At 68.9% G+C, this 54,788-nt stretch carries 57 protein-coding genes and 1 pseudogene (1 of these 58 running past the window's edge); 30 read left to right on the forward strand and 28 right to left on the reverse strand.

Going from position 1 to position 54,788, the window contains the following annotated elements; translation table 11 throughout:
- Window positions 1-313: 313 nt before the first annotated feature.
- A complete protein-coding gene (locus AEQ27_RS06055) occupies window positions 314-1,486 on the reverse strand; it encodes a hypothetical protein (protein WP_054145837.1) in 1,173 nt (390 codons plus the stop codon).
- A 565-nt stretch (window positions 1,487-2,051) separates the two neighbouring features.
- Here AEQ27_RS06055 and AEQ27_RS06060 point away from each other — a divergent pair.
- From AEQ27_RS06060 to AEQ27_RS06080, 5 genes are all read left to right on the forward strand, one after another.
- Window positions 2,052-4,448, forward strand: coding sequence for a hypothetical protein (locus AEQ27_RS06060; RefSeq protein WP_152970202.1), 2,397 nt, complete (start codon window positions 2,052-2,054; stop codon window positions 4,446-4,448).
- A 629-nt stretch (window positions 4,449-5,077) separates the two neighbouring features.
- Window positions 5,078-5,641, forward strand: coding sequence for a recombinase family protein (locus tag AEQ27_RS06065; RefSeq protein ID WP_054145839.1), 564 nt, complete (start codon window positions 5,078-5,080; stop codon window positions 5,639-5,641).
- 444 nt (window positions 5,642-6,085) lie between these two features.
- Entirely contained in the window at window positions 6,086-6,394 is a 309-nt protein-coding gene (locus AEQ27_RS06070) for a hypothetical protein (protein WP_054145840.1), read from the forward strand.
- Window positions 6,391-7,332: a hypothetical protein gene (locus AEQ27_RS17140; protein WP_152970203.1), complete on the forward strand. Its 942-nt coding sequence runs from the start codon at window positions 6,391-6,393 to the stop codon at window positions 7,330-7,332. The genes AEQ27_RS06070 and AEQ27_RS17140 overlap by 4 nt, the downstream gene beginning before the upstream one ends.
- A 191-nt stretch (window positions 7,333-7,523) precedes the next feature.
- The gene (locus AEQ27_RS06080; RefSeq protein ID WP_054145842.1) at window positions 7,524-8,366 is read left to right on the forward strand and encodes a serine aminopeptidase domain-containing protein; all 843 of its coding nucleotides are present in this window, start codon (window positions 7,524-7,526) and stop codon (window positions 8,364-8,366) included.
- Between the two features lie 328 nt (window positions 8,367-8,694).
- Here AEQ27_RS06080 and lepB read toward each other — a convergent pair whose 3' ends face one another.
- The 3 genes from lepB to AEQ27_RS06095 form a co-directional block, all read right to left on the reverse strand.
- On the reverse strand, window positions 8,695-9,414 hold the full coding sequence (lepB, locus tag AEQ27_RS06085; RefSeq protein ID WP_054145843.1) for a signal peptidase I: 720 nt from the start codon (window positions 9,412-9,414) through the stop codon (window positions 8,695-8,697).
- Between the two features lie 467 nt (window positions 9,415-9,881).
- The gene (locus AEQ27_RS06090) at window positions 9,882-10,145 is read right to left on the reverse strand and encodes a hypothetical protein (RefSeq protein ID WP_152970204.1); all 264 of its coding nucleotides are present in this window, start codon (window positions 10,143-10,145) and stop codon (window positions 9,882-9,884) included.
- Between the two features lie 74 nt (window positions 10,146-10,219).
- The gene (locus tag AEQ27_RS06095) at window positions 10,220-10,579 is read right to left on the reverse strand and encodes a hypothetical protein (protein ID WP_152970205.1); all 360 of its coding nucleotides are present in this window, start codon (window positions 10,577-10,579) and stop codon (window positions 10,220-10,222) included.
- Window positions 10,580-10,676: 97 nt separating this feature from the next.
- Here AEQ27_RS06095 and AEQ27_RS06100 point away from each other — a divergent pair, with 97 nt between their 5' ends.
- The gene (locus AEQ27_RS06100; RefSeq protein WP_082383288.1) at window positions 10,677-10,997 is read left to right on the forward strand and encodes a hypothetical protein; all 321 of its coding nucleotides are present in this window, start codon (window positions 10,677-10,679) and stop codon (window positions 10,995-10,997) included.
- A 706-nt stretch (window positions 10,998-11,703) separates the two neighbouring features.
- Here AEQ27_RS06100 and AEQ27_RS17145 read toward each other — a convergent pair.
- Window positions 11,704-12,330: a DUF6226 family protein gene (locus AEQ27_RS17145; protein WP_152970206.1), complete on the reverse strand. Its 627-nt coding sequence runs from the start codon at window positions 12,328-12,330 to the stop codon at window positions 11,704-11,706.
- A gap of 562 nt (window positions 12,331-12,892) precedes the next feature.
- On the opposite strand from AEQ27_RS17145, the gene AEQ27_RS16490 reads away from it, so the two are divergent.
- Complete coding sequence (locus AEQ27_RS16490; RefSeq protein WP_082383289.1) at window positions 12,893-13,399, forward strand: GNAT family N-acetyltransferase; 507 nt, start codon at window positions 12,893-12,895, stop codon at window positions 13,397-13,399.
- 27 nt (window positions 13,400-13,426) lie between these two features.
- Here AEQ27_RS16490 and AEQ27_RS06115 read toward each other — a convergent pair whose 3' ends face one another.
- The 4 genes from AEQ27_RS06115 to AEQ27_RS06130 all read right to left on the reverse strand — a co-directional run bounded on the left by AEQ27_RS06115 (window position 13,427) and on the right by AEQ27_RS06130 (window position 15,697).
- Window positions 13,427-13,621, reverse strand: a complete 195-nt coding sequence (locus tag AEQ27_RS06115; RefSeq protein WP_054145849.1) for a hypothetical protein — start codon at window positions 13,619-13,621, stop codon at window positions 13,427-13,429.
- A gap of 132 nt (window positions 13,622-13,753) precedes the next feature.
- Window positions 13,754-14,158, reverse strand: coding sequence for a hypothetical protein (locus tag AEQ27_RS06120; RefSeq protein ID WP_054145850.1), 405 nt, complete (start codon window positions 14,156-14,158; stop codon window positions 13,754-13,756).
- A 119-nt stretch (window positions 14,159-14,277) separates the two neighbouring features.
- Window positions 14,278-15,237 carry a proline dehydrogenase family protein gene (locus AEQ27_RS06125; RefSeq protein ID WP_054145851.1) on the reverse strand — a complete coding sequence of 320 codons (960 nt, stop codon included), beginning with the start codon at window positions 15,235-15,237 and terminating at the stop codon, window positions 14,278-14,280.
- 112 nt (window positions 15,238-15,349) lie between these two features.
- Window positions 15,350-15,697, reverse strand: coding sequence for a hypothetical protein (locus AEQ27_RS06130; protein WP_054145852.1), 348 nt, complete (start codon window positions 15,695-15,697; stop codon window positions 15,350-15,352).
- Window positions 15,698-16,139: 442 nt separating this feature from the next.
- Between AEQ27_RS06130 and AEQ27_RS06135 the strand changes: the two genes are divergently transcribed.
- Window positions 16,140-16,640, forward strand: a complete 501-nt coding sequence (locus AEQ27_RS06135) for a GNAT family N-acetyltransferase (protein WP_054145853.1) — start codon at window positions 16,140-16,142, stop codon at window positions 16,638-16,640.
- Between the two features lie 96 nt (window positions 16,641-16,736).
- Here AEQ27_RS06135 and AEQ27_RS06140 read toward each other — a convergent pair whose 3' ends face one another.
- From AEQ27_RS06140 to AEQ27_RS18720, 3 genes are all read right to left on the reverse strand, one after another.
- The gene (locus AEQ27_RS06140; protein WP_054145854.1) at window positions 16,737-17,717 is read right to left on the reverse strand and encodes an alpha/beta hydrolase; all 981 of its coding nucleotides are present in this window, start codon (window positions 17,715-17,717) and stop codon (window positions 16,737-16,739) included.
- Window positions 17,710-19,233 (reverse strand): MFS transporter, encoded by a 1,524-nt coding sequence (locus tag AEQ27_RS06145; protein WP_369813592.1) that lies wholly within the window; start codon window positions 19,231-19,233, stop codon window positions 17,710-17,712. The genes AEQ27_RS06140 and AEQ27_RS06145 overlap by 8 nt, the downstream gene beginning before the upstream one ends.
- 105 nt (window positions 19,234-19,338) lie before the next feature.
- Window positions 19,339-19,626: a GNAT family N-acetyltransferase gene (locus AEQ27_RS18720; protein WP_369813595.1), complete on the reverse strand. Its 288-nt coding sequence runs from the start codon at window positions 19,624-19,626 to the stop codon at window positions 19,339-19,341.
- On the opposite strand from AEQ27_RS18720, the gene AEQ27_RS06150 reads away from it, so the two are divergent.
- From AEQ27_RS06150 to AEQ27_RS06175, 8 genes are all read left to right on the forward strand, one after another.
- Window positions 19,625-19,993 carry a hypothetical protein gene (locus AEQ27_RS06150; RefSeq protein ID WP_054145855.1) on the forward strand — a complete coding sequence of 123 codons (369 nt, stop codon included), beginning with the start codon at window positions 19,625-19,627 and terminating at the stop codon, window positions 19,991-19,993. The two genes, AEQ27_RS18720 and AEQ27_RS06150, sit on opposite strands and share 2 nt — an antisense overlap.
- Window positions 19,994-20,586: 593 nt before the next feature.
- Window positions 20,587-20,727 (forward strand): hypothetical protein, encoded by a 141-nt coding sequence (locus AEQ27_RS17720; RefSeq protein ID WP_161805496.1) that lies wholly within the window; start codon window positions 20,587-20,589, stop codon window positions 20,725-20,727.
- A complete protein-coding gene (gene kdpF, locus AEQ27_RS17150) occupies window positions 20,724-20,813 on the forward strand; it encodes a K(+)-transporting ATPase subunit F (protein ID WP_071257733.1) in 90 nt (29 codons plus the stop codon). Before AEQ27_RS17720 ends, kdpF begins: the two co-directional genes overlap by 4 nt.
- Window positions 20,813-22,486 (forward strand): potassium-transporting ATPase subunit KdpA, encoded by a 1,674-nt coding sequence (gene kdpA, locus AEQ27_RS06155; RefSeq protein ID WP_054145856.1) that lies wholly within the window; start codon window positions 20,813-20,815, stop codon window positions 22,484-22,486. Before kdpF ends, kdpA begins: the two co-directional genes overlap by 1 nt.
- Before the next feature lie 2 nt (window positions 22,487-22,488).
- On the forward strand, window positions 22,489-24,648 hold the full coding sequence (kdpB, locus tag AEQ27_RS06160) for a potassium-transporting ATPase subunit KdpB (protein WP_054145857.1): 2,160 nt from the start codon (window positions 22,489-22,491) through the stop codon (window positions 24,646-24,648).
- A 31-nt stretch (window positions 24,649-24,679) separates the two neighbouring features.
- Window positions 24,680-25,285: a potassium-transporting ATPase subunit KdpC gene (kdpC, locus tag AEQ27_RS06165; RefSeq protein ID WP_054145858.1), complete on the forward strand. Its 606-nt coding sequence runs from the start codon at window positions 24,680-24,682 to the stop codon at window positions 25,283-25,285.
- A 4-nt stretch (window positions 25,286-25,289) separates the two neighbouring features.
- Window positions 25,290-27,791 carry a DUF4118 domain-containing protein gene (locus AEQ27_RS06170; RefSeq protein ID WP_054145859.1) on the forward strand — a complete coding sequence of 834 codons (2,502 nt, stop codon included), beginning with the start codon at window positions 25,290-25,292 and terminating at the stop codon, window positions 27,789-27,791.
- Window positions 27,788-28,477, forward strand: a complete 690-nt coding sequence (locus AEQ27_RS06175; RefSeq protein ID WP_054145860.1) for a response regulator transcription factor — start codon at window positions 27,788-27,790, stop codon at window positions 28,475-28,477. The genes AEQ27_RS06170 and AEQ27_RS06175 overlap by 4 nt, the downstream gene beginning before the upstream one ends.
- On the opposite strand, the gene AEQ27_RS17725 is transcribed toward AEQ27_RS06175, so the two are convergent.
- From AEQ27_RS17725 to AEQ27_RS06190, 4 genes are all read right to left on the reverse strand, one after another.
- A complete protein-coding gene (locus AEQ27_RS17725; protein WP_161805497.1) occupies window positions 28,444-28,602 on the reverse strand; it encodes a hypothetical protein in 159 nt (52 codons plus the stop codon). The two genes, AEQ27_RS06175 and AEQ27_RS17725, sit on opposite strands and share 34 nt — an antisense overlap.
- Window positions 28,599-29,135: a DUF6611 family protein gene (locus AEQ27_RS06180; protein ID WP_054145861.1), complete on the reverse strand. Its 537-nt coding sequence runs from the start codon at window positions 29,133-29,135 to the stop codon at window positions 28,599-28,601. Before AEQ27_RS06180 ends, AEQ27_RS17725 begins: the two co-directional genes overlap by 4 nt.
- Window positions 29,132-29,641: a hypothetical protein gene (locus AEQ27_RS06185; RefSeq protein WP_054145862.1), complete on the reverse strand. Its 510-nt coding sequence runs from the start codon at window positions 29,639-29,641 to the stop codon at window positions 29,132-29,134. The genes AEQ27_RS06180 and AEQ27_RS06185 overlap by 4 nt, the downstream gene beginning before the upstream one ends.
- A gap of 250 nt (window positions 29,642-29,891) precedes the next feature.
- Window positions 29,892-30,164 carry a hypothetical protein gene (locus AEQ27_RS06190; RefSeq protein WP_152970207.1) on the reverse strand — a complete coding sequence of 91 codons (273 nt, stop codon included), beginning with the start codon at window positions 30,162-30,164 and terminating at the stop codon, window positions 29,892-29,894.
- A 180-nt stretch (window positions 30,165-30,344) separates the two neighbouring features.
- On the opposite strand from AEQ27_RS06190, the gene AEQ27_RS06195 reads away from it, so the two are divergent.
- Window positions 30,345-31,115 (forward strand): septum formation family protein, encoded by a 771-nt coding sequence (locus tag AEQ27_RS06195; RefSeq protein WP_054145864.1) that lies wholly within the window; start codon window positions 30,345-30,347, stop codon window positions 31,113-31,115.
- Here the strand turns inward: AEQ27_RS06195 and AEQ27_RS06200 are convergent.
- On the reverse strand, window positions 31,112-31,912 hold the full coding sequence (locus AEQ27_RS06200) for a GDSL-type esterase/lipase family protein (RefSeq protein ID WP_054145865.1): 801 nt from the start codon (window positions 31,910-31,912) through the stop codon (window positions 31,112-31,114). The two genes, AEQ27_RS06195 and AEQ27_RS06200, sit on opposite strands and share 4 nt — an antisense overlap.
- A gap of 344 nt (window positions 31,913-32,256) precedes the next feature.
- Here AEQ27_RS06200 and AEQ27_RS17730 point away from each other — a divergent pair, with 344 nt between their 5' ends.
- Complete coding sequence (locus AEQ27_RS17730; protein ID WP_161805498.1) at window positions 32,257-32,427, forward strand: hypothetical protein; 171 nt, start codon at window positions 32,257-32,259, stop codon at window positions 32,425-32,427.
- 138 nt (window positions 32,428-32,565) lie between these two features.
- Window positions 32,566-32,991: a DUF4307 domain-containing protein gene (locus AEQ27_RS06205; protein WP_054145866.1), complete on the forward strand. Its 426-nt coding sequence runs from the start codon at window positions 32,566-32,568 to the stop codon at window positions 32,989-32,991.
- 101 nt (window positions 32,992-33,092) lie between these two features.
- On the opposite strand, the gene AEQ27_RS06210 is transcribed toward AEQ27_RS06205, so the two are convergent.
- Window positions 33,093-33,803, reverse strand: a complete 711-nt coding sequence (locus AEQ27_RS06210) for an NADPH-dependent F420 reductase (RefSeq protein WP_152970208.1) — start codon at window positions 33,801-33,803, stop codon at window positions 33,093-33,095.
- A 153-nt stretch (window positions 33,804-33,956) separates the two neighbouring features.
- Here AEQ27_RS06210 and AEQ27_RS17735 point away from each other — a divergent pair, with 153 nt between their 5' ends.
- The 3 genes from AEQ27_RS17735 to AEQ27_RS06225 are packed head-to-tail and all read left to right on the forward strand — an operon-like array spanning window position 33,957 to window position 37,422.
- A complete protein-coding gene (locus AEQ27_RS17735) occupies window positions 33,957-35,408 on the forward strand; it encodes a GAF domain-containing serine/threonine-protein kinase (protein ID WP_161805499.1) in 1,452 nt (483 codons plus the stop codon).
- 44 nt (window positions 35,409-35,452) lie between these two features.
- Window positions 35,453-36,580, forward strand: a complete 1,128-nt coding sequence (locus tag AEQ27_RS06220) for a DNA adenine methylase (RefSeq protein WP_235450996.1) — start codon at window positions 35,453-35,455, stop codon at window positions 36,578-36,580.
- A 2-nt stretch (window positions 36,581-36,582) separates the two neighbouring features.
- Entirely contained in the window at window positions 36,583-37,422 is an 840-nt protein-coding gene (locus AEQ27_RS06225) for a hypothetical protein (RefSeq protein ID WP_235450997.1), read from the forward strand.
- A gap of 35 nt (window positions 37,423-37,457) precedes the next feature.
- On the opposite strand, the gene AEQ27_RS06230 is transcribed toward AEQ27_RS06225, so the two are convergent.
- Window positions 37,458-37,973: a MarR family winged helix-turn-helix transcriptional regulator gene (locus AEQ27_RS06230; RefSeq protein WP_161805500.1), complete on the reverse strand. Its 516-nt coding sequence runs from the start codon at window positions 37,971-37,973 to the stop codon at window positions 37,458-37,460.
- A 275-nt stretch (window positions 37,974-38,248) separates the two neighbouring features.
- Here AEQ27_RS06230 and AEQ27_RS06235 point away from each other — a divergent pair, with 275 nt between their 5' ends.
- Both AEQ27_RS06235 and AEQ27_RS06240 read left to right on the forward strand, forming a co-directional pair.
- The gene (locus AEQ27_RS06235) at window positions 38,249-38,848 is read left to right on the forward strand and encodes a hypothetical protein (protein ID WP_054145869.1); all 600 of its coding nucleotides are present in this window, start codon (window positions 38,249-38,251) and stop codon (window positions 38,846-38,848) included.
- Window positions 38,849-38,933: 85 nt separating this feature from the next.
- Window positions 38,934-40,421: a signal peptidase I gene (locus tag AEQ27_RS06240; protein WP_054145870.1), complete on the forward strand. Its 1,488-nt coding sequence runs from the start codon at window positions 38,934-38,936 to the stop codon at window positions 40,419-40,421.
- Window positions 40,422-40,439: 18 nt separating this feature from the next.
- Here the strand turns inward: AEQ27_RS06240 and AEQ27_RS06245 are convergent, their stop codons facing one another.
- Both AEQ27_RS06245 and AEQ27_RS06250 read right to left on the reverse strand, forming a co-directional pair.
- A complete protein-coding gene (locus AEQ27_RS06245; RefSeq protein ID WP_054145871.1) occupies window positions 40,440-40,922 on the reverse strand; it encodes a glutathione peroxidase in 483 nt (160 codons plus the stop codon).
- A 228-nt stretch (window positions 40,923-41,150) separates the two neighbouring features.
- Complete coding sequence (locus tag AEQ27_RS06250; protein ID WP_054145872.1) at window positions 41,151-41,804, reverse strand: hypothetical protein; 654 nt, start codon at window positions 41,802-41,804, stop codon at window positions 41,151-41,153.
- A gap of 802 nt (window positions 41,805-42,606) precedes the next feature.
- On the opposite strand from AEQ27_RS06250, the gene AEQ27_RS06255 reads away from it, so the two are divergent.
- A complete protein-coding gene (locus AEQ27_RS06255) occupies window positions 42,607-43,566 on the forward strand; it encodes a helix-turn-helix domain-containing protein (protein ID WP_054145873.1) in 960 nt (319 codons plus the stop codon).
- A 145-nt stretch (window positions 43,567-43,711) separates the two neighbouring features.
- Here AEQ27_RS06255 and AEQ27_RS16500 read toward each other — a convergent pair.
- A pseudogene (locus tag AEQ27_RS16500) lies at window positions 43,712-44,665 on the reverse strand (diacylglycerol kinase family protein); the annotation flags it as partial.
- Window positions 44,666-44,749: 84 nt separating this feature from the next.
- On the opposite strand from AEQ27_RS16500, the gene AEQ27_RS06265 reads away from it, so the two are divergent.
- Both AEQ27_RS06265 and AEQ27_RS06270 read left to right on the forward strand, forming a co-directional pair.
- Complete coding sequence (locus tag AEQ27_RS06265; RefSeq protein ID WP_255349753.1) at window positions 44,750-45,115, forward strand: DUF4383 domain-containing protein; 366 nt, start codon at window positions 44,750-44,752, stop codon at window positions 45,113-45,115.
- Between the two features lie 188 nt (window positions 45,116-45,303).
- A complete protein-coding gene (locus AEQ27_RS06270; protein ID WP_054145905.1) occupies window positions 45,304-45,948 on the forward strand; it encodes a heme oxygenase (biliverdin-producing) in 645 nt (214 codons plus the stop codon).
- A gap of 112 nt (window positions 45,949-46,060) precedes the next feature.
- Here the strand turns inward: AEQ27_RS06270 and AEQ27_RS06275 are convergent, their stop codons facing one another.
- Window positions 46,061-47,395: an ATP-dependent RecD-like DNA helicase gene (locus AEQ27_RS06275; RefSeq protein ID WP_235450998.1), complete on the reverse strand. Its 1,335-nt coding sequence runs from the start codon at window positions 47,393-47,395 to the stop codon at window positions 46,061-46,063.
- 103 nt (window positions 47,396-47,498) lie between these two features.
- Between AEQ27_RS06275 and AEQ27_RS06280 the strand changes: the two genes are divergently transcribed.
- On the forward strand, window positions 47,499-48,512 hold the full coding sequence (locus tag AEQ27_RS06280; RefSeq protein ID WP_152970209.1) for a hypothetical protein: 1,014 nt from the start codon (window positions 47,499-47,501) through the stop codon (window positions 48,510-48,512).
- A gap of 55 nt (window positions 48,513-48,567) precedes the next feature.
- On the opposite strand, the gene AEQ27_RS06285 is transcribed toward AEQ27_RS06280, so the two are convergent.
- The 4 genes from AEQ27_RS06285 to AEQ27_RS06300 form a co-directional block, all read right to left on the reverse strand.
- Window positions 48,568-49,278 (reverse strand): hypothetical protein, encoded by a 711-nt coding sequence (locus AEQ27_RS06285; RefSeq protein WP_054145878.1) that lies wholly within the window; start codon window positions 49,276-49,278, stop codon window positions 48,568-48,570.
- Window positions 49,275-50,168, reverse strand: a complete 894-nt coding sequence (locus tag AEQ27_RS06290; protein WP_054145879.1) for an ATP-binding cassette domain-containing protein — start codon at window positions 50,166-50,168, stop codon at window positions 49,275-49,277. The genes AEQ27_RS06285 and AEQ27_RS06290 overlap by 4 nt, the downstream gene beginning before the upstream one ends.
- Entirely contained in the window at window positions 50,165-50,524 is a 360-nt protein-coding gene (locus tag AEQ27_RS06295) for a GntR family transcriptional regulator (RefSeq protein ID WP_054145880.1), read from the reverse strand. Before AEQ27_RS06295 ends, AEQ27_RS06290 begins: the two co-directional genes overlap by 4 nt.
- 73 nt (window positions 50,525-50,597) lie before the next feature.
- Window positions 50,598-51,605, reverse strand: coding sequence for a GlxA family transcriptional regulator (locus AEQ27_RS06300; protein ID WP_054145881.1), 1,008 nt, complete (start codon window positions 51,603-51,605; stop codon window positions 50,598-50,600).
- Between the two features lie 120 nt (window positions 51,606-51,725).
- On the opposite strand from AEQ27_RS06300, the gene AEQ27_RS06305 reads away from it, so the two are divergent.
- Both AEQ27_RS06305 and AEQ27_RS06310 read left to right on the forward strand, forming a co-directional pair.
- The gene (locus AEQ27_RS06305; RefSeq protein ID WP_082383294.1) at window positions 51,726-52,388 is read left to right on the forward strand and encodes an HD domain-containing protein; all 663 of its coding nucleotides are present in this window, start codon (window positions 51,726-51,728) and stop codon (window positions 52,386-52,388) included.
- A 102-nt stretch (window positions 52,389-52,490) separates the two neighbouring features.
- Window positions 52,491-53,525, forward strand: coding sequence for an LLM class flavin-dependent oxidoreductase (locus tag AEQ27_RS06310; RefSeq protein WP_054145882.1), 1,035 nt, complete (start codon window positions 52,491-52,493; stop codon window positions 53,523-53,525).
- Window positions 53,526-53,549: 24 nt separating this feature from the next.
- On the opposite strand, the gene AEQ27_RS06315 is transcribed toward AEQ27_RS06310, so the two are convergent.
- Window positions 53,550-54,788, reverse strand: the 3' portion of a protein-coding gene (locus AEQ27_RS06315) for a cytochrome c oxidase assembly protein (RefSeq protein ID WP_054145883.1). The gene runs 747 nt beyond the window's last position; 1,239 of the gene's 1,986 nt are visible here — the last part of the coding sequence; its start codon lies off the right edge, out of view; the stop codon is at window positions 53,550-53,552.

A 54,788-nucleotide genomic window follows, 5' to 3' on the forward strand; every position in this document is an offset into this window, starting at 1 on the left:
CACGGTCATCGCTGCGTCGTTCGACCCCGCACTCATCACTGCCTAACGACGGATATCGGCAAAGGCACGGCGACTTTGCAGCGGGGCCTGACCACCTCGTGCCGTTGTCGTCTGCCCGTTAGACGGTCGTTCACCGGGATGTCCCGGGAAGGCGAATTTGGTGTCGCGGAAGGCGGTGATCAGCGGGCCGGAATGAGTTGTCATGCACGTGGAGGTCTTCCGGGTGCGCCCGTAACTGGTGCACGGGCAAGGCCCGTACGTCTGGATGTACGGGCCTTGCTTGGCATTGGTGGTGTGTCAGCGATGGTGGTTGTTAGGCGAGCATGCGGGTGATGGCTGCGACCATTTTTTCTTCGACGCCGTCCGGTGCGGTGGAGGAGGTCTTGCGGAGGAAGTGGCCGAAGTGGTTGTAGACGCTCATAGAGCCGCCGGCGATGCCGGGGGAGTCGCTGTCGATTCCGGCTTCGTAGCCGTCTCGTGCGAGGAGTTCGTTGCTTGGGATGTAGGCGGGAACTTCGTTGGCATAGCCGCTGAACCAGAGGTTGTTTGATCCGCCGTTGCGGGCTCTGAAGTACACGGCGTAGCCCGAGACGATTTCGCCCCCGGTGAAGACCATCTTCAGTCCTGAGGTGCCGGTGAATTTCCACACCTGGAGGGGAAGGTCAACGGTGGTGGCGAAGGAGCGGTTGGTCGCTGCGGCAGACATGCGTTGGGCGTGTCGGCGGGCGTATCCGATGGTGCCCGGGGCTGCGGCGCGGCGGTCGTAGGCCGCTTTGACTGCTGCAAGGTTTGCTGAGGTGACGGTGATGTCCAGGGGGAGGGTGACGCGTTCGTACTGGCTGGCGATTCCTCCTGTGATGGTGCGGCCTGGTTGTCCGATCGCGTCTCGGACTGTGGTTCCGAGATCACTTCCGAAGCTGTCAGAGACGGCGACCGAGCCGGTGGTGTGTGGGTTTTGGTCCCCAGCTGGGCCGAGGATGAATTGTGCGAAGACGCCTGGCCCGAAAGCTTCGATCTCTTTGATGGCTTCTGCGGGGTAGTCGGGATCGAACAGTGTTTGTGAACCGGCGGCGACGGGGTGGGCGCCGTAGCTGAACAGCACGGCTCGAGGCTTTCCGTCGGTTCCTCGTGCAACGAGAACGGGGACGTCCCGTTCGACGTAGGAGAGGCCGGCTCGGTTTCGGGAGAAGTCTTCGTCGACGACCTGGTAGTCCAAGGTGACGGTGCTGCGGGTGCTCGCCAGGGTCGTGGCGACGAGGTCGGCAAGAGTTTGCGCGAGTTGATCGGCGTACTGCTGGACCTGAGCGGTGTTGGTCAGGTTGTAGGAAATGTACGGATCAAGCTTTTCTGGCAGGACTGGTCCGTTGTGGGTGTGGGTCGCGGTGAGGACGAAGTCCGCGCTCGCGACTCCGAGTTGGATGACTTTGCTACGGATTACCTGGTGCAGTGCTGCGCCGAAGGCTAGGACGTCGGCGGTGACGATCACATTCGGGGTGCCGCTGTCCCAAAGGACCGTGCACCGGGCCCGGAGAGGTTCGTTGGTTCCTTGGGAAAGGCGGGGTGTGTCGGTGCCGTATCCGGCCATGGGGTAACCGGCTGCTGGGGTGATGTCCACTGACCCCGTCGACACCTGGTACTGAGATGTCGTCGCCGCTGAAGCGGAGGCGGCGTGGACAGTTGTCAGGGCTGCGGCGGTGGCGGAGGCGGCTAGAAAGCCCCGTCTACTTAGAGTCATATCTGGAAGATAGAGGTGCGACGGGTCGCGCCGCTACCGGGCTTCTGTGCGACGGCGTGCCCCTAGCTCGCCCTGCACATCCCGGCCTGACGACCATGCCGCTGGCGACACGCCGGGCGCCCACAAACCGTTCTGGTACCCCAGACCAGATAGATCGGTTCCCAGGTGATCTAGGCGTGAAAGCGTCCCAGCAACTTTTTCGTCCCCCATTCCGCGCTGCCGCTTCAGGGGACGCTCTGGCCGTGCTCTTGGGGGTTTATCAGGTTCTCTACGATCGCGGTATGCGGCCGGGTGGGCTGCGGAACAGGGGATCTTCATGCAGTTCGTTTCTGACTCGAGAAGGGCAACGGCGCGGCTTGTCGCCGTGGTGGCTGCAGTGCTGCTCGCTCTGGTCGCATCGGTGCTCGTCGCCCCTGGGGCGCAGGCGATGACTGACACCGGCGATGGAGGCGTGTTCGTTCCGACTACTGGGCGAATCCTCGACACGGCCAACAACATTGGCTACAACACCCCGATGACGGCAGGGGAGTGGCGCACGATCAAGGTCGCAGGTCTTGCCGGGGTGCCGGCTGACGGATCCGCCGGCGCTGTCTCCGTGATCGCGACGGTTGCCGAGATGCCGGGTCAGGGTCAACTCACCGGCCGGCCCAACGCGCAGACCCCCAGCACCCTGATGACCATCTACGCCGGTGGGGGGCTCGGGAACACTTCGAACTCCGCGATCCTTGCCCTGAACAGTGACGGCACGATCCAGGTCCAGACCGAGACCAAGGCCCGCCTGATTCTTGATGTGCAGGGGTACTACACCTCGAACAAGGACGGCACCACCGCCGGCGGACTCGTCACCGTCCCCGGCGCCCGCATCGCGGACACCCGCTCCGGCCTTGGCGTTGCCAAGGCCCAGCTGAAATCCGGTGACACGACGACCGTCCAGGTCACCGGTACCGCGGGGGTTCCGAAGGGTGCGTCGGCAGTCGTGGTGAACCTGATCGCGATCAACACCTCGACTGTGAACGGGTTCCTTACTCCTTATGCCGCCGGGACCACGCGGCCGAAGAACTCGCTGAACTACGGCTCGGGGAACGTGCCGACTTCGATCACGGCGCAGGTGCCGTTGTCGGCTGACGGGAAGATGACTGTCTACAACCAGAGCAGCACCGTCGACCTGGTCGTCGACGTCCAGGGGTACTTCACCGCCGCCGGTAACACCGGCGCGATGTTCACCCCCGGGACCGGACGCCTGTACGACACTCGCACAGGCAGCAACACCATCATCGGCAACGGCGAAACCCGCTCCATCCAGGCCGCCGGCGGCCACACCCCCGCCGCCGGTTCTGGGATCACGGCGGTCGTGATCACCCTGACCGCGCTTCACGCTGCCAACAGCTCCGGTGGTGCCACCGTCTGGGCCGAGGGCGCAGCCCGTCCCGGGACGACGTCGATCAACTTCACCCCGAACTCGATCCGGTCCAACACGATCACCGTGCCCGTCTCGGCGTCCGGGAAGATCAACCTGAACAACGTCGGCGACCCCACCCACTACGTCCTCGACGTCCAAGGCTGGTACGCCGATCCTCTCGCGCCAACGATTTCGTGTCCTGCTTACTCGCGCGGTTCTTGGTCTACCTCACTGCCAAGTCAGCCCGCTTCGTGCACCGTTTCCGTAAAGTCCGGGATCGGCGGCGCCCAGCTCAGCGTTTTGGTCGACGGGCAAGAGCAGAACCGCATCTCCGTCGGAGATAACGGAGCAGCTACCCTCTCGGCGACTGTCCCGCCGCAAGCTGGTTGGCACAAGATCACTGCCTACCTGCTGAGTGCGGATGAAGCTATCTGGAGCACGAGTGCTTACGAATTTGGCTTCTTCGACCGAGTTCCGAGTGCCTTGCTGTCTTCAATTCAGATGGCTTCACCGACGTCCTTTAGCGGTTTGTCACAGGTCTTGCCTTCCACGACGAGCTCGAGCGCGGTCGTCACTGCGGGCTCTGACTCCGTCTCAATTCCTGCAGATTCATCAGGTGCAGTGCAGCTGGTTACGGAGTCGGGGGCAGAGGAATCGATCAAGAAAAACGTTGCGGTAAATCTTCCATTCGGCAGCCAAGCGAAGGCGGCGATTGTGGAAGGCCCGGGTGTCGTCTCGTATCCCAACGGCAACGGTACGAGCACGGTTCCAATCGCATCCGCAGACGGGTCCGTGCAAGTGCTCACGGTGATCTCGAGCGCTACGGCACCTCATACGTTCGCGTACCCCGTCACGCTGCCCGAGAACTCTTCAATCGCCCTGAACGAAAGTGGCGGTGTTTCAATCATTCTTACCGATGGCACAGAACTCAGCGGCTTCGACGCTCCCTGGGCCATTGACGCTAAGGGTGCTTCTGTTCCGACCCGTTTCGAGCTATCCGGAACAACCCTCACACAGGTAGTTGAGCCAACGAGCAGCACTGCGTATCCAGTCGTGGCCGACCCGAGATACACGAACACGACCTACTACTGGACTCGAAGCCAAGTCGAGCAGATGTGGAAAGCTATGGGTCAGGTGGACACCTTCTGCAAGTATTTCCCTCTGAAATACATTCCGGGACTTTCGTGCCAAGTGACAGATGCGATGAAAAACGCCATCACCCAGGCTCATTACCAGGGCAAACGCATCTCAGCTGCCTTCTATAACTGCGGTCAGAACTACTGCAGCTATTGGCGATACTACGTAATTAGATAAAATAGGAGATTTGATATGCTGATACGAATTTCTTCAGCAACGGCTAAAGTCGGGGTAGTTGTGGCAGGAGCCGTCCTTACTTTCTTCGTAGGACTTGGGGTGGCCTCGTTCATGGCGGAAGGTGGGGTGTTTCTGCTGGTAGCCGGTTTGACTCTTGCTCTTGTTGTCTTCTGCGGGCGTGTATTCCGGGCAGAGACGGAACCTGTTTCGCCGGCTCGGCCCACATGGAAATTATCGGGCGGAGCGACGTCGAGCGCAGTGCTCGGAGTGCTCTTCCTTGCGTACGCCGCGTCCTTCACGATTTCGGAAAGAGGGTCCGGTCCCGCCTGGATATCGATTGCGGGAGTCGCGATCTACGGCCTTCTGGCGATCGCCTATTTCCACTCCAGTGTCCGGCAGAGCCGACGTCTGCAGAAGAAGTAGCCGTCTAGAAAAGAGGAGTCTTTAGAAAGGCTCCTCTTTTCTTTTGCGGGAGAGTTTTGAGGTGCCCGTTAGGCGGTCGTTCATCGGGACACTCTTCGCGACCGTGTTCGGCCGGCTGAGGTCAAGCGGCGTCTGGCCTGCAGATTCGCGTATGCCTGTCCCGCAAAAATGCCCGGTGACGGGGGTCTAAACGCTACAGTCGTCAGATGCTCATCGGATACGCCCGCGTCTCGACCTCGGGACAAGATCTCGCATCACAACGTGACGGTCTCGCAGCACTGGGTGTTGACGATCAACACGTACATGTTGACCACGGCCTCTCGGGCACGACTCGAGCCCGGCCGGGCCTCCGCGAGGCCCTGGCGGCGTGCCGTGCCGGTGACGTCCTGGTCGTCACGAAGCTCGACCGCCTCGCCCGCTCCCTTCGGGACGCTACGGACATCGCGGACGAGCTGACGAAGAAGGGCGTCGCTCTGAACCTCGGGGGAGCGGTCTACGACCCCACCGACCCCGTTGGCCGGCTCCTGTTCAACGTCCTCGGCATGGTCGCCGAGTTCGAAGCCGACCTCATCCGTGCCCGGACCCGGGAGGGCATGGCGATCGCCAAGGCCGCCGGCAAACTCCGCGGACGCAAACCCAAGCTCACCGCCTCGCAGGAGAAACATCTCGTGCAGCTGCACCGCACCGGCGCCCACACGACGAGCGAGATCGCCGAGCTCTTCGGCGTCGCCCGCTCTACTGTTTATAGAGCAGTGCAGCGAAGCCTCTAGCCACGGTCAAAGTGCTGGGCCCGTTGTGATTGTCAGGGGTTGGAGTAATGCTTCCTCAGTGCCCGCCCGCTGTCGTCCCTTGAGTTTGCCCAACGTCCTCGTTGGCAAAACCTTGGGTTTCCTGTGGCATGCTCATGTATGTGAAGGCAGTGAAGTGGTCATGACGCTCGTGGGGCTAAGTAGGCGAAGCGTCTCTCGCCGCGCGCAGGTGGCCGTCAAGCTGTTGGCCATCGCATGACACGTGTCCTTCTCATCCTGTCGTCTCTGTCTCCGCTCATCGGGATCATCGCAATTCGAATGGTCGAGGCGTCGCCTATCTGGGCAATTTCTCTGGGCTCTGTAGCTCTTCTATCGGCTGTCTCTCTCCCCATAGCTATCTTTGGCCGGCGAGCGGTGGCCGATACTCCTTTCACCGTTGTCTCTGTTAGAGACGACAGTGCCCAGGTGCCGGCCTACCTTCTGACCTACGTGTTTCCATTCGCCTTCGCCACGGCTGACGACACTGCGTCCTTCTGGGCGTACGGCGTTTTCGCCGTGCTCCTACTCGTGCTCCTGGCCCGCACGGAGTTGAGTCTGGTCAACCCGATCTTGCTGGCCTTCGGCTTCCATACGTACGAGGTCAGAACCACGGGAGACCGTACGATCAGCCTCATTTCCAAGACTCAGCCCCTCCCGCATTCGACCTTTTTGGCATATCAGGTAGCTGGCAGCGCATTCAGCTTCCGCCGCCTCGTGGATGGAGACATGCAATGACTGACGGTTCCTCCTTCTCGTCCATTGACTCGCAAGAAGCGGTCACCCTTTCAGTCGGCTGGGTCTCCGGGCGAAGTACGAAATTGCGGAAGGTCGCCATTGGGCAGTCTGTGGCCGATGCGTTTCGTCAAGTCATCCAAGCGACTCTCGACGACCTCGCGCGCCGAGAGGGGCAGGCTTGGGCGCCGGATGCTGATCTATCTCCCGAGACGTTTCTGACCCTCAAAGCTGATGAAGTAGGCGCAGCCCCAAAGCTTGGGATTGAACACGGCTCAGCCACGCTTCTGGATGTTCTGCAGGCGGCTGACGCGCTAGAAGCGATTAAGCCTGATGATCTTCCAGCCGGAGACTTGTCTTTCTATGCTGTAACTATCGGGGACGTTCCCGGTAAGCGCGCCGTGTTCGTTCGCCGCAGCAATCCGCGGCGGGGCCTGAAGCGAGGCCGTATCTACTCGCTACTGCAGGACACGCTTCAGCGCATTGACGAACCAATCTTCGCCTTCGATGACTGGATGGATCTCGTCAGTGTTGGTGATGAGGTGTTCGTTCTCTCGCAGACTGTTTTCGCGGCACTGTTCCGTGATCAAGACGCCCTGACGCAGCAGGTACCACAGTGGACATCCGACCTGCACGAGGTTCTCCCCATCGCCTCAGCTGGCCAGGATCGCCTCAAGGAGCGGGCGCTGAGGGATAGCCGCATGCGAGCACGTCTTGAAGCCATAGTTCGAAGGGGACATTTGGCGACCGTGACGGCGGACACCCTCGTCGAGGCTATGTCTGCCGCTGGACTAGACGCGGAACGGCTCATCAGTTCTGAGGGTGAGTTGGTTCTGGAGGCTGAGGACATTGCTCCTGTCCTTTACTTCCTCAACGAGGACCTCTTTACAGGAGCTCTGACACAAACGAGCTTCCGGGCGGATAAAAAGGCGGCACGCTGAGTACTGATTGAGAGATCATCACCCCGGTTCTCATTCTCAATGAATGATCGTCGGCCAAGCCGTCTGCGCGAGTGTTGGCATGAGTATCTGTGCCAGCCCCGGCGAGTCCCAGTGAGGGATCCACCAGCGGACTGAGGGGCGACCAGAACTCATCGCGCGGAGTCCTCCGTGCGGGCCTATAGGCTCCGAGCGTGCAACCAGAGACGGTGCTTCTCCACGACGCGACGAGACCGAGCTGGACGGGGTTGGGGCCGCGGCCTATCGGGGCGCGTGTCTGGCCGAGCCGCCGAGAGGGGCCGGCTGCGACGGTCTTGTTGTCCCATGGCACCGGCGGCGCCGGGGAGGACCTCGATTGGCTGGCCGCGCCGTTGAACGAGGCAGGCTTCCTCGTTGCTTCCGTTGACCATCACGGCAACAGCTACAACGACGAGTACCTCGTCGAGGGATTCGCCCTGGTGTCTGAGAGGCCGAGAGACATCAGCTACCTCCTGGACTACGTGCAGGGCAAGTATGACGTCGACGAGCGCCGGATCGGCAGCGCCGGCTTTTCCCTCGGGGGCTACACCGTCGCCGCCTTGCTCGGTGCTCGGATCGACGCTCGGGTCATGAGCGCCCTCTTCGCCGGACGCGTCCCTGCCCCGCACGTGCCCGAGTTCCCGGACCTCATGGAGGCATTGCGCGCGAAGTACTCGATCGAGCAACTTGAGCTCCTGGCCCAGGCCGCTGCGAGTCCCGTCCGTGATCCTCGCGTGCGCGTCGGAGCCCTCTTCGCACCCGGCATAGCGGAGGTCCTGACGCCTGAGTCCCTGAGGATGATCGAGGCGCCCGTGCTCGTGCGCTGGGGTGACGTCGACGACATCACGCCCCCCGCGGAGAACGCACGCGTGTACGCCGACCTCATGCCTCGAGCGGAGGCTTCCAGCGTGGGCCCGACCGCGGGCCACTACGTCTTTCTCGGTGACCGAGATGATCCTTCGCACGTCCGGGACGCCACCGCCGCGGATACTGTCGACTTCTTCGCCCGCCACCTCTGATCTTGACCGAAGAGAAGGCAGGGCGATGAGCGGCACATCGGCCCCCTTCGCCGTCCCGAAACGGCTAGAGGACGGACGCGGCAGTGTCCGATAGGGGATCGGAAACCGAGACGCCTGGCCAGGGGGCAGGGGTGGGGGCAGACTGAAGCGGTGATCTACTACGTCGCACCTCTAGTGCTCGGAGCTTCTTTCGTGGGGCTTTGTCTTGTTCTGCATGCAGAGCAGCGGGCTCGCCGGCGTAAGTAGCTCTGTGGCGTGGTGCCCGATAGACGATCCCTGGCCGCACCCTCTTTGTGTGCCTCCGTAGAACGTGCGCCGTCGCAATCTTTCAGTTGGTTGTGGAGCGGGGATCGGTGCCGGCGAAGACGGTGGGGTAATTGTCGAGCCAGGTCCAGCGGCTCGAGGGCCAGCTGATGACGGCTGCTCGCCCAGCGACGTCGCTCAGGGGAACGAAGCCTTCTCCGGGTTTGTCACGGTTGTAGCGGGAATCCCTCGAGTTGTACCTGTTGTCGCCCATGACCCAGAGGGAGCCATCGGGGACCGTGACGGTGAAATCATCACGGGAAGCGCGAGTCTCGTCAGGGAGAACGGTGATGTATGGCTCATCGAGGGGGACGCCGTTGACGCTCATGTGCCCAAAGTCGTCGCAGCAGGTCACGGTGTCTCCGGGCAGGCCAATGACGCGCTTGATGAGATATCCGGTGCCGTCATGGGGTGCCAACCCGATGGTGGAGAGCACTTTGTCAACTGGTCCTGTGGAAGGGGTTGCGACTTCGAGAGGACTGAGCCAGCCGCCGGGGTCTGCGAAGACGACGACGTCTCCGCGATGCAGGGGCACGAGTCCTGGAACAAGTTCGTTGACAATCACGCGGTCGTTGATTTCAAGGGTGTGCTCCATCGACCCCGAGGGGATGTAGAAGGAGCGCACGAGGTAGGTCTTGACCAGGAAAGAGAGGACCAGGGCTGCGAGGAAGATGACGAGCACGTCACGCAGGAACCGCCAGATCGATCGCGGGCGGCTGCCGGCAGTGTTGAGGGCCGTTGGCATGGAGATAACGTACTGGGCGGAGCCCCCTCACTCGGTGCCCGATAGGCGATCGGTATACGGGGCGCATCGACGGTGACGAAAGGAACTTTTTAGGTGTCTGTGGCGGGCGGCGCCGGGCGGGGATGTCGGATCGTCGCCACTGTGCCGATGATGCAGACCACGGCTAGGGCTACCAGTGCAATCAGGACCAAGGCGCCGACGACAGACGTACCCCCGTTTTGCAAGACCCCGACGATGCTTTGGACGGCGCAGAAGAGCCAGAAAAACGCTCCAATACCCCAGCCGACGGAGGACCCTCGGAACGTTGGCCGTTGCAGTCGGAGACGACCTTTTCCCTGTTCCGTGTTCTCGTCCATGCTTACTCCCCGGCATCATCGGCACTTTCACCGTACGTCGAGTTCAGGGACGGTTCAAGGTAGGTCCCGATAAACGATCGGTCAGCGGATCGCGTCGCTTGGCCATCGACGTCACTTATGAATGCGATCAGCTCGGGCGTTTCGAATGAAGCGCATGGCGAGTGATCCCACTGTGAAGATGACGGCATAGGCGACGAAGGCAACCCACATGGGCGCTTGGACGCGGTCGATGAGGAACCAGAAAAGCCCACCGCCGACGAAGATCAAGACGAGGTTGAGGAGAACGGTTCTTGCCGGCAGCCACGGCGTCGGGCGCTCAGTCACTGCAGTTGCGTCGACGGGGCGAGCATGCGGCAGTCCTTTTTCGTTGCTCATAGGACGAGCATGCCCCACGACGTGATCCGGCATCGAATATCGTCCCGATAGCCGATACGTCTGTGCGACGCCGCTCACGCAACGCGGAAGCTGCGGAGGAGGATCGGGATGACTCCGAAGATGAGCACCGGTTGCAGGGCGGTGGAGGTGACGGCGAACCAGGCCGCCTTCGATCGACGCCCTGCCTCTGCGAAGAGGAAGGGCGTTACGACAAGGGTCATCAGTGTGCTCACGAGCAAGAGGATGAGTGCGATCGCATCCAGGGTTCCGTGTTCGCTGCACCAGACCTCGCAGTCTGGCGGTTCTCTCAGAAGAGAGTCGAGAAGGATGAAATGGCAACTCCACGCAACGAGGGTTGGCAGGCTTGCGAGGAGCGAGAGCACCAGATTTCCGGATGGGCGCTTGGGCTTCGTGTCGTGTAGCGAGAACATCACATCGGGACAGTAGTCGCTGCGACCCGAGGCAAGAGCTTGGGCGGCCGCCCGATAGCCGATCGCTCTCCGGCCTCTACGCCTGCGGCATGCTTGCGGGATGAGAGATGAGGACCGCGTCTACCGGCAGGCTGTTGCGCAGGTGCTAGCGGTCCTCACTGACGTCGACCCATACGGCCTTGAGCCAGGCACCCCGGAAGGGGCCACCGCCGACGGGTTCGAGGGGGCCCCTGCCGACGAGTACGAACTCGAAGCCGTGGACATTGCCCGCATCCTTCTTCGGGAGGGCGCGGTGACGGTGTACGACGTCGAAGGCGTCTGGATGCACTGGTTCTCGGATTCCCTCGTCCTCCATATCGGTGTTGCCCGCATGGCTCAGCTCGTGGACCGGCTGAACGAATTAAGAAGCGGTGCCCGGTAGGGGATCGGCTTTAGGGCGGAAGGCGAAACCTGCATACTCGCTCCATGAGCAATCCCGCCGGCGCTTCCGGCCGTGCCGTACGTCGGCGGCTGCGGGAGACGTTGTGCCCGGACTGCGAACACCCATGGGAAGAGCACGGAAGTCCGGCCCTGGAAGGGCCGGCGGCCTGTGGGGAGTGCCAGTACGAAGAGGACCATGCGCAGCAGGTCCCTGGTCGAGAGAAGTGCTGGAACAGTGTGCCTCATGCGTTGTTCGTGCGGCCGACGGCTCGAGAACTCGAACGAGCAGCGCCACTCCACAGAAAAGTTCTTCTGCGATTCGGGCAATTGATGCTGGCGGTGTTGCATCTAGTAGTGCGCTCGCCCTGACCAAGGGTGCCCGATAGCCGATGGTTGCCCGCGACCCATCCCGCTGCGATGCTTCTCGAAACCGACGGAGGCCATCATGTTTGAAGAACGCGGGTGGTTCGCCGAGGCTGATGCGAGAGCGCTCAGGCCCGCCGACTCGGTCAACGAAAGGGATCATCGTGGCGATGCCCCCCAAGTCGAGCGCCGGCCTGAACCGGTCCGCCTCCGTCTACTCGATCGTTTCCTGCGCGGCTTTCCTTGGCATGACCGAAGTCAGCAACCGCGCCCTTAGCTAGTACCCCGCGTCCGCCCGATAGACGATTGGTGTCCGGGCTCGGTTGCGAACATGAGCCCTGGTGTCAGGTGAACCAGGGGTCGCCGGTGATCATGAGACGGCCGATGCTCGTTCCTGCCCGAGCCTTGTCGATGAGCGAGTCGAAGTCCTGCGAGCCTGACGCGGACCAACCGTTCACGCCGACGGTCAGCTTCCAGTCCTTGCCTTCGGCGTAGAGGAACTCTCCGTTCATGATCCCAGTGAACAGGTCGTCGATCGCGGTCAGCAGGTTGTCGCTCCCGCTGTCGCACGCGTCGCAGCCGCAGAAGGGCTCCATCCCGATCAGGACTGAAGGGTCACCGACGCCGAGCGCGACTGCGTCCTCGATGCCTTCCGTTGACTGCATGACGACCACGATCGACAGGGCATCGGCTTTCACGGGAGTGATGAGCACGGCCCGCGCGTCGGTGGACCCGTGGGCCCATGGCGGCGCTTCGACGCTTTGTGCCGTCCCGAGCTTCAGGCCCTCTAGAGCCTCGATCCACGACCTGGCCCTGGCGCCCACGACGGCGTAGCGCTCTGGTTCGCTGACTCGGGAGTACTCCGCGTCAGCGATGTCGCGGTGCTCATGAGGGTCATCCCACCGCGTGCCGCCTGAGGGGTGCGTGGTGAACCGCCGAGTGACTTCGGCTATTACGTCGTGAATTTCCACGTCCTGAACCTAGCGGCGGTTGCGTCCGATAGGGGATCGCCTGCCGGCCACCGGCAAGCCGTCGGACTACGCGTTCGGAGCGAGTTCCAGTTGGATCTCGAGGTCATCGTGCCCCACGTCAAAAGATTGCTCGACTGGGTTGGATGGGAGCGCGGCACAGCTGGCCGTGACCGTATACGAGCCCGGGGTCAAGGCTCGACTGGTCGTGCCTGTCTGTCCTGTGATGTGCCCTTCCTCTGTCAACGGTGAACCGTCCTCGGGACTACCGATGAATGTGACGTTGCAGGCCGGCACACGTTCGCCGTCGAGCAGGACAACGACGTCGACGTTGTGCGTCTCCGGTCGCTGCACCTGAGCGTCGCTGAGGTCCGTGCAGCCCGTTGCAGAAAGAGCAGCCACGCACGCCACAAGCCAGGCAGCTCGTCTGCGGCTCATCATGAAAGCCAACCTAGCCACGCTTCTTGCCCTCGAGGCAGTGGCGTTGATGCGAGGCCTGTCCGGTAGGGGATCGGTGAGCGAACAGCCAAATCATTGATGGGCACCCTGGCGCCAGACTTGATGGGTGACACACATCGTTCAGGCCGAGATCTGCGACGCGGACGCGATCGGCCTCTTCCAGACCCGTTGCTGGGAGCAAACGTACAGAGGTATCGCCCCAGACGAGTTCCTTGACGCAACGACCACTCAGACTCGAGCCGATCGCTGGGCAGAACGGATCGCTAACGGTTCTCGTCGGGTATCAATGGCCCTGTCTGACGACGGCCTCCTCCTCGGCGTCGCCAGCACCACACGTCACGACCAGGCCGTTGGCGGCCTGCCGGCGCTGGAACTGTCCACGATCTATGTCGATGAGCGAGCGCACGGCACCGGTGTTGCTGCCCTATTGCTGCAGGTATCGCTTGGGGATGAGGACGCGTACCTACTCGTGTTCTCGTTCAATGAGCGAGCGCAGCGTTTCTACTCCAAGCACGGCTTTCACCACACCGGGGACAGCCAGACCGACCCCGGAACGGGACTAGAGGAACAACGATGGGTCCGCCGAGGACTCCAGCAAGCTCCGTTCCGATAGGGGATGCTCCTTCGGGCGGCTGCGGTTCTAGATCAACCAGCTCGCGATGTAGAGGCCAGCGCCGATGAGCATCACGATTGAGGCAAGACCGACGATGCGGAGTCTTTTCTGCCGGGGTAGCTCTTTTCCCTGGCTGTATTTGATGCCGATGTACGCAAGCAGGCCTAGTGCCACGAAGAGGAATGGCGCATAGGCGAGGCGAAGCGCCTCCGAAGTCGTCATGGCGCAATCTCTCTCATGCCTGTTAGCAGGCCTGGACGTGCCCGGTAGGGGATCGTCTGCCGGGTCCTTGCTGCACGCGGCCGTCCGTTTCTGAGCGGCTAATAGTGGGTTGAAGTAGCGAGCGTTGGTGGCTCAGGGGACGTACCAGTGGTCGGACCAGGTCTCGCTCTCGACAATGGGGTCGACGAGTTCGGCGCTGAAGGTTGTGCCGTGCCAGACGAACGTTCCTACCTTGAGCATTGCCAGGTCGTCGGGCTCAAGCGGCCAGGCGCTGCTGACGAATGTCCAGACCTCGGGGTCATCGGGATAGATGAGGCGAGTGTCTTCGGTGTAATCAATGGACAAGTCCCCGACGAGTCTCGGTGACCCCCAGCTGTGCTTCCACCAAGGGCCCTCCAGGTCCCACTCCCAGTAGGGGCTGACGGACAGCCATCCGACGATTTTCTCCGGGTACGTCGGGTGGGCCAAGCGGTAGAGCTCAGGGCCCGTGCCGGCTGGCAGTGGCAGTTCCGGTCGAGGTCCAGGCCAGAGAAGCATGGGCCGACTCTAGATGAGCGACGTCTTCTCGAATTGGGCCTGGCTGCCGCGCGTTGTGATGGTACCCGGTAGGGGATCGTGCACCGGGCTGCGGCGAGACGGATTCGTCAGGGCCTGCGTCAAAGCCTTCCGGTGATGTCGAGGTCCGCTAGAGCGTCGAGGACGCGCTCGGGGTGTTCGGCCATCCGGTTCAGGACGTAGAGCCACCATTCGGGGCCGTAGACGACGTACTCGCGGGTGGTGTATCCGTCGTGACGCAAGGAGTCGAGCAGTTCGGTGCCGAGGCCCTGCAGCATCTCGAACTCGACGTGCTCGGCCATGAGGTCGGTGCCCAGCGTGTCGCGCAACGACGAGACCAGAAGCGGGTCGTGGGTGGCGAGATTCACTCGGTGTCCCGAGCCCACCAGGCGTCTCGCGGCCTCGAGGTAGGCCGTGGTCATGGGCTCGCTGTCTCGGGCGTAGGCGACGTCGGCGGATTCGAGGAACGCGCCCTTGACGAGGCGGATGGGCCCGGGGCGCTGGATGAGCCGGTCGAGATCCACGGGGGTGCGGTGGAGACGGGCCTGGAGGGTGACGCCGGTCTCGGGGAACTCGTCGGCGATCTGCTCCGTGATGGCGAGGACGAGATCCGTGCGGTCGGACCCCTCGGCGGAGATCATGATCGACGTGCCCGCCTCGCGGGCTGCGCGGGCGATGGCGCGGCCGTTCCGCAAACCGACCTCGGGCGACACGACGGCACCCACATGTGACAGGTCGAAGGAGATCGTCGCCCGTCCGGGAACCTGCCCGAGACGATGGGCCAGATCGACGAACTCGTCGGTCTGCTGATCGGCGACGGCCTCGTCCCGGATCGACTCGCCGACGAGTTCGACGCTGCCGAGGTGGCCACGGGACGTGTTCGCCTCGAGCAGCGCCACTGCCGCGTCGACGTCCGAGCCGGCGGTGTAGCGGCGGGCGATCTTCGCCGCCATGGTCGCCAGTGCGGGGTTCGCGAGCGTGCGTGCTTTGAGGTCTTCGTCGAGGGCGAAGGCCCGGAGGGTGTCGGCCGCGCGTCGCAGGGTGTTGTCGCTCGTGGTCATCAGAAGAACCTAGCGAATCTCTCTCAACGCAGACGCCCGGGGAGCCTCGGTCGAATCCGGTCCTGATCGGAGATGAACCGTCTTCCATCCGAGACGCCCGTGAGGGGATGGTCTACCGCTTCACCACGATGAGGAAGTGGTTGCTTTCCTCCTCGACGAGCTCACCTGTCCAAGGAGACTCGAGGTGTCCGTCGTCTTCGTCGTCGAAGCCTCGCAGCGCTGCCCCGCTGGGGAGTCGGAGGATCGGCGTCGTCGAACCGTCGTCGGCGAGGACGAGGATGTCGACGACCCGCCCGCGGACGTGGGTTTCAGGGCGGGAGTCGTGGTGGGTCTCGATCAACCGCACCTGTCCGCCGGCGTCTTGGAATCGGCTGCAGCCCAGGTCGATCATGTCGTTGCGCTCGATGGCTTCACCGCAGCACTCGTGCTCCCAGTCGCCGATCTCGACCGTGACGTTCATGGGTGCTCCTTGAAGGGCTTTCGCTTGGTGGTCAGCGATGTCGTGCCCGGTTGTGACCATGGGGCCGTCATCCCCATCCGCTGTTCTCACCCTCGGGGCCGGCTGCTTCCATGAGACGCTCGTGTTCTCCGGGATCGTCGAGCCGCCAGCCGTAGGGGGACGCTCCCCGTCCCGGGGCGAAGATCGAGGATCGCGTAGTCGAGGTAGGTCAGTGCGGGGCCGTTTGACCGGTGTTGCCGCAAGACCTTCCGCAGGGCGACCTCGATCTCCTGATCCGTCAGCACGCCCACATGATGGCAGGGCGAAGTCTCATCCCATGTGTCCCGTCGCGGTGTTCCGGCGGCAGCCGTGCTGGAAGCATCCCCATGGCCGAGGGCGCATCGGGCGGGGCGATGGACTGTGGGCGACAGAACCTCCACCGACCCGGTGGAGGTTTTCTCGTATGACCACTCCTGCTTCCCTCACGATCGCCACCGCCGACGAGCGGCATCGCCCCGAGCTCGAACAGCTCTGGACGATGTTCCGCCACGAGATGTCCGCGTTCACCGGCACGCTTCCTGACGAACGCGGCCGCTTTCGACAGGAACGACTCGACGCCGGCCTCTCGGAACCGGGCTGGTCGGCCCACGTCTTCCGCCTGGGACCACACCCGGTCGGGTTGGCGGTCCTGCGCGGATTGGACGCCGAGGAGCGCGTGATCAGCAGCTTCTTCGTCGCGCACGGCGCGCGGCGTTCTCATGCCGGGCGAGTCGCCGTGACAGAACTGACCGCAGCGCAGCCTGGGAGGTGGGCCGTTGCCTTCCAAGAACGCAACGACGTCGCAGCGAGGTTCTGGCGCACGGTCGCCAGCGGAATCGACCCACAGTGCAGTGAGGAACAGCACGACGTCCCCGGCCGCCCGGACTTGCCGGCCGACTCCTGGGTCCGATTCAGTGTCCTGTAGCCGATCATCCATCGGTCTCGTGGTCGGCGGCCATGAGCCGAGTCCTCCGGGGGCAGGCCCGGAGCGGGCGATTCACACGCCCGCCCCGGGATGCCGTCAGGGCGTGGGGTCGAGGAGGCGCCCGGTCCAGTCGCGCAGGGCGGTGACGGCCCGGCGCGACAGGGTCGCTCCCGGCATCATGCTCGACGACCCGTGGAACGCCCCCGGCCACACGTGCAGCTCCGCCTGCACGCCGGCCGCCCAGAGCGCACTGGCGTAGGCGACGGTCTCGTCACGGAACACTTCGGCGCTGCCGCAGTCGACGAACGCCGGCGACAGGCCCGAGAGGTCGGTCGCTCGGCCCGGTGCCGCGTAGATCGACACGTCGTGACCGCCGCGACGGTCGCCGAGGTAGGCGTCCCAGCCGAACCGGGTCATCTCGCGGTCGGCGACGCCCACCCCGTCGAACTGCCGGGCGGAGACGGTGGCGTCGCGGTCGTCGAGCATGGGGCTGACGAGCACCTGCCCGGCGACGGCCGGCCCCTGTCGGTCGCGGGCGAGGAGCGCCGTGCCCGCCGCGAGCCCGGCCCCGGCGCTCTGGCCGACGAGGACGATCCGATCCGGGTCGACGCCGAGCTCGTCGGCGTGCTCGGCGACCCAGACCAGGCCGGCGTAGCAGTCCTCGACCGGGTACGGGTCGGGGTGCTCCGGGGCGAGACGGTAGTCGGGGCTGACGAGGACGACGTCGTGCACGAGCAGCCAGTCGTCGTACGAGTCGAGGTTGCCGAGGTGGTGGCCGAACATCATGCCGCCGCCGTGGATCGCGAAGGCGCAGGCCGCCGTCCCGGTGCGGCCGATGCGCTGGACGACGGCGAGGGCGATCGGGTCGCCGAGGTGCCCGGGGACGGTGATGCTGCGCCTCTCGAGACCGCGGGCCTCCAGTCCTTCGTCGAGCTGCGCCTCCGTCATGTCCAGCTGTCGCATCTGCGGCAGCATCGCGGTCTCGAGGCGGAAGCGGCCGCGGGCGTCCATCGCCTCGAGGAAGGGCACGAACTCGGGGTCGAACGGCGGGCGGGGCAGGGCGATGGTGTCAGGCACGAGAGGGCTCCTGGGTGGTGGGGGTGAGAGTGGTCGAGGGGGCAGGTCCGGCGGTGCCGGGGGAGGTGGCGTCGGTTCGTGCCCGGAGCATCCCGACCACGACGAGCACGGCGGCGACGGCGGCGAGGCCGAGCCCGGCGACGGTGAGGGCGTCCTCGAAGGCCGCGAGTCGCGGGGCCGTCCACGGCAAGGTCGTGATGCTGCCGGTGACGAACGCCGCGACGATCGTGCCCGCGGCGGCGACCGCTGCTCCTCCTGCGAGCTCGCTCGAGGTGTCGACGAGGGCCGCGCCGACCGAGGTGCGGTCGGCGGGGAGGCCGGTGAGCACGGAGGCTCCGGCCACGACGCCGACGACGCGCATGCCGGCGGCGACGAGCACGAGAGCGACGAGCACCCAGACGTACCCGTGACGGCTCAGGGCGCCGAAGACGGCGAGGCCGGACACGACCGCGGCGGCGCTGACCCACGCGGCCCGGCCGAGGCCCACCCGCTGCACGAACGGCCCCACGAGGCGGCCCCCGGCCAGGAGCACGACGACCTGCGGCAGCGTGCCGACGGCGGCGAGGGCCGGCGGCCAGCCCCAGGCGAACTGCAGCTGCAGCGTCACGAGGTACGACAGCCCGGCGACGGCGAGGCCCGACGCGGCCTTGAACGCGAGGCCGCTCGACACCAGGGGGCGGGCGAGCAGGTGCAGGTCGACCACCGGGTGCCGCGCCGTCCGCAGGCGCACGACGAACCCGGCACCGCACGCGACGGTCAGCACGACGGCGGCCCACCCCCACGAGGAGGCGCTGGCCGGCCCGACGAGGACGGTCGGCGTCACGAGCAGCCCGGTCACGGTCGCGGTGCCCAGCAGTGCGCCGCCCACGTCGACGGGGTCCGGCCGCAGCCCCGCGGCGTCGTCGCGAGCGACACCGCACCGGATGCCGACGAACGCCAGCACGGCGATCGGCGCGTCGGCCAGCAGCAGCACCTGCCACGGAGCGACGGCGAGCACGAACCCGCCGACGGTCGGGCCGACGGCGAGGCCGACGAGCCCCGCGGTCGAGATCACCGTCAGTGCCCGGACGCGCAGACCCTCGTCGTCGAACAGCCGGAACGCCAGCGCCAACGACCCGGGGGTGGTCATCGCCGCGGCGACGCCCGTCAGCACACGGACGGCGACGAGCTGCTCGGTGGTCGTGACCGCCACGGTGGCGAGGCTCGCCACGGCGAGCAGCGCGAGGCCCGCGAGCATGACGCGGCGGCGCCCCACCCGGTCGGCGACGGCGCCGAAGAGCAGCATGAGCCCGCCGAAGGAGACCGCGTAGGCGCCCGACACCCACTGCAGGCCCGTCGTCGAGGAGCCCAGCTCGCGGCCGATCGTCGGCAGGGCGACGTTTAGCACCGAGGTGTCGAGCATCTCGAACAGGAACACCGCGGACAGCCCGGCCAGGGCGATCCACGCGTCGGACAGCCGGGGAGGCGCGTCGCCGGCGCGCAGCCGACCGCGGGTGAGAGAGGTACAGGGGGACACGGGGCGCACTCCTTCTGGGAAGAAGTGGCGACTCGTTCGATGCCGCGTGTAGGTGCGTCGCAGAGCGCGACGCCTTTTACCTCAGTGATGTGGACGATACACCGACTACGGCTGAAGGAGAACTCCAGCAGTTCTGCCGCTCGTGCAGGTGCCCGACAGGAGAGTCGAGCCCACACCGGCCCCCCTGTGGTTCGGGTCGACGAACACGTCACAGAGCCAGCCGAAGGTGACTGTGTCGCACGACCTCACGTGGGGGAAAGGTCCGATCGGGAACAGGTGGCCCGCCGGGCTCGGGGCTGTCGACCGCCGAGGACGACAGGGGTGTCGCCTACGACTGATTTGGCTCGGGCCGGCGTGCCAGGGATGCTTGCAGGACAACCGAGGGAGTTTCATGATGGCGCGTTTCCGTTCTCTGCCCCTGCCGGCTCTTCTCGTGGTCTTGTTCGTGGTCACTGGAGCCTTGTGGTTCGGAATCGGTGTGATCGTGATGCCCGGTGACCAGCCTGTTCTCGTGCGACTGATCGGGACGATCTTCTACGCGGGAGCGATGACCGCGGTCTTCGGTTTCATGATCGCTCGAGCGCGGCGTCTCGCTGGCGGAGCCACCGATCTGGCCGAGATGCGGGCAGCTTTCAAGGCCGGCAGCATCCCTCCTGGGGTAGATCCGGGCAGGTGGGTTCCGACCTTCGAGAAGTGGGAGCGTCAATACCGCTTGAATCGGTGGTTCGGACCCGTCACGTTCGTCGCTTCGCGGCGCTGACTGCTTGGTCGGCCCTCTCCGAGGGGCCCGTCTGGTGGCTTTTCACGGTGTTCTTCGTCTCCGCCATGATCTGGTCGACGGTCGATTCCTGGAGAGGGTTGGCGAAGGCGACCGTGATGCTCGATGAGCTTCGCAGCCGGCCGCCCCTCCCTCCGCGGACGGATGTGCCCGTCTCGCCTGAGACGAAGTAGCGGAGGGGATCTTTTCTCGAACTTCCGGGCCTTGAGCGCAATGCGCAGATAGCTTCACGTCCGCAGGGTCCTGAGTACCTCAGGGGGGGAGATCTGCTGGTCTCACCCGCCGATCGTTGACCTCGACCCATCCCACTGGGATGCTTCTCGCAACCGACGGAGGTCGTCATGTTCGAAGACGCCATCGCGCACCCCGCCTTCGTCGGCCACACCTTCGAGGCATCCCTCCTGCCGGTCCAGCAAGCAGTCATGGCGTTCTGTCTCGATCTGCGATGACCTTCGCTCGTCCCGACCGCCGAAGCCTCGGCGGGCGTGTGGTGTCCGTGAGGAAGACGGCGTTCGGCGTAGGGAAGTCGTAAGGGCCCGCGATCGGCGGTGTGGCGAGGTGTCTACTGACTCGCTGTGCCCACCACGGGCATCGGGCCGCCCGGCCCGTCGTTCGTTCCTCTTGGAGTCGTAGTGCTCGACATCGTGTACGTGCTCGCCGTCATCGCTGTGTTCGCAGTGGTGTCCCTCGTCGCGAAGGGGGTCGAGAAGCTGTGATCGTCTTCAGCATCGGGGCCGCCGTCCTCGCCGTGGCCGCCCTGGCGTACCTCGTGTACGCCCTCGTGAAGCCCGAGCGCTTCTGATGGACGCGCTGTTCGGCATCCTCCAGATCCTCACGGTCGTCGTCGTCCTCGTCGTCGTGTACCGCCCCCTCGGCGACCACATGGCGCGGATGTTCACGACGGCGAAGGACGCCCGCGTCGAGCGCGGCTTCTACCGCCTCATCGGCGTCGACTCGACGTCGGAACAGACGTGGCCCGCGTATCTCCGAGGCGTCCTGACGTTCTCGGTCATCGGCGTCCTCTTCGTCTACGCGATCCAGCGCCTCCAGGCCTTCCTGCCGTACTCGCTCGGCTTCCCGGCCGTGCCCGAGGGGCTCTCGTTCAACACCGCCGCCTCCTTCGTGGCCAACACGAACTGGCAGTCCTACTCGCCCGACGTGACGATGGGCTACGCCGTGCAGGTGCTCGGCCTCGTCGTGCAGAACTTCGTCTCCGCGGCCGTCGGCATCGCCGTCGCCGTCGCCCTGATCCGCGGGCTCGCCCGGGCGAAGAGCGGCACGCTCGGCAACTTCTGGGTCGACCTGACCCGGTCGATCACGCGGCTGCTCCTTCCCCTCGCCGTCCTCTCGGCCGTCGTCCTCATCGCCGGCGGCGTGATCCAGAACGTCGCGGGCTTCACCGACGTCACGACGCTCACCGGTGGCACCGCGACGATCCCCGGAGGCCCCACCGCCTCACAGGAGGCGATCAAGCTCCTGGGGACGAACGGCGGCGGCTTCTTCAACGCCAACAGCGCGCACCCGTTCGAGAACCCGACCGCCTGGACGAACGTCTTCCAGGTCCTGCTCATGCTGGTCATCCCGTTCTCGCTGCCGCGCACCTTCGGCCGCATGGTCGGCTCGACCAAGCAGGGCGTCGCGATCGCCGCCGTCATGACGACGATCTTCGCCGTCTCGCTCACCGCCATGACCTGGTTCGAGCTCCGCGGTGCCGGCACCGCCACCCAGCTCGCCGGAGGCGCGATGGAAGGCAAGGAGGCGCGGTTCGGCATCTGGGGATCGACCCTGTTCGGTTCCACCTCGACCCTGACGTCGACGGGTGCGGTGAACTCGATGCACGACTCGTACACCGCCCTCGGCGGCATGATGGCGATGCTGAACATGATGCTCGGCGAGATCGCCCCCGGCGGCGTGGGTTCCGGCCTCTACGGGATGCTCGTCCTCGCCGTGATCACCGTGTTCATCGCGGGTCTGCTCGTCGGCCGCACCCCGGAGTACCTCGGCAAGAAGATCGGGCCGCGCGAGATCAAGCTCGCCAGCCTCTACATCCTGGTCACGCCGACCATCGTGCTCGCCTTCGCGGCGCTGAGCTTCGCGATCCCCGCGGTGCGCGCCGACGTCGAGGGCACGTCGATCTGGAACCCGGGCCTGCACGGCTTCAGCGAGGTGCTCTACGCCTTCACCTCCGCCGCGAACAACAACGGCTCCGCCTTCGCGGGCCTGACGGCGAACACCCCCTGGTTCAACACCACCCTCGGCGTCGCGATGCTGCTCGGCCGGTTCCTCCCGATCGTGCTCGTGCTCGCCCTCGCCGGCTCCTTCGCCGCGCAGGACAAGGTCCCCGCCACCGCCGGGACCCTGCCCACCCACCGCCCGCAGTTCGTGGGCCTGCTCACCGGCGTCTCGGTGATCATCACCGCGCTGACCTACTTCCCCGTCCTCGCACTGGGACCGCTCGCCGAAGGGCTGAAGTGACCATGTCCATCACCACCGACACACCGACCACCGACCACGAGCGCGAGGGCGACCAGACCCCGACGAACCGAGGAGGCGCGTTCGGCGTCGCCCAGCTCGTCGCGGCCCTGCCCGGCGCGCTCCGCAAACTCGACCCGCGCGAGATGTGGCACAACCCCGTCATGTTCATCGTCGAGGTCGGCGCCGCCTACACGACGATCCTCGCGATCGCCGGCCTCTTCACCGGTCCCGAGACCTCGGGCGGCTCGCCCGTCCCCGGCTCGTTCACCTGGGCCATCGCCGTCTGGCTCTGGCTCACCGTCGTCTTCGCCAACCTCGCCGAGTCCGTCGCCGAGGGCCGCGGCAAGGCACAGGCCGAGACCTTGAAGGCGACCCGCACCAGCACCACCGCCCAGCGCGTGGTCTCGTACGACGCGACCTCCGACGCCGGTGCCGAGCGCGCCTCCTCGGAGTCGGTGTCCTCGGCCGACCTCACGCTCGGCGACACGGTCGTCGTGACCGCCGGAGAGCTGATCCCCGGCGACGGCGACATCGTCTGGGGCATCGCGAGCGTCGACGAGTCGGCCATCACGGGCGAGTCCGCCCCGGTGATCCGCGAGTCGGGCGGCGACCGCAGCGCCGTCACCGGCGGCACCCGCGTGCTCTCCGACCGCGTCGTCGTGCGCATCACGAGCAAGCCCGGCGAGACCTTCGTCGACCGCATGATCCGCCTCGTCGAGGGGGCCTCCCGCCAGAAGACCCCGAACGAGATCGCGCTGAACATCCTGCTCGCGAGCCTGTCGATCGTCTTCGTCGTCGTGACCCTGACGCTGAACCCCATCGCGGCCTACAGCGACGCGTCGGTGAGCATCCCCGTGCTCATCGCCCTGCTGGTCTGCCTCATCCCCACGACGATCGGTGCGCTCCTCAGCGCCATCGGCATCGCGGGCATGGACCGCCTGGTGCAGCGCAACGTGCTCGCCATGTCGGGCCGCGCGGTCGAGGCCGCCGGTGACGTCACCACGCTGCTGCTCGACAAGACCGGCACCATCACCTACGGCAACCGGCAGGCGGCCGAGTTCACGCCGCTCGACGGCATCGCCCGGGCCGAACTCGTCGACGCCGCCGCGCGGTCGTCGCTCAGCGACCCGACCCCCGAGGGCAAGTCGATCGTCGACCTCGCCCTGACGACGGGGTGGCACGACGCCGACGGTCAGCCGGGCGAGATCGTGCCCTTCACCGCCCAGACCCGGATGTCGGGTCTCGACCTGCCCGACGGCACGCAGATCCGCAAGGGTGCCGGCAACTCCGTCATCGCCTGGGTCGAGGAGGACCGCCCTCTCGCCAGCACCGAGCACGACGAACTGCAGACCCGCATCGACGAGATCTCGAACGCCGGAGGCACCCCCTTGGTCGTCGCGATCAAGAGCACGGCCTCGGAAGCCCGCGTCCTGGGCGTCGTGTACCTGAAGGACGTCGTCAAGACCGGCCTGCGCGAACGCTTCGCCGAACTGCGCAGCATGGGCATCCGCACGGTCATGATCACCGGCGACAACCCGCTGACCGCCAAGGCGATCGCGGCCGAGGCCGGCGTCGACGACTACCTCGCCGAGGCCACCCCGGAGGACAAGCTCGCCCTCATCCGCCGGGAGCAAGAAGGAGGCGCGCTCGTCGCGATGACCGGCGACGGCACCAACGACGCCCCCGCCCTCGCCCAGGCCGACGTCGGCGTCGCGATGAACACGGGCACCTCGGCCGCGAAGGAGGCCGGCAACATGGTCGACCTGGACAGCGACCCGACGAAGCTGATCGACATCGTCCGCATCGGCAAGCAGCTGCTCATCACCCGTGGCGCGCTCACGACGTTCTCGATCGCCAACGACATCGCGAAGTACTTCGCGATCATCCCGGCCATGTTCGCCGGGGTGTTCCCGGGGCTCGGGCTGCTGAACGTCATGCAGCTGTCCTCACCGGCGTCGGCGATCCTCTCGGCGATCGTCTTCAACGCCCTGGTGATCGTCGTGCTCATCCCGCTCGCCCTGCGGGGTGTGAAGTACCGCGCCGCGTCGGCGTCGTCGATCCTGTCGCGCAACCTCCTCGTCTACGGACTCGGCGGCGTCGTCGCCCCGTTCGTCGGCATCAAGATCATCGACCTGATCGTCAGCCTGCTCCCCGGCTTCTGAGCCGACGCAGACGACGAACGAGAGAGAGACCATGAACACCCGCACCCTGCTCCGCCAGTCCGGTGTCGCCTTCCGCGCGATGCTCGTCTTCACCGTCGTCCTCGGTGTGGCCTACACGGCCGTCGTCACCGGGGTCGGCCAACTCGTCCTCGGCGGCGGGGCGGACGGTTCCGCCGTCCGCGTCGACGGCGAGACCGTCGGCTCGTCACTCATCGGGCAGTCCTTCACCGACGCCGACGGTGCCGCCCTGCCCGAGTGGTTCCAGTCGCGGCCCTCCGCGGCCGGTGACGGCTACGACGCCTCCGCCTCGAGCGGCAGCAACCACGGGCCGGAGAACGAGGACCTCGTCGCGGCCGTCGAGGAGCGACGAGCGGCGATCGCCGAGAGCGACGGCGTCGCCCCGGAGGACGTCCCCGTCGACGCGCTCACCGCCTCCGCGTCCGGGCTCGACCCGCACATCAGCCCGGAGTACGCGCGCATCCAGGTCGAGCGCGTCGCCGCGGCACGCGACCTGCCGGTCGCGGACGTCGAGGCGCTCGTGGAGGAGCACACCCAGGGCCGGGACCTCGGCTACCTGGGCGAGCCCACCGTGAACGTGCTCGAACTCAACGCGGCCCTGGCCGAGACGGGACGCTGAGACCGTGAGACGGGGGCGGCTCCGGGTGCTGCTGGGCGCCGCCCCCGGCGTCGGCAAGACCTACACCATGCTCGAAGAGGGAGCACGGCTCGCCCGCGAGGGCAAGGACGTCGTCGTCGCCGTCGTCGAGACCCACGGCCGCGAGGCCACGGCGTCGATGCTCGGCGACCTCGAGATCGTCCCGCGGACGACGACCCTGCATCGCGGCGTCGAGCTGACGGAGATGGACGTCGACGCGGTCCTGGCCCGGAGGCCCGACCTCGCCCTGGTCGACGAGCTCGCCCACACCAACGCGCCGGGTTCCGTCCGGCAGAAACGGTGGCAGGACGTCCAGGTCCTCCTCGACGCGGGCATCGACGTCGTCTCGACCGTCAACGTGCAACACATCGAGTCCCTCAACGACGTGGTGGAGAAGATCACCGGGGCCGCCCAGCGCGAGACCGTCCCCGACAGCCTGCTCCGGAGCGCCGACCAGATCGAGGTCGTCGACCTCGCCCCCCAGGCGCTCCGCGACCGTCTCGCCGAGGGGAACGTCTACCCGGCTGCCCGCATCGACGCCGCGCTGTCGAACTACTTCCGCCTCGGCAACCTGACGGCGTTGCGGGAGCTGGCGCTGCTGTGGCTGGCCGACGAGGTCGACAGCGCCCTCAAGGCCTACCGGGTCGCGAACGGCATCGACAGCAAATGGGAGGCGCGGGAGCGGGTCGTGGTCGCCCTCACCGGCGGGCCGGAGGGCGAGACCCTCATCCGTCGTGGTGCCCGCATCGCCGCCCGGTCGTCCGGGGGAGAGCTCGTCACCGTGCACGTCATCGCCCAGGACGGCCTCCGCGACGCGCACCCGGGTGCTCTCTCCGCGCAGCGCGCCCTGACGGAGAAACTCGGCGGCACCCACCACCAGGTCGTCGGTGGTGACGTCCCCGTCGCCCTGGTCCAGTTCGCGAAGGCGATGAACGCCTCCCAACTCGTCATCGGCGTCAGCCGCCGGAGCCGTGTCGCCGCCGCCCTGACCGGCCCGGGGATCGGTGCCACCGTCATCCGCGAATCGGGTGACATCGACGTGCACATCGTGACCCACTCCGCCGCCGGCGGCCGGTTCACCCTCCCCCGGGCCGGAGGTGCGCTGACGTTGCGGCGTCGGCTGCTGGGGGGCGGCCTCGCCGTGGTGCTCGGCCCGATCGTGACCTGGCTGCTCGTGATGTTCCGCAGCGACGAATCGCTCACGAGCGACGTGCTCGTCTACCAGCTGCTCGTCGTGGTCGTGGCGCTCGTCGGCGGGATCTGGCCGGCCCTCTTCGCGGCGGTGCTCTCGGGAGTGACGCTGGACTTCTTCTTCGTCGAGCCCTACGACAGCATCACCGTCGGTCGGCCGCTGCACCTCCTGACCCTCGTCCTCTACGTGGTCATCGCCCTGCTCGTCAGCTACGTGGTCGACCAGGCGGCACGCCGGTCCCGGGCGGCGGCGCGTGCCGTCGCCGAGTCCGAACTGCTCGCGGCCGTCGCCGGCGGCGTCATCCGGGGCCAGGACGCGCTCCACGCGCTCCTGTCCCGCACCCAGGACGCCTTCCGCCTGCGGACGGTCTCCGTCATCGACGTCGACGGTGACGTCGTCGACTCCCTCGGGGCACCCCGGGTCGGCGACGAGACGACGGTCGTCCCCGTCGGCACCCGCGCGCGCCTCGAGATGACGGGGCCACCCATGGCGGCGTCCGAGAGGCGCCTCCTCGCGGTCATCGCGGCCCAGGTCGAGACGGCCCTGGAACACAAGGCCCTGTCGGCGACGGCCGACTCCGCGGGGCCGCTGGCGCAGGTGGACCAGGTCCGCACGGCACTGCTCGCGGCCGTCGGACACGACCTGCGGCGGCCCTTGGCCTCGGCCACGGCGGCCGTGACGGGCCTTCGACAAGGCGACGTCGTCTGGGCGGACCGTGACCGCGACGAACTGCTCGCCACGGCCCACGAGAGCCTCGACGCGCTGTCGGCCCTCGTCACGAACCTCCTGGACGTCAGCCGCGTCCAGGCCGGAGCTCTCGCGGTGTCACGCCAGCCCGTCGACGTCGACGACGTCCTGTTCGCCTCCGTGGACGAACTCCGGGTCGAGCCCGGACGCGTCGAGCTCCAGGTCGGCGAGGACGTTCCGCAGGCCGACGCCGACCCGGTCCTCCTCCAACGCGTCCTGGTGAACCTGCTCGACAACGCCCTGAAGTACGCCCCCGCAGGGACGCCCGTGCGTCTCTCCAGCAGCAGCTTCGGGGACGCCGTGGAGATCCGCGTCGCCGATCAGGGGCCGGGGATCAGTCCCGAACGCCTGGACCTGGTCTTCGTTCCCTTCCAGCGCCTCGGAGACACCGACAACACCGCCGGCCTCGGGCTGGGACTCGCCATCTCCAAGGGCTTCACCGAGGGGATGGGGGGCGCCCTTCGAGCCGAGGAGACCCCGGGAGGCGGGCTCAGCATGGTCGTCTCCCTTCCTGTCGCGCAGGCGACGTCCGGGACGGACCACGCATGAAGATCCTCATCGCCGACGACGATCCGCAGCTCGTCCGGGCCCTCACGCTGACCCTCGGCGCGGTCGGCTACGACATCGCCACCGCCGCCGACGGAGCCGAGGCGCTCCGCGCCGTCATCGAAGAACATCCCGACGTCGTCATGGTCGACCTCGGCATGCCACACGTCGACGGGCTCGGCGTGATCGAAGGCCTCCGCGGCTGGAGCAACATCCCGGTCCTCGTCGTCTCGGGCCGAGCCGGCGCCGCCGACAAGGTCGAGGCGCTCGATGCCGGCGCCGACGACTACATCACCAAGCCGTTCGCCATGGACGAGCTGTTGGCCCGTCTCCGGGCGCTGACACGACGGACGACCCCGACCCCCGATCAACCGGCGGAGACGTTCGGGGGCATCCGGATCGACTTCGTCGCCAAGAGCGTCGTCCGCGAACCGGACGAGGCGATCCGCCTGACTCCCACCGAATGGCGCATCCTCGAGATCCTGGTCAGGAATCCCGGGCGACTCGTCACGCGGGAGGACATCCTCACCCGGATCTGGGGCCCGGCACACTCCAGCGACGGTGGGTACCTGCGGCTGTACGTCTCCCAACTCCGGAAGAAGCTCGAAGCGGTCCCGACCCAGCCTCGCTACCTCCAGACGGTGCAGGGCATGGGCTACCGCTTCATGCCCGACGAGCCGAGCAGCTGACCTCGGAGCCCGAGGTCGAGCACGTCGGGTTCCGAGAAATGGTCGACCTCCAGGGCGAAGGCGTCGAACTGCGGCCCCGTTCCGTGGAACCGGGTGACGACGGGGATCGACGTCTTCGACGTCATGTCCGGTTCGAATCCGTCGGCAACGCGGTGTAGACCTCGTCCCAGCGCGCGAGGTACCGCTCGAGCGAGAGGTGGCCTGCCGCCAGTTCCCGCTCGAGGGCGACGAGCCGCGCAGCCGTCGCGCGGACGCAGGCGGCGTCACCGAGCACGACCAGACCGCCCGGGGTGCACGTCGACGACGCCGTCAGTTCACGCACCGTGGCCCGGAGCCGTGCCGTCACGACGTCGAGGCACAGGAACCCGAGGCCGTAGACGGCCAGAGCGATCGAGGCCGCCACCGGAGCCGGGCCCCGGGATGCCAGGACGAGGAGCGACACGGCCGAGCAGATCGCCCCGGCGACGGGCCAGATCTGCCGGAGATGGAGGAGCCTCCTCTCGCGGAGGCTCGTTCCCGGTCGGAACACCCGGAGGGTGATCTGCTGCACGACCGTCGACCGGGCCGGAGCCTGGTCCAGCGTGCCCCACGAATGAGCACCGTCCACGACGTCGTGCACGGCGTGACGCATCGTCGGGAGGGCGCCAGGGGCCGTCATCGTCGGCTCTGGTGGCGGCGCAGACGCCCGACGGTGACGTCACCCGGGCACGGGACCGCCAGGAGGTCGCCGATGCGGAGGTCTCCGGGCAGGTCGGCCACGGCGAGATCGGGCCCCTCGTCCTGGAGGCCGATCACCATGGCCACGTCGTGGGCCGTCGAGATCCGTCCGATCAGACGGAGCTCCCGGATGGCGACGGGCACCGCACCGAGTCGGGCGTCCACCTGGACGACGATCGCGCCGGAGGTGTGGCGACAGACGTCGCTGACGGTGACGACGATCGCCGTGGCGTCGTCGACGGCGGACACCCGGCCACCGGAGCGGGGCACGAGGGCAGCGCCCGTGTGGACGCACGGCGTCTCGCAGATGCTCGCCAGGCGGACGAGGGACACCCCGCCGATGACGACGTCGTCCAGGGTCGGGTGGGTCCGTTCCGGCCAGGCGTCGGGAACGAACGGGTCGGCGATCACCCGTCGCATCGAGGGAAGGATGTCCGTGAGGGTCATGAACGGACCTGACGCGCGACACGGCGGATCGAGGCCGGGTCAGGGGGGGGCGACGAAGAGTGCATGGAACAGTCCTAAGCGGCCCAGCCGCTGAAGTCAGGGCCCCTTGCGACATCTGAACGCCGTGGCCCCACATCCTGACGCAACCAGTGCGGGAGGGCCTCGTCACCCCTCGACGCGGGCCGCCATCCGGGCCGCCCAGGAGGTCCGTCATGACGTCATCCTCGCAGCCGCTCGTCGTCGTCCCGGGTCAGTCGTAGACGCGGCCGAGCACCCAACCGCCGTCGGTGCCGAGGACGCCCTCGAACATGTGGGTCGTGCCGTCGTCGTCGGTGGCCTGGAAGCGCCAGCCGACGAAGCGCCGGGGCGGGTGCGTGATGAAGGCGGGGGTGCCCGCCGGCTCGACCCGCAGCTCGGTCGGGGTGTCGCTCACCCGCCACCGTCGGCACGACCAGACCAGCCGCGCCGGCAGGTCGCGCTCGAACCACAGCGCGACGGGCTCGTGGGGGGGCTGGGTGCTCATGTCGTCCTCCTGCACGTTCGAACGGGTGTTCGAACGGATCGAGTGTAGGTCAGGCCGAGAGGGCGGGCAACCAGATCACGGTCGTCTTCCCGGACAGGGGGTCGAGCGGGGTGCCCGGCGCTGGATATGATCCGGCGTGACCCGGCGATCCGACGGCCCGGTCGACGAAGGGGAACGACCGTGAGCACACCGATCGAGCCGGGCGTGCCCGACCAGCAGCCCCGACCGCAGGGGTGGCAGCAGCCCGAGCAGCAGCCGTCCGGCTGGCAGCCGCAGGCCCACCCCCAGCCGCAGGCCCAGGCGCCCTGGCAACCGTGGCCGACGCAGGACCCCTATGCCGCGCCGCCTGCGTCCCTCCCCGCCTTGCCGGCGCAGCCCTCGAGGCCGCCGTGGGGCCTCGCGATCGTCGGCGCGGCCGTCGTCGCCCTGATCGCCGGCGGCGGGGCCGGTCTGCTCGGCGGGATGACGCTCGCCGCCGGCTCGGCCGGCTTCGAGGACGGCTACTCCTCCGGCGGGGAGGACCCCACGACGTACTTCGGTTCGGACGCGGTCTACGGCGACTACTACTACGCGCTCGACTTCTCGGGGGTGACCGGCGTGGACGGGCTCGACGTCGGCACCTGCTTCACCGTCGGCGACCTCGGCCGCGAGGGCACCGGCGACGTCGAGACGGCCTCCTGCGACGAGGCCCACGACGAAGAGGCCTACCTGGTGGGCGAGCTGGACGGCGGCGCGTTCCCCGGCGGCTTCGAGGTCCTCGACGAGGCGGCCGCCCTCTGCGACGCGGCCTTCGACGACTACGTCGGGGCCTCGTACGACGAGTCCCTCGCCGACTACGGCGTGCTCGCCCCGACCGAGAAGGGCTGGGACGACGGCGAGCGCTCGGTCGTCTGCTATGTGTACACCTACGGCACGACCCGCGTCGGAAGCCTGGCGGACTCGGGCGTCTAGGCCGGTACGCCGGGCCCCGCGCCTCTCTCGCAGTCTGTGTCGGCGGCATCGGCACCGACCAGCGACGTCACCACGGTCGGCGCGATCGCCTGCCCCCACCGCCGGTGCATGGTGGCCCACGACAGCAGCTCCTGGTGGTAGAGCCCCTCCGAGCGCCACTCGGGGAACGGCACCCACGAGGCACCGGGCGTGGTGAGGGCGACCCGCGCCGTCAGGGCGTTGAGTCGCTCGATCTGTCGCGTCAGCAGGCGCTTCGCCACCGGTGGGATCGGCCGGAACTCCGCCATCGGCGGGATGCCGACGTAGACGATGCGGCAGTCCGGGCCGGCCGTCTCGCGCACCCGGACCGCGAGGCGACGGAGCGAGGCCTCCCACGAGGTGCCGCTCGTGGCGAGCAGCACGTCGCAGATGCCGAGCAGCACCACGGCTGCGTCGGCGCGTCCGGCCGGCAGCTCGACCCGAGCAGCCTCGGCGGCCGTGAGCACGGGTGCCGAGACCTCGTGCCACGTGACGCCACGGCCCCGCGCCGAGGCGACCAGGCGCGCGGTCTGGCTGGCACAGGTCAGGTCGTGGGCGAGCACGCCGAAACCCTCGACGGCGATGCTGCCGACGAACAGCAGGCGATCGGGGTCGGGGCCGTCGACGGTCATGCGGCGGCCGTCTCGGGGGAAGGGTGCGCGGGCCACCTCGCGTCGGTAGAGCGCGAGGTGCAGGTGGAAGAGGGGCTTGGTGGCCCGGACCACCGCCGCGATGAGGCGGCCGTGTCGGCCGGGGGTCGGGGTCTCGACCAGGGGCATGTGTGTTCGCAATCCGTCCAGTGCAGGAGGCGCGGCCTCCGTCGGTCTCGTCCTGAGGCCTGGGACAGTCTGCCGGTCCCCCGAAAGGAGGACAGGCCCCCGTTGGGGGAGGAACGACCCGGATCGGCCTGGCAGCGGGCCCGGAGGCGCGGCGACGGGAGGTCGAGACGGTTCGGTTGTCCGCAATGCGAACAGCACCGTCGAGTAGCTAGATGAACTAGCTATCCCGTGCTTTCATTCATGTGTACCGACTTCACGGGCGGTACGGGACGCGTGCCATGAGCCGCAGACCACCAGTCCAGCACCACGGGCAGGCAGCACAGGGCTGCCGAGAACGGAACACCATGACACTCCTCACGCCGTCGCGTCGCCGCTCCGACACGGGCAGCAGCCCCTTCTCCGAGGTCCGCGAGACCGAGCGCCAGGCGACCCTCTTCGTCATCGCCACGGCGGCCGTCGGCGCCAGCGCCAGCCTCGTCGCCGCACTCTTCCTCAGCAACGGGCTCTTCCTGTGAACGACGACCTGACGTACGTCGAACTCGCCCCCACCGAGCCCCTCGACCTGTCGATGCTCTTCGAGGCCGACGCGGCCTGACCCGGCAGGGACGCGACGTCCATGCGGTTCCGAGCCGGCGCCTCGTACCCTTGACGCCATGCAGACCCTCGACCCGGCGCGCGTCAGCCCGGCCTCACGGCTCGACGACCGCTACGGCCGACGCCCCGGCCGGGCCCGGCGTTCGCGGCTGTTCGCCTTCGTCGCGGGCGGTGTCGTGGCGGTCGTGGTCGCTGCCTGGGTCGTGCTCGTCGCCTTCGACGGCGACTCGGCCGAGCTCGAGGTGAGCCACTACGGCTTCACGGTCGCAGGCGACGACGCCGTCGAGGTGCAGTACACGATCAACGTCGCGGGCGGCACCGACGTCGCCTGCGCGGTGCAGGCGCTCAACGAGAACCGCGCGGTGGTCGGGTGGAAGGTCGTCGACCTGCCCGCCGTCGACACGTTCACCCAGACCTACACGACCTCGCTCGTCACCAGCGAGCGTGCCGTCACCGGTTCCGCCTACCGCTGCTGGGTGCCCTGACCGGTCGCGAGGCCGACCGGCACCTCCACGGACGACGCGACCCGCGCCTCCTGCAGGAGGCGCGGGTCGCGTTCGTCGGGCGGCGTCACCGCCCGGCCGGGTCAGGAGGCCTGCGGCACCCGGTTCGCCTTCGCGAGGTTGGCGACGAGCTCGTCCTTCGTCTGGCGCACGACGTAGGCCGGACGGTCACGCTCGACGCGCCAGCTCTCGGACAGCGGGCTGACGTCGACGGTGTCGAAGCCGAGCTCGTCGTAGAGGTCGGTCATCAGGGCGACGGCCTCGGGCGAGTCGCTCGACGTGGCCAGGGCGCGGCGGTCGGGGGTGCCGGCCGGGGCGACGTCGGTGGTGATGTCCTTCGCCATGGTGGGGTTGAAGCCCTTGACGACCGTGCTGCTCGGCAGGTGGCGCCGCCGCATCTCGGACACCGTGTCGGTGCCGTCGTCGAGGGCGGCGATGTGACCGTCGCGCTCGAAGTAGTAGTTGTTCGTGTCGATCACGGTCTTGCCCGCGAGCGGCTCGACCGGCACCTGGTCGACGTTCTTGAGGGGGACGGTGACGACGACCACGTCGCCTGCCGCACCGGCCTCGGTCGCCGTGGCGGCCCGGGCCTTCGGGCCGAGGTCGGCCACGAGGTCGGCGAGGGTCTCGGGCCCGCGCGAGTTGCTGATCACGACGTCGTGCCCGTGGGCGATGACCGCCCGCGCGACCTGGCTGCCGATGTTGCCTGCTCCGATGATTCCGTAGGTTGTCATGCGCAACTCAACCGGCGACCCGGTCGATGCCTTCCCGACGATGCCGTTCTCCCAGGGCATCGCAAGGTCCGGGTCGCTCGCCCCGAGGTCGCGGGTGGTGCTCGCGGGTGGTGCTCGTGACCCCGTCGTGATGCGATCGTCACCCGCGCGACCGTCACCTGATGGCCCCGCATGCGACAGGATGGACCCCACACCAGTCACGAGGGGGAGGCGATGGCCGCGCCACAGCAGGACGACGCGCTCGATCGCGTCCTCGCCGAGCGCTACCGCCTGCAGTCCGTCGTGGGCCGAGGGGGCATGGCGACCGTCTACAAGGCCGTCGACGAGAGCCTCAACCGCACGGTCGCGATCAAGGTCTTCCACAGTGCGATGGTCGACCCGGCCCGGCAAGAGGCCGAGCTCGGCGTGCTGTCCAGCCTCGAGCACCACGGACTCGTCGGTCTCTTCGACGCCGGGGTCGAGCAGGGTCCGAACGGTCCCCAGCGCTTCCTCGTGATGCCGCTGATCGCCGGGCTCAACCTCGAAGACCGTCTGCGGCACGGCGCGCTCGCCGCGCGGCACATCGCCGAGATCGGCTACGACATGGCCGAGGCGCTCGACTACATCCACGGCCACTCGGTCGTGCACCGCGACATCAAGCCGTCGAACATCCTGCTCGTCGACTACGGCGACCACGAGGCGGCCCGTGCCCGGGCCAAGCTCGCCGACTTCGGCATCGCCCTCACCGAGGACGTCGAACGGCTCACCGCCGAGGGGGTCACCACCGGCACCGCCGCGTACCTCAGCCCCGAGCAGGCCGTGGGTGGCGAGGTCGGCCCCCCGAGCGACGTCTACAGCCTCGGCCTCGTGCTGCTGCAGTGCTTCACGCGCCGGCGCGAGTTCCCGGGGTCCCTCGTCGAGTCGGCCGTCGCGCGACTGTCCCGCGACCCGGTGCTGCCCGAGCCCCTGCCCGAGCACTGGCGTCACGCCCTGCGCGCCATGACCAGCCGCGATCCCGCACAGCGGCCGACCCGCGCCGAGCTCGTCGCGATGATGCGCGACGTGGTCATCACCGAGACGACGGACCACCGCGACGGTGTGGGCGACCTGTCGACCGGCGACGGCTCGATGCGTGGGGGCGACACCGAGCCGTTCGACCACAGCGAGGTCCTCGACACCCTGCCCAACGAGGCGCTCGACCGCGTCACGGCCATGGCGGCCCGCCTGTTCTCGGCGCCCATCGCGCTGGCGACCGTGATCGACGACGACCGCACGTGGTTCACGACCCACTACGACCCGGCCGTGGGCGACATCGCCCGGCACATCGACCTCTCGCTCGGCGCCGTGCACTCGTCCGAGCCCCTCGTCATCGAGGACGCCGCGACCGACCGACGCGTGGCGAGCAGCCCGTTGGTCACCGGGCCGCTCGGCATGCGGTTCTACGTCAGCGTGCCCCTCACCCGACGTGACGGCCACACGATCGGCACGCTCTCGGTGATCGGACGCGAGCCCGGTACGGCGAGTGACGAGCAGGTCGCCAACCTCACCGACCTCGCCGCGCTCGTGGTGGCCCAACTCGAGCTGCGACAAGAGAGCCTGCGGATCGCCGGCACGACCACCGGCAGCGTGCCGCACGCCTCGCGCGTCGACCTCGACACCGAGTCCTGGAGCCCGTCCGACCGCTGAGCGGGGCGAACGCCGTGGGTGCGGAGGTGCGGCAGACTTGCCCGGTGACCGTCGAGCTCGTGCCCTCCGTCGCGAGCGAGACCACCGCCCCCGTGTCTGCCGCCGTGCCCGCCCGCGTCGCGGCCTTCCCCCGCCTGCGCTACATGGGCTCGAAGTACGCGCTGCTGCCCGTGCTGCACGACGTCTTCTCCCGCGTCGCGCCCGTGCCGGTCGGCGACCCCGGAGGCGAAGGAGGCGCGGTTCGGCCCTCGACCGCGATCGACGCCATCAGCGGGTCGGGCGGCGTCTCGTATCTGATGAAGGCGGAAGGTCGCCGGGTCGTGAGCAACGACTTCCTGGCCTTCCCCGCGGTCATCGCCCGCGCCTCCGTCGTCAACGGGTCGACGACGCTGTCGGACGACCTCGTCGACGCGATCTGCGGCCCGCCCGCCGACGACCGCGACGTCGTCCGCCGCACCTTCGACGGCGTGTTCTTCTCGGCCGACGACCGGGCGTTCCTCGACTCGGCCTGGTCGCACGTCGACCGGCTCGACGGCGCCGAGCGCGACCTGGCGATCGCCGGCCTCGTCCTGGCCGCGGCGCGCAAGCAGCCCCGGGGCGTCTTCACCTTCACCGGGGCGCGCTACGACGACGGGCGTCGCGACCTCCGGATGACCATGGCCGAGCAATTCCGGGCGGCGGTCCGGGCCTACGGCGCGACCGTGTTCGACGACGGCCTCGCGCACGAGGCCGTCGAGGGCGACGTGGCCGACCTGAGGCGAGCGCCCGCCGACCTGGTCTACCTCGATCCGCCCTACGCGCCTCCTCGGGACGACGCGGACTACATGAAGCGGTACCACTTCCTGCAGGGGCTGGCCGTGTACTGGCGGGGGCAGACGATCATGACCGAGACCAAGACGAAGAAGATCGCCAAGCTGTTCACGCCGTTCGCCTACCCTCGGACGGTCGACGACGCCCTCGTGCGCACCTTCGAGCAGTTCGCCGACGCCGGGGCGCTCGTCCTGTCGTACTCGTCGAACGCCGTGCCGAGCCGCGAGCGCATCGAGCAGCTGATGCGCACGGTCAAGCCGCACGTCGAGGTGCGCGTGGTCGACCACACCTACAGCTTCGGCACGCACCGCACGGCGACCCGCACGGCGGCCACCGAGTACGTGTTCGTCGGGAGGGACTGACCGTGACGATCCCCACCTTCGACGAGTACGTGGCGTCGCTCGGCCGCATGACCCCGCACGTCGCCCCGACGGCCCCCTCGGCGGCGGCGACCGACCTCGGACGGGCCGCGGCGAGCCTCGGTGAGCTGCCCGTCGTCGACCGCGACCACCTGGCCGAGTGGACCCGGCAGCACCCGGCGTGGGTGCCCGCCCTCGGCCTGGCCGTCGGGCTGTCGCAGGAGAAGCTGCGCAACTCGCTGCGGCACGCCTTCGACACCCCGAGCTGGCTGACGCTCGCGCGGGGACGGGCCGACGAGCTGGTCGCCCACCTCGACGACGAGTTCGAACTCGTGCGCCTCGTCGCGTCACAGCGGCACCGCACGTACGACTTCGGCGACCTGCTGTCGGCACGGGCCGGCACCCGGGCGTCGGCGATCCGGGCCGGGGTGTCGGGCCGCCGGCTCGAGGACGAGATCGAGGCCATCGCCCGCGATCTCGGGCTCGCCTGCGGCACGCGGACGCGGTTCACCGGTCGGGCGAACCGCACGGCGCCGTGCGACCTGGTGATCCCCTCGGCGGAGGAGCCCGCGATCGTGGTCGCGGCGAAGGGGTTCGACTCGACCGGCTCGAAGCTGACCGATGCCGTGCGCGAGATCGAGGAGATGGCCGACGTCCGGCTGCCGCGCCAGACCGTCATGGCCGTGATCGACGGCATCGGGTGGAAGAGCCGCCAGGCCGACCTCAAGCGCATCCACCAGCTCTGGGTCGACCAGCAGATCGACGGGCTCTACACGCTGTCGACGCTCGACCGGTTCCGGGCCGACCTGGCCGACGCCGCACGGCTGCGCCGCCTCATCCCATAGGCCCGGCGCCGAGGCGGCCGAGGCGGCCGAGGCGGTCAGGCGGCGGCGGGAGCGGCCGGGCTCGTGCCGACCCCGTGCCGGTCGAAGGCCCGGCCGAGGTCGAGCAGTGTGTCGGCGAGGGCGCCGTGTTGCGACGCCGGCACGACGTCGGCGAACGCGGCGGCGTAGGCGCTCGCGATGGCGGTCGTGACCTCGACGCCGCGCGGCGTGCGGCTGACGATGACGCTGCGACGGTCGTCGGGGTTGCGGCGACGGTCGAGGTGGCCGGCGTCGACCAGGCGGTCGACGGGGTTGGTCATCGCGCCCGACGACAGGTCGAGCTGGGCCGCTGCCCGCTTGGGGGTGACCAGGTCGTCGGTGGCCCACACGTAGAAGAGGAACCGGATGTCGGTGTCGCCCAGCCCGAACAGGTCGCCCTGGTGGTCGAGCACGCGTGAGTGGTTCAGCATCAGCAGACGGAACGAGTCGAGCAGGCGGGGGAGGTCGCCGGGGGCGAGGTCGGCGCGGCCGGAGCCGGCGGGGCCGGGATCGGCAGGGGTCGTGACGAGCATGGGGTCCTCCGTGACGCGTGTGGGCGTGCCGTCCATGGCACCGGCTCAGTCAACAAGAATCTCGACGATCGTGACACCCCCACCACTGGGGACATGGTTCGGCTTGCGTGCCTCTCCAGCTGCAAGTAATTTGATTGTCGTACCACTTGAGAACAACGATCACTCGAAACCAGAACGGTTCGGGAGGTGAGCTTCTCACCGGCGAGGCTCCTGAGCCTCCTCGCCGGGGTGGCCCCCGACATCCCTTCGTCCCCCTTCTCGCCCTGGAGCACACCATGTCCCGTCCCACCCCCCGCATCGCCCGCATCGCCGCCTGGATCGCCATCCCCGCCGCCCTCGTCGCCTCGGGCATCGTCGTCTCGACGGCGTCGTACTCGGCCTTCTCGTCGACCACGGTCAACCCCACCAGCAACTGGACCGCCGGCACCGTCGCCCTGACCGACGACGACAGCAACACCGCGCTCTTCACCGCCACGAACCTCAAGCCCGGCCAGACCGGCAGCAACTGCATCGCCGTCACCAGCACCGGCTCGCTCGCCTCGGCCGTCAAGCTCTACGGCACGGGCGCCGCCACGACCAACAACCTGGCGTCGAACATCCCGCTGAGCGTCGTGCAGGGCACCGGCGGCGGCTTCGGCTCGTGCACCGGCTTCACCCCGCTCTCGTCGGGCTCGAGCCTCTACAGCGGCACGCTGGCCGCCTTCGGCACCAGCTACACCAACTACTCCAACGGCGTCGGCACCTGGGCCCCCACCGGCACCGCGTCCGAGACCCGCACCTACCAGGTGACCTACACCGTCTCGAACACCGCCCCCAACACGACCCAGGGCGGCACCGCGAGCCTCGGCCTCACCTGGGAGGCCCAGAACAGCTGAGGCCCGACCCCCGGCTGAACACCGCACCACCGCACCAGGCGGCCCGACACCGCACCACCCGCACCATCCCCGAGCAGAGGCACCCATGAGCACGATCGACCTGAAGCTGCGGCCCGCCGCCGCAGCCGCGGCCTCGATCACCGTGCCCCTGGGTGCCTCTCGTTCGTGGTTCGACTGGACGCGCCTGGCCCTCGGCACCGCGTCGCGCGTCGTGCTGTACTCCCTGCTCGGCCTGATGGTCTACGCGGCCGCCCCCGCCGCCCTCGGCTGGAGCCCCACCACCGTGATGACCGGCTCGATGGAGCCCCGCATCCACCCCGGCGACGTCGTCGTCGCGAAGCCCGTGGCGGCGTCCGACGTGCACCGCGGCCAGGTGCTGCTCTTCGACGACCCCGACCAGGCCGGGCACCTGCGTCTGCACCGCTACCACGACAACGGCCAGGCCGGGCAGATCGTCACCAAGGGCGACGCCAACCCGAGCGTCGACTCGACGCCGATCGACCGCAGCGCCGTGATCGGCGTCGGCTTCCTGCGCGTGCCCTACGTCGGCACGCCCTTCGTCTGGGCGGCGGGCCACCAGTACGGCCACCTGCTGGTCACCGGCGGACTGCTGATCCTCGTCGTCCTGCTCAGCCGCAACGACCGGTACCTGTTGCGTGACGACCGTGCCGAGCGCCCCGCGTCGCCTCGGGTGACCGCCCCCGCCGGCCGCCGCGTACAGCGACGACGCGAGCGGCGCCTCCGTCGCCTCCGGACCGCAGGAGGCGCGATCGGCCTGGCAGCGATCGGTGGCGGTCTCGCGCTCACCCTCGTCGTCTCGGGCGGCGCGCACGCGGCGTTCGCCGCGCCCACCGCGAACCCGACGTCGAGCTTCGGTGCCGGGAACTACGACTGCCTGCAGGACACCTACAACTCGCAGACCTCGTACGGCTTCGCGTACAACGAGACGTCGGGCACGACCACCGCCGACGGCAGCTCGTTCGCCCGCGTGGGCACCCTGAGCGGCGGGGCGACCTTCGTCGCCGGCTCGTGCGCCACCACCCAGAGCCCCTACCTGCAGCTCGACGGCACCGGGCAGGTGACGACCGCGGTCAACCTCACCGGTCAGGCCGCATTCACGATCGAGACCTGGTTCCGCACGACCAGCGCCGCCGGAGGCACCCTGGCCGCGTTCACCGCTGCGCAGACGGGCACGAACACGACCGCCGACCGTGCGCTCTACCTGACCACGGCGGGCAAGATCGCCCTCGGCGTGCGCCCGACCTCGACCACGACGAAGGCCACGACGACCTCAGCTTCGTACAACGACGGCGCTTGGCACCACGTGGTCGCCACCCTCTCGGGCTCGAGCACGATCATCTACGTCGACGGTGTCGCGGTCGTCACCGACACCACGAACAAGACCGTGCCGACGGCCGCCGGTTACTGGCGCGTGGGCTACGCCCCGCTCAGTGGCCTGCCCTCGGCTCCCACGAACGGCTTCTTCGCCGGCTCGGTCGACGGCACGACGATCTACAACAACTCGGCCCAGACCGCCTCGGCCGTGCAGGCCCGCTACGCGGCCGGCCGCTGACCCACCGCAGCCGCCCGGTCAGCCGGCCAGCGCCTCCTCGATGACCGCGACGACCTCGGGGGCGTCGGGTTCGGTCGTCGGACGGAAGCGGTGCACGGTGCCGCCGGGGGTGATGACGAACTTCTCGAAGTTCCACTTGACGCGGCCGGCCTTGCCCTCGGCGTCGGTGGCCTTCTTCAGTTCGGTGTAGAGCGGGTGCTCGCCCCGACCGTTGACCTTGACCTTCTCCATCATCGGGAAGGTCACGCCCCAGGTGGCGGAGCAGTACTCCTCGATGGCCTCGCCGCTCGAGAGCTCCTGGAAGAACTGGTTGCTGGGGAAGCCCAGCACCGTGAAGCCTTGCTCGCCGTACTGCTTCTGCAGCGCCTCGAGCTTCTCGTACTGGGGGGCGAGGCCGCATCGCGACGCCACGTTCACGACCATCACGACCTTGTCGGCGTAGGCGCCGAACGTGGTGGACTCGCCGCGGATCGTGGTCAGGGTGATGTCGTCGAGGCTCATGGGGTCGACCGTAGGCCCGCCTGCTGCGAGCCCGCTCGTCGGCGTGCTCGCTGGCCCGCTCGTCGGCGCGCTCGCTGGCCCGCTCGTCGGCGCGCTCGCCGGCCCGCTCGCCGGCGCGAGCCTGCTCGGTCGCGCCTCCGTTCCTTCCTGCTCCGTCCCGCCGCGAGCTCCGGGCGACGGCCACGTGTCCCCCCCCGGTCGCCGCCTTGCGCCCCTCGCCCTGTCTCGTCAGCCTGCCGCAGTCGGCAACTCCTGACCCGTGTGTCGCCGAGGTGAGGCGAGCCGCCAGGCCCTGCGTCCTCGTGGTCCGAGCACTCGCGGCAGTGAGGAGTTCCCGACACCTGCGACGGGTCGCGGGCCGCCCGCCGTCCGGATGAGAGCCCTGATCGCGCTGACCGTCACGCCCCACATGTCTTGCACCATCACCGTCCCCGCGCGGAACGGGACCAGACCGTCGCGAGCGATGTCGGCGTCCTTGAGTCGGTCCTTGTCGAAACGTGTCTCGTGGTGCGCTCGTCCATCGGTCTCGAGACCGATGATCCCGTCGACGACCATGTCGATGATCTTCGCGGTGCCGGAGACGGGCACCTGGCGGGCGACGTGATGCCCAGCCCGCCGCAACCTCGTGCCCGCCGCGCTCTCGAGGATGCTCTCGGCGCCCGGATCGCTCCAGGCTACGAGGCCGGCAGCGTCGGCACGTCTCCGGGACAGCACCTCGGCTGCGTCGTCGTCGTCTTCGACGATGCCGGCCCGTCTGGCCCAGTCGACGAGGATGACCGCATCCTCGAACGATCGGGTCTCGACGACTGCCCGAGCCAGGGCGTCACGAGGGTCGACGGCCCAGGTCGAACCCCGATCAGAGAGTTCGAGCGGGTCCCACACGACTCGGACTCCACGCCGCCGTCGCAGCCGCGAAGCCGTCACGGGTACCGACACCGTGACCGGCGGACGGGTCCACGTCCATGCCCCAAGCTGATGCAACGCGGATGCGCCGGTGAGTCGACCACCCACGGCGACCGCGACGTAGCGAGGGTCTCCACGCTCCCAGGTGGAGTACCACCCACGCCGGGGTCTGCTGACCGTGCGTGAACGGACCGCGACGGTCAGGTGTCGGTCGGTGGCGCCCAGGGCGACCAGGTCGTGTTTGTGGAGGAGTCCTCCGGCGGCTGAGACGAATTCGGCGATCGTTGTCATGGTCCACGAGCGTGTCGACGACACGGGCCTCGGGTGGCGCCGGAGTCCGTTGATGTTGAGAGACATCCCGGCGACGCCGTCCGGGAGGATGCGTCGCCCGAGTCCAGGCGAAGGTGCGTCGCGTCGCCCGGGTGACCGGCGCTCCTGCTCCGGGTTCCGAGAACGCCTGACGCGCGCTTCGACCTCCGCGGCTTCTGCCGACTGCGAGGTTGCCGGCCGACGCGACCGGGTCGACCCCTCGTCGAGAAGTCCTGCCTCCAGCCGCGCATCGCAGTGGAGCGAGGGATGGTCGTGCATGCGTTGCAGCACGGGTCAGGAGTTGCCGCCGCTTGCGGGCGAGGGCGCGGGCGCGGGCGCGGGTGTGAGTGGTTGCGGGTGCGGGTGCGGGCGTGGTCACGGAGGAGGGCTGGCTACTCGGGACGGCAGTCGCTGTCAACCCCCCTCCGACCGACTGGTGCGGCATTTGGAGCGCGTGCAACAATTCGCTGAGATGGCTGCCCAGGACGACAAAATCCGCTTCGACGCGCGCGGACGAGATCTGGACGAGGCCGTCGAGATCATGAGTGCCGGGTACAACGGTCGTGGTTTCCAGGTCGCCCCCACCGAGGCGCCCTTCGCGTTCCGCCACACCATCGTCGGCGACGGGGCCATGACCCTGCGCTCGACGTTGTTCATGGGGCGCGTCGACGGGCAGGCCGCCGCGGGGGACGAGCACGTCGTGCACTGGCTGCTCGACGGACGCTCGACCGTCGACAACGGTCGCGACGAGGTGGCCGGCTCCGTCGGGCGACCGATCCTCTTCCCCGAGGGGCGCGAGTTCGAGTTCACCACCGAGGACGTCAACCAGAGCCTGCTGCACCTCTCGAAGTCGGTCGTCGACGAGGTCGCGGCCGAGCGTCACGGCATCATGCCCGGCACGATCCGGTTCGACCACGCCGCCCCCGTCTCGTCCGCCGCCGTGCAGGCCTGGCACGCCACCGTCCGACTGATCGGTCGCGCCTACCTGGGCTCGGGTGAGCCCAGCGACCTGATGCGCACCGAGATGGCCCGGATGGCCGCCGGCGCCCTGCTCGACACCTTCGCCCACACGTCGAGCCCGATGCCCGCAGCCCTGCTCGCCCCGCGCAACGCCAGCCTGCGCCTGGCCGGCGCGTACATGCCCGCCAGCCCCCCCCTGCCGATCTCGGCCGTCGACATCGCCCGGGCGGCGGGGCTCCCCCCGCGGGGGCTGCAGCAGGCTTCCAGCCGTCACCTCGCCACCACGCCCACGGCCTACCTGCGCGAGATCCGCCTCGAGCGCGTGCACGAGGCCCTGCGCGAAGCCACCCCGGACGCGACGACCGTCGCCGACGTCGCCCGGCACTGGGCGTTCGCCCACCTCGGCAGGTTCTCGGCCGCGTACCAGCAGCGGTTCGGCGAGTACCCCCGCGAGACGCTGCACCGCGGCTGACGTCGGGGGGGCCCGGCGCACGTGGTCCCCTCGCTGCCGAACGCGCCTCCTGGGCTGGTGCCGACGGGCAGCGACCGAGCGCGGCGTAGACGCGCAGCGCGCCGGGGACGACCTCGACCGTGACCGGCAGGGGCCCGACGCGCTCGCCGTCGGCGTAGGCGGCGACCCCGTCGGCCTCGATCACGGCCCGACGCACGCGGTGCACGGTCACGTTCGGGTGGCTCAGGTGGGTGCCGCGGAACACGCTCGGGAACAGCCGCACGAACTGCCAGCGCGTCAGCCGCTCGACCACGAGCACGTCGAGCAGTCCGTCGTCGAGCACGGCGTCGGGCGTGACCTTCATGCCGCCGCCGAGCGACTGGCCGTTGCCGACCGAGATGGGGGGGCCCTCGACGGTCGAGGCGCCCCCGTCGAGCTCGGGGCGGTGGGGGATCGTCGGCGGACGCACCGGCGGGGGCGCGGGGGCGCCGTGGGCGCGCGGGCGCCCCGTGGGCCGGCTCGGCCGGTGGGCCGGCTCGTCCACGACGGCGTCGAAGCCCGCCGAGACCATGCAGGCGAACCAGGTGGCCCGGCCGTCGGCCTGCAGCACGCGTCCGGCGTCGATGGGGGTCGGCTCGCCCTCGAGCAGTCGGACGAGGAGGCGCGTGGCAGCCTCGGCATCGTCGTGGGGCAGCCCGAAGGCCCGGGCCGTGTCGTTGCCGGTGCCCGTCGGCACCAGTCCCAGCGGCACGTCCGTGCCCGCGACGAGGTTGGCCCCGAGGTTCACCATGCCGTCGCCGCCGACGACGATCAGGGCGTCAGGGCGTCCGCCGTGGTCGGGGTCGAGTTCGCGGCGGGCCGCGGCCACGAGGTCGTCGTAGCTCGACTCGGTGAGCGGGACGACCGTGTGGCCGGCGTCTCGGAGCCCGGCGAGCACCCCGTCGGCGAGGTGCTTCCGGCCGCCGGCGGAGGCGCCGGGGTTGATCGCCACGACCAGGCGGAGGGGCGTCGGGGTCATGGGGTCGATCTTGCCAGCCCCGAGCCCGCACGGCTCGGGCGGCCCGCCGCGGGTGGCGGGCATACTGGACGCTGACCACCTGACGAGAGGCACCCTCACCATGAGCAGCACCCACGGCACCACGACGACCGCGACCCGGCCCCCTACGAGCCGACGATCCGCGAGTCGCCCAACCGCGGGGCCGGCCTGTTCGTCGGCACGGTCTTCCTGCTGCTCGGCGCCATCGGGTTCCTGGTCGAAGACATGGGCTCGTTCTTCTCCACGCAGGGCGCGTCGCTCTGGTTCGTCTGGAACCTCAACCCCGCGCTGGTGGTCGTCTGGGTGCTGGCCGGTGCCGCGCTGATCATCGCGGGAGCGTCCTCGCGAGCCAGCGCCCGCTACATCAACACCTGGATCGGCCTGATCTTCGTGGTCTTCGGCATCGCCGGGTTCTTCCTCGAGGGCACCGACGTCAACTTCCTGGCGTTCAACCTCGGCGACAACGTCACGCACCTCGCCGGCGGCCTGCTGCTGCTCGCGCCCGCCGTGGGGGCCGGGCGCCGCCGCCGCTGAACCGGGCAGCGCCGCACCCCACGGCGCCGCACCCCGCTGCGCCGCGTCTCGTCGCTCTTCGTCGCGCCTCGCAGGGGGCTGCGGGCTGGCTGCACGTCTACCGGGATCGGCCCCGGGGGCTACCGGCACCGCGCCTCCCTGGCTAGGGTTAGGGTCACCTAACCCAGGTCACCCAGGAGGTGCGCACCATGACCGTCGTCATCCCCTTCTCCGAGGCGGTGCGCGAGCGCACCGCCGAGCGGGTCCCCGCCGACGTCGGCTGCTCGTTCATGACCGACCTGCTGATCGGCCGGGGCACACGTGACGACTACGTGCCGTTGCTCGCCCAGCACTCCTTCGTCTACGCCGCCCTCGAGGACGCTGCCGTGCGGTGGTCGGGCGACCCGGTCGTGGCTCCGTTCCTCGCTCCGGGGCTGACCCGGCTGCCGGCCATCGAGGCCGACCTGGCGTTCCTGCTCGGTGACGACTGGCGGGCCCGCATCTCGCCGCTGCCGACCACCCGCGCGTACGTCGACCGCATCGAGCAGGCGTCGAGCTGGGCCGGTGGCTTCATCGCTCACCACTACACGCGCTGCCTCGGCGACCTGTCGGGCGGGCACCTGATCCGCAGCATCCTGCAGCGCCGGTTCGGCTTCGACACGAACGGCGTCGGGTTCTTCCTGTTCGCCGAGATCGCCGAGCCGAAGTCGTTCAAGACGACCTACCGCCGCCAGCTCGACGCGGTGGCCTGGTCGGCCGACGAGCGCGAGCACGTGCTCGACGAGGTCTGCGCCGCGTACCGCTTCAGCACCGACCTGTTCACCGACCTCGCGGCCGCGAAGGCCGCCGCCTAGGCGATCGCCGACGGGCCGAGCCGACGGGCCGAGCCGACGGGTCGGGCCGTCGGGCCGACCCCCCGGGCCGCCGGGCCGACCCCCCGGGCCGACGCTTGGTCGGACCGGACGCTCAGCCCGTGGCAGCAGTCGTCGTGTCGTCGCCCACGCGGGCGTCGGCCGCGGCCTCGATGGCCGGCACGCGCGACGCCTCGCTCATGAAGCGGCGCACGTCGAGGTCGACGATGATGTCGGCCGGCCGCAGCGGGCGCGACAGGTACAGCCCCTCGAGCGAGGTGATGCGGCTGAGGGCGACGTAGGTCTGCCCCGCGCTGAACACCCGCGAGCCGAGGTCGACGATGGCCCGGTCGTAGGTCTTGCCCTGGGACTTGTGGATCGTGACGGCCCAGGCGAGACGCAGCGGGAACTGCGTGAACTCGGCCACGACGTCTTTCTTGAGCTGCTTGGTGGTCGCCGAGTACGAGTACTTGTGCTTCTCCCACACGACGGGCTGCACCTCGTGCACCTCACCGTCGACCTCGACGAAGACGGTGTCGCGCACCCGGGTGACGACGCCCGTGGTGCCGTTGACCCACCGTTGCTCGGAGTCGTTGCGGAGGAACATCACCCGGGCCCCGACCTTGAGCTCGAGGGCCTCGTCGGCCGGGTAGGCCCGCCCGCCGAACTCGCCGCTGACCTCGGCCTTGGCGGTCATCACCTTGCCCGACAGGCGATCGAGCTCGACCTTGTTGATGCGGTTGACCGTGTCGTTGCGCGTGGCCAGGGTGATGGCCCCGCCGTCGGTCGGCACGGGGCGGGCCCCGGCGCCGTTCAGCGCCCCGGCGATCTCGGCCGTGACCCGGCCGTGGCGCACGGCGTTCAGCATCTCTTTGAAGTCGCCCTCGGTCTGACGGTGGATGAAGGCCAGCTCGTAGATGCGCAGGCTCGCTTCGGTCCACACCTTGGCGTCGAAGAACCACATCGAGCGGTAGTTGTCGCGGAAGTACTCGCGCTCTTCGGCGTCGCCCGGCACCGGCGGCAGTTGGTACGGGTCGCCGAACAGCACGACCTGCACGCCGCCGAACGGCTCGTGCTTGCGCTGCCGGGCCTGGCGCAGCGAGCGGTCGATGGCGTCCATCAGGTCGGCGTTGACCATCGAGACCTCGTCGATGACGAGCGTGTCGATGGTGTTGAGCAACTTGCGCAGCTCGGCGTTCTGCTCGATGTCGTGATCGGCGATGAGCCCCACCGAGAGGCGGAACAGCGAGTGGATCGTCTGGCCGCCGACGTTGAGGGCGGCGACGCCCGTGGGGGCGCAGATGACGATCTGCTTCGAGGTGTTCCACGACAGGTGGTTCAGCAGCGTCGACTTGCCCGTGCCGGCCCGGCCCGTGACGAAGATGTGCTCGCGGGTGTTCTCGATCGCGTCGTACAGCGCCTGCTGTTCGGCGGAGAGGGCCACGCTCACGACGACGAGCACCTTTCGGGAGGGGGGGGGGGAGGCCACCAATCTACCCGCGACGGCGGTGGGGCTCGGCAGTTCGTGACCCGCGCCTCCTATTGTTGTCGTCATGTCGTCGTCTGTGGGGGAGGAGACACGTCCACCGCTCGGCTGGCCGTTCGTCGCGATCTGGGGCGGGGCGCTGCTCTTCGTGCTGATCGGTTTCTGGGTCACCGTCGTGGCCCTGAACGCCACCGTCTACAGCGCCGCCGGGTTCGCCCGCGGGTACGTGGCGGCGGTCGACCGCGGCGACACGTCGAGCGCGTTGACCCTCGCGGGCGTCACGCCGACCGACCAGCTGGCCGACGCGCTGCTCGAGGTGCCCTCGCTCGGCGGCGTCGACGACGTGACCGAGGTGGGCGACGTCGACCTCGGTGACGACACCCACGCGATCACGCTCTCGTACTCGATGCAGGGCACGTCGGCCACGGCCGAGGCCCCGGCGCAGTCGCAGTTCGTCGTGCAGCGGGTCGGCACCCGGTTCGGGCTGTTCCACTCGTGGCGCTTCGTGCAGGCGCCCACCGCGCAGCTCGACGTGACGCCCCAGCACGACTCCCGTTTCACGGTGGACGGCCGCGACGTCTCGACCGACGCCCCCGACGTCGCGACCCGGTTCACGGTGCTCGCGCCGTCACGGTTCGAGCTCGACCACTCGTCGCGCTACCTCGAGGCGCCGACCGTCGAGGCCGACGTGCTCACCGTCGGGGCGACGTCGGGGGTGTCGATCGAGGTGCAGCCCCGGGACGCGTTCGTCCAGGCCGTCCAGGACATGGTCGACCAGCAGCTCGACGAGCAGTGCGTCACGCAGCAGGTGCTGTTGCCGGCCGGGTGCCCCTTCGGCCGCCAGGTCGACGACCGGGTCACGGACGACCCGACGTGGACGGTGCCGGTGCACCCCGTCGTCTCGATCGTGCCGGGCCCGTCGGGCCAGTGGCAGGTGCCCGGCGTGGCCGGCACGGCCCACCTCGTCGTCGGTGCCCAGTCGCTCTTCGACGGCAAGCGCTACACGATCGACGAGGACGTCCCCTTCACCGTCACGTACCTGATGCGCATCAGCACGTCCGACGAGCTGACGTTCGAGTAGACGAGCGGCCCGGCGGGTCGGCCCGACCGCAGGAGGCGCGGGTCGCCTGCGACGGTCAGCGGACGGCGGCGCGGCGCAGGACCGCGAACGTCCCCGCGATCGCCGCCGCCGCCAGCAGCGCGGCGCTGAGCGCCGCCCACCAGCTCTCGTAGTTCGCGAACACGGCGGGCAGCGAGGGGCCGGCGGCCCGGAGCGCCACGGCCAGCACCAGGACGACGCCGATCGAGATGCCCAGCGGGCCCCGCGGCCCGAACCGCAGCCAGGCCGCTCCGAACACCCCGCCGGCCGTCTGGGCGACGAGGGCGCCGAGGAACACGATCGGGACGAGCACGCCCAGGTCACCGGCACCGAGGACGTTGACGTCGAAGACGTAGAAGCCGCCGAACCAGTGGTCGGTCAGCACCTCGAGCGCGAGCAGGGCGGCGAACACCCCGGTCAGGTAGAGCGAGACGAGGGTGTGGGTCACGGCGGTGCCCAGCGCGAACGCCCGTCGCGGCGCCCCGAACGAGGCGGCGAGGGGGAAGGTCGAGGCGACCGAGGCCACGCCCATGGCGACGAGGTACCCGGACTGGGCCCACACGACGCCCGGATTGAAGCGTGCGCCGGTGGCGTACGAGGCGCCGTCGTCGTAGGCGCCCGAGCGCTGCAGCGTGACCTGGATCACCACGGTGACGGCGAACGTGATGGCGACGATGAGCAACGGCACGAGCAGGACGCCGCGTCGGCGGGCGAACTGCAGGCGGACGACGGGCAGGACGCTCTTCACGAGGTGGCTCCTTCGAGTTCGGTGTCGCGCGAGCCGAGGGCCGCGACGACCTGTTGCAGTGAGACCCCCGAGAGCTCGACGCCCGCCGAGGCGGCGTCGGCTCGCGTGGTGCGGTCGGTGGCGCCGTCGACCACCGCCGTCTTCAGCCCACCCACCGCGTGCTGGGACAGGAGGCGGCGCCCGACGGCGAACCGGTCGACGGCGGATGCCGTCCCGGCGACCTGGTAGGCGGAAGCCCGGGCCTCGTCGACGTCGGAGTCGAGTCGCACCCGGCCCTCGTCGAGCACGACCACCCGTTCGAGCAGGGCCTCCATCTCGTCGATCAGGTGCGTCGAGAGCAGGATCGTGCGCGGGTGGGCCGAGTAATCGGCGAGCAGGCGGTCGTAGAACAGCTGACGGGCCGTGGCGTCGAGCCCGAGGTAGGGCTCGTCGAAGATCGTCAGCGGGGCCCGCGAGGCCATGCCGATCACGATCGACGCGGCGGACAGCTGCCCGCGGGACATCTTCTTCAGGTCGGTCTTCTCGGGCACCCGCAGGGCGGCGGCGAGGTCGCGGGCGAGGGCGGCGTCCCACCCGCGGTGGAAGGCCGGCGCCACCGAGAGCACGTGCTTCAGCCTGAAGCCGTCCGGGTACCGCTGGCTGTCGCGCACGAACGACACCCGGGACAGGACGTCGGCATGGTCCGCGGGCTCTCGGCCGAAGACCCGCACCGCGCCTCCCGACGGCCGTTCCTGGCCGGCGACGCAGGCCATCAGCGTCGTCTTGCCGGCGCCGTTGCGGCCGAGGAGGCCGCAGATGACCCCCTCGTCGACGCTGAGGTCGACGCCGTCCAGGGCGCGCGAGGAGCCGTAACGACGGCTCAGGTCGGTGATCTCGATCACGGGGCTCATGACTGGTCCTCTTGTTCGATCAGGTGGTGGAGGGCGGCGGCGTCGATGCCCAGCGCGCGTGCCTCGGCCACCAGCGGGCGCACGTACTCGTCGGCGAAGCGGGCCCGGCGATGGTCGGCCAGGCGCTCGCGGGCACCGGTCGCGACGAACATGCCGACGCCCCGGCGCTTGTAGAGGATGCCGCGGTCGACCAGCAGGTTGACGGCCTTGCCGGCCGTGGCCGGGTTGATCCGGTAGAACGCGGCGAGCTCGGTGGTCGACGCCACCGGGGCCTCGTCGGCGTAGGTGCCGTCGAGCACGTCCTTCTCGATCTGCGCAGCGAGCTGCTGGAAGATCGGCGTCCCGTCGTCGAGCACGACTGCTCCTTTGGTTAGCTACTTAAGTAGTTAACCTAGGAGGCGCGGGTCGGCCTGTCAAGGACCGTCCCGTTCAGGCGCTGGCGGCTCCCGCCCGCTCGAGGTCGCGCACGTCGTCGACGCCGCCGAAGGTCGTGCGGTAGGCACGCGGGGTCGTGCCGAGCACGCGCGCGAAGTGGTGTCGCAGCACGGCCGCCGAACCGAAGCCGACCTCGTCGGCGATCGCGTCGATGCCGAGCCCCGTGGTCTCAAGCAGCTCTTGCGACCGCAGGAGGCGCTGGCGGGTGAGCCACGCCCCGGGCGTCGCCCCCAGCTCGGCCTTGAAGCGACGGGCGAACGTGCGCGGCGACATGTGCGCCCTCGCGGCCAACCCCTCGATGCTCAGGTCGTCGCGGAGGTGCCCGAGCATCCAGTCGGTGAGCGGCGCGAGCGAGTCGTCGACCTCGACCGGGAGCGGCGTCTTGATGAACTGGCTCTGACCGCCGTCGCGGTGCGGCGGCACGACCATCCGACGGGCGATCACGTTCGCGGCGGCGGCGCCGTGCTCGCGGCGGACGAGGTGTAGGCAGGCGTCGATGCCGGCGGCCGTGCCCGCGCTCGTGATGACGCGGCGGTCCTCGACGAAGAGCACGTCGGCGTCGACCTCGACCGCGGGGTGGTCGCGTTGCAGGGCGTCCGAGTAGCGCCAGTGGGTCGTCGCCCGGCGGCCGTCGAGCAGCCCGGCCTCGGCCAGGACGAACGCCCCGCTGCACACGCTGAGCAACCACGCCCCGCGGGCCTCGGCCGCGACGAGCAGCTCGCGCACGGCCGGCGAGACGAGCTCGGCCTGATCGGGCCGGTTCCAGAGGGCCGGCACGCAGATGACGTCGGCGTCGGCCGCGGCACCCAGGTCGAGGTCGACCGTGATGGAGAAGCCCTGGTTCGTGCGGACGAGCCCCGGGTGCTCGGTCACGATGCGGTGCTCGAACGGAGGCGCGCCCTCGTCGGTCCGGTCGAGGCCGAACACCTCGCAGAGCACCCCGAACTCGAAGGGCGCGACGCCGTCGGCGACGATCGTGGCGACGGTGCGGAACGGGGGCATGGGGTCTCCTGGGCTGGGCTGGCTGGCTGGCTGACCGGGCTGGCGGTGTGGCGCGATGTCGACGGACGGTGGCCAGACTGCCACTCGTGGCAGGACCTGTCCACTCGTAGAGTTCCTGCCATGACCGCCGAGCCCCGACCGACCGCCGAGCCCCGACCTACCGCCGAGCCCCGACCTACCGCCGCCGTCCTCGACGACCTGCTCGCGCCTCCTACGCCCGTGGCCGCCCGCGCCCTCGAGGCGGCCGCCGTCGTGTCGAGCCCGGCCCTCCTCGCGCACAGCCGACGCTCGGCGGCGCTCGCCGTGGCCCTGGGGCGACGCGAGGGGCTGGCGTTCGACCACGAGTTGCTGTTCGTGGCGGCGGCGCTGCACGACGTCGGGCTGGCCGGCCCGTTCGACAGCCACGGCGAGCCCTTCGAGCGGGCCGGGGGCGAGGTCGCCCGCGTGTTCGCGACCGGGGCGGGGTGGTCGTCCGACCGGTCGCAACGGGTGGTCGACGTCATCGTGCGGCACATGTGGCCCGCGGTCTCGTCCGGCCTCGACGTCGAGGGGCACCTGCTCGAACGCGCGACGAGCCTCGACGTGTCGGGGGTGGGCGGTGACGACTGGCCGGTCGAACTCGTCGGCGCCCTCGTCGACCGGGTGCCCCGCGACGGCTTCGGCGTCGAGTTCGGCGGGCTGATGTCGGCGCAGGCGCACCGGAAGCCCGGGTCCGAGGCCGGCCGGACGATCCGGGGCGGCATGCGCGACCGGATCGCCGCGAACCCGCTCGACCGCCTCTGACCCCGCCGTCCGCGCACCCGGAGCCCCGGCGCCCGGGCCCCTCCCGCGATCGCCCTCCATCGGTTAGAATGATGCAAACGTATGAATTTGGAGAGCACCCGCATGGCACACCCCCTCGAGTTCGGCCTCGACACCTTCGGCGACATCACCGACCGCCTCGACGGCAGCCCGGTCACGCACGCCCAGGCCATCCGCAACCTGGTGGAGCAGGCCGTGCTCGCCGATCAGGTGGGCCTCGACTTCATCGGCGTCGGCGAGCACCACCGCGAGGACTTCGCCGTCTCGGCCCCCGAGGTCGTGCTCGCCGCCATCGCCGCCCGCACGAAGACGATCCGCCTGGGCTCGGCCGTCACCGTCCTCAGCTCGGACGACCCCGTGCGCGTGTTCCAGCGCTTCGCCACGGTCGACGCGATCTCGAACGGCCGCGCCGAGGTCATCCTCGGCCGTGGCTCGTTCACCGAGTCGTTCCCGCTCTTCGGCCTCGACCTGCAGGACTACGAGGTGCTCTTCGAGGAGAAGATCCAGCTCTTCGCCGAGCTGCTGAAGGAGGGCCCGACGACCTGGTCGGGCACCGTCCGGGCCGGTCTCGACGCACAAGAGGTCTACCCCAAGACCGAGGGCGGCTCGATCCGCACCTGGGTCGGCGTCGGCGGATCGCCGCAGTCGGTCATCCGCGCCGCGCACTACGGCTTCCCGCTCTTCCTCGCGATCATCGGCGGCCAGCCCGCCCAGTTCGCGCCCTACGCCGACCTCTACCGTCGTGCCCTCGGCGAGTTCGGCCACGACTCGCAGCCGATCGCGATGCACTCGCCCGGTTTCGTGGCCGAGACCGACGCCGAAGCCAAGGAGGCGCTGTTCCCGTACCAAGAGGAGCAGACGAACCAGCTCGGTCGCGAACGCGGCTGGCCCCCCTACAGCCGTGCGCAGTACGAGGCCAGTGCCAGCTCGACCGGTGCGCTCTACGTGGGGTCCCCCGAGACCGTCGCCACGAAGATCGCGCAGAACATGCGCCTCCTCGGCGCCACGCGCTTCGACATGCGGTACAGCATGGGCCGCCTGCCGCACGAACTCATGATGCGCAGCATCGAGCTGTACGGCACGAAGGTCGTGCCGCTGGTGCGCGAGATGCTCGCCTGACCCGACCCGCGCCTCCTCGGGGCGTCAGCGGGTGCGCTCGCGCTGGTGCGACAGCGCCTCGAGCTGCTCGTTGTAGGCCCTGAGCTCGGCGTCGTCGTCTCGCTCGGCCTGGCGGTCCTTGCGGACGGCTTCACGACCGTCGCTGCGGCTCCACATGATCGCCACCGCGACGGCCATGACGATCGTCGGGATCTCGCCGACGCTCCAGGCGATGCCGCCGGCCACGTACTGGTCTTGCATCGGGGTGGGCCCCCAGGTGCGACCCATGGCGCCGTACCAGTCGGCGAGGAAGAGCCCCGTGGCGCTCATGATGCCCAGGCCGAAGAACGCGTGGAACGCCATGGTCCCGAGCAACACGACGAGTCGGGCGGGGTAGGGGAGTCGACCCTTGACCGGGTCGATGCCGATCATCGACTGCACGAAGAGGTAGCCGGTGATCAGGAAGTGCACGATCATCCAGTAGTGGCCGATGTGCGTGGTGGTCGCCCAGCTGAACAACGGCGTGTAGTAGAACGCCCACAGCGAGCCCGCGAACAGCACCGCCGAGATGATCGGGTTGCTGACGAACGTCGCGAACCGCGAGTGCACCAGGATCATGATCCACTCGCGACCGCCCCGCGAGCCGTCGCTGCGCTTCTTGATGGTGCGCAGTGCGAGCGTGACCGGGGCGCCGGGCACGAGCAGCACGGGCACGAGCATGCCCAGCGCCATGTGCGCGAGCATGTGCGTGCTGAAGAGGTACTCCTCGTAGACGTTCGGTGCACCGCAGGTGATGTAGAACAGCACGACGAGGCCCGCCACCCACGAGACGGTCCGGCCGACCGGCCAGCGGTCGCCGCGGCGGTGCAGGCGCACGACGCCGGCCAGGTAGAAGAAGGCGCCGAAGGCGCAGAGCAGGCCCCAGAGCAGGTCGACGTTCCACTCGGTGAGGTAGCGCAGGGGCGTCAGCTCGGGCGGCAGGGCCTCTTCGGTGAGGATGACCGCGGCGGTCGGATCGGCGAGGTCGCTCGCGGCGACCTGCTCGACCGGGGTGGCCGTCCGGGCGAGGGCGGCCGCGACGCCCGAGGCGAGCCCCATGAACGCGAGCTCGGCGGTGACGAACCACCAGAAGAGCTTCGCCGTCGCGGTGGGGTGGGTGGCGAGGCGGCCGACGAGCCAGCGGCGCTGCACGACGCCGAACAGGCCCAGCGCGACGAGGGCGAACGTCTTGACCAGCACGAGCACGCCGTAGCCCGACGTCAGGGCCGACCAGTCGCCGATGCG

The organism is Frigoribacterium sp. RIT-PI-h (assembly GCF_001297205.1).
Lineage (GTDB): Bacteria > Actinomycetota > Actinomycetes > Actinomycetales > Microbacteriaceae > Frigoribacterium.

What these genes read in the sequence shown, in the direction of transcription:
- AEQ27_RS06060 (WP_152970202.1), top strand. Translation starts at nt 2,052, where the DNA reads ATGCAGTTCGTTTCTGACTCGAGAAGGGCAACGGCGCGGCTTGTCGCC.
- AEQ27_RS06065 (WP_054145839.1), top strand. Translation starts at nt 5,078, where the DNA reads ATGCTCATCGGATACGCCCGCGTCTCGACCTCGGGACAAGATCTCGCA.
- AEQ27_RS17140 (WP_152970203.1), top strand. Translation starts at nt 6,391, where the DNA reads ATGACTGACGGTTCCTCCTTCTCGTCCATTGACTCGCAAGAAGCGGTC.
- lepB (WP_054145843.1), bottom strand. Translation starts at nt 9,414, where the DNA reads ATGCCAACGGCCCTCAACACTGCCGGCAGCCGCCCGCGATCGATCTGG.
- AEQ27_RS06090 (WP_152970204.1), bottom strand. Translation starts at nt 10,145, where the DNA reads ATGAGCAACGAAAAAGGACTGCCGCATGCTCGCCCCGTCGACGCAACT.
- AEQ27_RS06100 (WP_082383288.1), top strand. Translation starts at nt 10,677, where the DNA reads ATGAGAGATGAGGACCGCGTCTACCGGCAGGCTGTTGCGCAGGTGCTA.
- AEQ27_RS06115 (WP_054145849.1), bottom strand. Translation starts at nt 13,621, where the DNA reads ATGACGACTTCGGAGGCGCTTCGCCTCGCCTATGCGCCATTCCTCTTC.
- AEQ27_RS06120 (WP_054145850.1), bottom strand. Translation starts at nt 14,158, where the DNA reads ATGCTTCTCTGGCCTGGACCTCGACCGGAACTGCCACTGCCAGCCGGC.
- AEQ27_RS06125 (WP_054145851.1), bottom strand. Translation starts at nt 15,237, where the DNA reads ATGACCACGAGCGACAACACCCTGCGACGCGCGGCCGACACCCTCCGG.
- AEQ27_RS06130 (WP_054145852.1), bottom strand. Translation starts at nt 15,697, where the DNA reads ATGAACGTCACGGTCGAGATCGGCGACTGGGAGCACGAGTGCTGCGGT.
- AEQ27_RS06135 (WP_054145853.1), top strand. Translation starts at nt 16,140, where the DNA reads ATGACCACTCCTGCTTCCCTCACGATCGCCACCGCCGACGAGCGGCAT.
- AEQ27_RS06150 (WP_054145855.1), top strand. Translation starts at nt 19,625, where the DNA reads ATGATGGCGCGTTTCCGTTCTCTGCCCCTGCCGGCTCTTCTCGTGGTC.
- AEQ27_RS18720 (WP_369813595.1), bottom strand. Translation starts at nt 19,626, where the DNA reads ATGAAACTCCCTCGGTTGTCCTGCAAGCATCCCTGGCACGCCGGCCCG.
- kdpA (WP_054145856.1), top strand. Translation starts at nt 20,813, where the DNA reads ATGGACGCGCTGTTCGGCATCCTCCAGATCCTCACGGTCGTCGTCGTC.
- kdpB (WP_054145857.1), top strand. Translation starts at nt 22,489, where the DNA reads ATGTCCATCACCACCGACACACCGACCACCGACCACGAGCGCGAGGGC.
- kdpC (WP_054145858.1), top strand. Translation starts at nt 24,680, where the DNA reads ATGAACACCCGCACCCTGCTCCGCCAGTCCGGTGTCGCCTTCCGCGCG.
- AEQ27_RS06175 (WP_054145860.1), top strand. Translation starts at nt 27,788, where the DNA reads ATGAAGATCCTCATCGCCGACGACGATCCGCAGCTCGTCCGGGCCCTC.
- AEQ27_RS17725 (WP_161805497.1), bottom strand. Translation starts at nt 28,602, where the DNA reads ATGACGTCGAAGACGTCGATCCCCGTCGTCACCCGGTTCCACGGAACG.
- AEQ27_RS06180 (WP_054145861.1), bottom strand. Translation starts at nt 29,135, where the DNA reads ATGACGGCCCCTGGCGCCCTCCCGACGATGCGTCACGCCGTGCACGAC.
- AEQ27_RS06185 (WP_054145862.1), bottom strand. Translation starts at nt 29,641, where the DNA reads ATGACCCTCACGGACATCCTTCCCTCGATGCGACGGGTGATCGCCGAC.
- AEQ27_RS06190 (WP_152970207.1), bottom strand. Translation starts at nt 30,164, where the DNA reads ATGAGCACCCAGCCCCCCCACGAGCCCGTCGCGCTGTGGTTCGAGCGC.
- AEQ27_RS06200 (WP_054145865.1), bottom strand. Translation starts at nt 31,912, where the DNA reads ATGCCCCTGGTCGAGACCCCGACCCCCGGCCGACACGGCCGCCTCATC.
- AEQ27_RS17730 (WP_161805498.1), top strand. Translation starts at nt 32,257, where the DNA reads ATGACACTCCTCACGCCGTCGCGTCGCCGCTCCGACACGGGCAGCAGC.
- AEQ27_RS06205 (WP_054145866.1), top strand. Translation starts at nt 32,566, where the DNA reads ATGCAGACCCTCGACCCGGCGCGCGTCAGCCCGGCCTCACGGCTCGAC.
- AEQ27_RS06210 (WP_152970208.1), bottom strand. Translation starts at nt 33,803, where the DNA reads ATGCCCTGGGAGAACGGCATCGTCGGGAAGGCATCGACCGGGTCGCCG.
- AEQ27_RS17735 (WP_161805499.1), top strand. Translation starts at nt 33,957, where the DNA reads ATGGCCGCGCCACAGCAGGACGACGCGCTCGATCGCGTCCTCGCCGAG.
- AEQ27_RS06230 (WP_161805500.1), bottom strand. Translation starts at nt 37,973, where the DNA reads ATGCTCGTCACGACCCCTGCCGATCCCGGCCCCGCCGGCTCCGGCCGC.
- AEQ27_RS06235 (WP_054145869.1), top strand. Translation starts at nt 38,249, where the DNA reads ATGTCCCGTCCCACCCCCCGCATCGCCCGCATCGCCGCCTGGATCGCC.
- AEQ27_RS06240 (WP_054145870.1), top strand. Translation starts at nt 38,934, where the DNA reads ATGAGCACGATCGACCTGAAGCTGCGGCCCGCCGCCGCAGCCGCGGCC.
- AEQ27_RS06245 (WP_054145871.1), bottom strand. Translation starts at nt 40,922, where the DNA reads ATGAGCCTCGACGACATCACCCTGACCACGATCCGCGGCGAGTCCACC.
- AEQ27_RS06255 (WP_054145873.1), top strand. Translation starts at nt 42,607, where the DNA reads ATGGCTGCCCAGGACGACAAAATCCGCTTCGACGCGCGCGGACGAGAT.
- AEQ27_RS06270 (WP_054145905.1), top strand. Translation starts at nt 45,304, where the DNA reads ATGACCGTCGTCATCCCCTTCTCCGAGGCGGTGCGCGAGCGCACCGCC.
- AEQ27_RS06280 (WP_152970209.1), top strand. Translation starts at nt 47,499, where the DNA reads ATGTCGTCGTCTGTGGGGGAGGAGACACGTCCACCGCTCGGCTGGCCG.
- AEQ27_RS06290 (WP_054145879.1), bottom strand. Translation starts at nt 50,168, where the DNA reads ATGAGCCCCGTGATCGAGATCACCGACCTGAGCCGTCGTTACGGCTCC.
- AEQ27_RS06300 (WP_054145881.1), bottom strand. Translation starts at nt 51,605, where the DNA reads ATGCCCCCGTTCCGCACCGTCGCCACGATCGTCGCCGACGGCGTCGCG.
- AEQ27_RS06305 (WP_082383294.1), top strand. Translation starts at nt 51,726, where the DNA reads ATGACCGCCGAGCCCCGACCGACCGCCGAGCCCCGACCTACCGCCGAG.
- AEQ27_RS06310 (WP_054145882.1), top strand. Translation starts at nt 52,491, where the DNA reads ATGGCACACCCCCTCGAGTTCGGCCTCGACACCTTCGGCGACATCACC.